Below are 56,514 nucleotides of genomic sequence, written 5' to 3' on the forward strand. Positions count from 1 at the left end.
TCAGCAGGCAGCGGCCCGTGGCGTGAAGCTGTCCGGTGATATCGAACTGTTCGCACGCAATGCCAAGGCGCCGATCATCGCGATCAGCGGTTCCAACGCGAAAAGCACCGTGACCACCCTGGTTGGCGAAATGGCCGCAGCGGCCGGCAAGCGCGTTGCCGTGGGCGGCAACATTGGTACGCCAGCGCTGGACCTACTCAGCGACGACGTCGAGCTGTACGTCATGGAGTTGTCGAGCTTCCAGCTGGAAACCACCGATCAGCTCAACGCTGAAGTCGCGACTGTGCTCAACGTCAGCGAAGACCACATGGACCGCTACAGTGGCCTGCCGGCCTATCACCTGGCCAAGCACCGGATCTTCCGGGGCGCGCGGCAAGTGGTGGTCAACCGTCAGGATGCCCTGAGCCGTCCGTTGCTGGCAGAAGGTCAGCCGTGCTGGACCTTCGGTTTGAATACCCCTGATTTCAAAGCCTTCGGCTTGCGCGAAGAAAACGGTGAGAAGTTCCTGGCGTTCGAGTTCCAGAACCTGATGCCGGTGCGCGAACTGAAAATCCGTGGTGCGCATAACCAGTCCAATGCCCTGGCGGCGCTGGCGCTGGGGCATGCCGTAGGCTTGCCGTTTGACGCCATGCTCGCCAGCCTGCGCACCTTTTCCGGCCTCGCCCATCGCTGCCAGTGGCTGCGCGAACGCGACGGCGTGAACTGGTACGACGATTCCAAGGCCACCAATGTCGGGGCTGCGCTGGCGGCCATCGAAGGCCTGGGTGCCGACATCGATGGCAAGCTGGTGCTGGTTGCCGGTGGTGATGGCAAGGGTGCTGATTTCAGCGCGCTGCGGGCACCTGTTGCGGCGCACTGCCGTGCGGTGGTGCTGCTCGGGCGCGATGCCGAACTGCTGGCTCAGGCCTTGGGCGATGAGGTGCCACTGATCCGCGTCAAAACCCTGGATGAAGCCGTACAACAGTCGGCTGCCCTGGCGCAGCCTGGCGATGCCGTGTTGCTTTCCCCGGCGTGCGCGAGCCTCGACATGTTCAAGAACTTCGAAGAGCGCGGGCGTCTGTTCGCCCAAGCGGTAGGGGGGCTGGCATGATCTTCGGCATCATCAAGCCGTATCCGTCGCCGCTGATCAGCGGTCGTGGTATCGACCTGGATTTCGCCATGCTCGCCGGCTGCCTGGCGCTGCTCGGCCTTGGCCTGGTGATGATCACCTCGGCGTCCTCGGAAGTGGCCGCCGCGCAGTCGGGCAACCCGCTGTACCACATGTTCCGCCACCTGGTGTATGTCGCCATTGGTGTGGTCGCCTGCATTGTCACCATGATGGTGCCGATCGCCACCTGGCAGAAGATGGGCTTCGCCATGCTGGTCGGTGCCTTCGCCTTGCTGGTGTTGGTGTTGGTGCCGGGTATCGGTCGTGAAGTGAACGGTTCGATGCGCTGGATCGGCTTTAGCTTCTTCAACGTTCAGCCTTCGGAAATTGCCAAGGTGTTCGTGGTGATCTACCTGGCCGGCTACCTGGTGCGTCGCCAGACCGAAGTGCGCGAAAGCTGGATGGGCTTCTTCAAGCCCTTCATCGTTTTGCTGCCGATGGCGGGTCTGCTGCTGATGGAGCCGGACTTCGGCGCCACTGTAGTAATGATGGGCGCCGCCGCCGCGATGCTGTTCCTCGGCGGGGTGGGCCTGTTCCGCTTCAGCTTGATGGTGGTGCTGGCGGTGGCCGCGGTGTTCGTTCTGGTACAGGCCCAGCCTTACCGGATGGCGCGTCTGATTACCTTTACCGACCCATGGTCCGACCAGTTCGGTTCCGGCTACCAGCTGACCCAGGCGCTGATTGCCTTCGGGCGTGGCGAGTGGCTGGGCGTGGGCCTGGGCAATAGCGTGCAGAAGCAGTTCTACCTGCCAGAAGCGCACACCGACTTCGTGTTCTCGGTACTCGCCGAAGAACTGGGCGTGGTCGGCTCGCTGGTGACTGTGGCGCTGTTCGTGTTCGTCACCGTGCGTGCCTTGTACATCGGCTTGTGGGCCGAGAAAGCCAAGCAATTCTTTGCGGCCTACGTGGCCTTTGGCCTGGCCTTCCTGTGGATCGGCCAGTTCCTGATTAACATCGGCGTGAACGTCGGCCTGCTGCCAACCAAGGGCCTGACCTTGCCGTTCCTCAGCTACGGCGGTAGCTCGCTGGTGATCTGCTGCGCCTGTGTCGGGCTGTTGCTAAGGATCGAGTGGGAGAGTCGTACCCATTTGGGTAGCGAAGAGCACGAATTCAATGAAAGCGATTTTGCCGAGGAGCCGAATCATGGCCGCTGACGGCAAGAATGTTTTGATCATGGCAGGCGGTACCGGGGGCCACGTGTTCCCGGCCCTGGCCTGCGCCCGTGAGTTCCAGGCGCGCGGTTACACCGTGCACTGGCTGGGCACCCCGCGTGGTATCGAGAACGAACTGGTGCCGCAGGCGGGTTTGCAACTGCACCTGATTCAGGTCACCGGTCTGCGTGGCAAAGGTAAGTTGTCGTTGCTCAAGGCGCCGTTCACCTTGGTGAAAGCGGTGCTGCAGGCGCGGCGCATCATTCGTCAGCTCAAGCCGGTCTGCGTGATCGGCTTTGGCGGTTACGTGACCGGCCCAGGCGGCGTGGCTGCGCGGCTCTGTGGAGTACCGGTGGTGGTGCACGAACAGAATGCCCGTGCCGGTACCGCCAATCGGCTGCTGGTGCCGTTGGCTGGCCGAGTCTGCGAAGCTTTCCCCGGCACATTTGCGACTTCGCAAAAGTTGCGTACCACTGGCAACCCGGTGCGCAGCGAGCTGTTTCTGCAAACCCCGCGCGAGCCTCTGGGCGCGCGTCGGCCACGTTTGTTGGTGCTGGGCGGAAGCCTGGGCGCCGAACCGTTGAACAAACTGCTGCCCCAGGCCCTGGCCCAGGTGCCCGCGGACATTCGTCCCGAGGTGTTCCACCAGGCTGGCAAGCAGCACGATCAGATTACCGCCGAGCGTTATCGCGAGGCCGGAGTCGAGGCTCAGGTAGAGCCGTTTATCAAGGACATGGCCAAGGCATATGCCTGGGCCGATCTGGTGGTCTGCCGCGCAGGCGCGCTGACCGTCAGTGAGCTGGCTGCAGCCGGCTTGCCCTCGATGCTGGTGCCTTTGCCCCATGCCATCGACGATCACCAGACCCACAACGCCCATTATCTGGCCCGTGAAGGCGCTGCCTTCCTGATGCCACAAGCGACAACTGGCGCAGCGCAACTCGCTGAACGCCTGAACGAGGTGCTGATGCAACCGGAAAAACTCTCCACCATGGCCGCCACTGCCCGGCGCCTGGCCAAACCTGCAGCAACCCGCACCGTGGTCGATATTTGCCTGGAGGTGGCCCATGGTTGAACGCCAGAAAGCCATGCCACAACCAGAGATGCGCCGTATCCGCCGTATCCACTTCGTCGGTATCGGCGGCGTGGGTATGTGCGGGATTGCCGAAGTACTGCTGAACCTGGGTTATCAGGTATCGGGCTCGGACCTCAAAACCTCGCCGGTCACTGAGCGTCTGGAATCCTTCGGTGCACAGATTTTCATCGGCCACCGTGCCGAGAACGCTGCCAGCGCTGACGTGCTGGTGGTGTCCAGCGCCATCAATCCGGCCAACCCGGAAGTTGCCACGGCCCTTGAGCGCCGTATCCCGGTAGTACCGCGTGCGGAAATGCTCGCTGAGCTGATGCGCTATCGCCACGGCATCGCCGTCGCCGGTACCCACGGCAAAACCACCACCACCAGCCTGCTGGCGTCGGTGTTTGCTGCCGGAGGCCTGGACCCGACGTTCGTCATCGGTGGTCGTCTGAATGCAGCGGGCACCAATGCCCAGTTGGGCACCAGCCGCTACCTGATCGCCGAAGCCGACGAAAGCGACGCCAGCTTCCTGCACCTGCAGCCGCTGGTAGCGGTGGTCACCAACATCGACGCCGATCACATGGCCACCTACGAAGGCGACTTCAACAAGTTGAAGAAAACCTTCGTCGAGTTCCTGCACAACCTGCCGTTCTACGGCCTGGCGGTCATGTGCCTGGACGACCCGGTAGTGCGCGAGATTCTGCCGCAGGTCAAACGCCCGGCGGTGACCTACGGCTTCAGCGAAGAAGCCGACGTGCGCGCCATCAATGTGCGTCAGTCGGGTATGCAGACTCACTTCACCGTGCTGCGTCGCGACCGCGAGCCACTGGATGTCTCGGTCAACATGCCGGGTAACCACAATGTGCTCAATGCCCTGGCGACCATCGCTATTGCCACCGACGAAGGCATCAGCGACGACGCCATCGTCAAGGGCCTGTCGGGCTTCCAAGGGGTAGGGCGGCGCTTCCAGGTGTACGGCGAACTGCCGGTCGACGGCGGCAGCGTGATGCTGGTGGACGACTACGGTCATCACCCGACCGAAGTGGCGGCGGTGATCAAGGCCGTGCGTGGTGGTTGGCCTGAGCGGCGCCTGGTGATGGTTTATCAGCCGCACCGCTACAGCCGTACCCGCGACCTGTACGACGACTTCGTCCAGGTGCTGGCCGACGCCAACGTACTGCTGCTGATGGAAGTCTACCCAGCCGGCGAAGAGCCGATCCCGGGCGCCGACAGCCGTCAGCTGTGCCACAGCATCCGTCAGCGCGGTCAGCTCGACCCGATCTACATCGAGCGTGGTATCGAACTGGCGCCGCTGGTCAAGCCGCTGCTGCGCGCCGGGGACATCCTGCTGTGTCAGGGCGCCGGTGACATCGGTGGCCTGGCTCCGCAACTAATCAAGAGTCCGTTGTTCGCTGGTGCCGTTGCCAGTCAGGGGAAGTCGAAATGACTGATAACCAATACGCCAAGCTGCATTCGACCATTGCCGTAAAAGACTTCGGCCGTGTTGCCGTGCTCTACGGTGGCAAAAGCGCAGAGCGAGAGGTATCGCTGAAATCCGGCGCGGCGGTCATCGACGCGCTGACCAGCGCCGGTGTTGACGTCGTGGCGATTGATGTCGGCGACGACCTGCTCGACCGTCTGCAAAGCGAGAAGATCGACCGCGCCTTCATCATCCTTCACGGCCGTGGCGGTGAAGACGGCAGCATGCAGGGCCTGCTCGAGTGCCTGGGTATCCCGTACACCGGCAGCGGCATCCTGGCGTCGGCCTTGGCGATGGACAAACTGCGCACCAAGCAGGTGTGGCAGAGCTTGGGTATTCCGACCCCGCGTCACGCCGTGCTGAGCAGCGAAGCTGACTGTATTTCTGCCGGCGCGGAACTGGGCTTCCCTTTGATCGTCAAACCGGCCCATGAAGGCTCTAGTATCGGTATGGCGAAAGTGACCGGCGTCGACGAATTGATCGCTGCCTGGAAAGATGCCGCCACCTACGATTCGCAAGTGTTGGTCGAACAATGGATTCACGGTCCGGAGTTCACCGTCGCGACCCTGCGTGGCCAGGTGTTGCCACCGATCGCCCTGGGTACGCCGCACACCTTTTACGACTACGACGCCAAGTACATCGCCAACGATACCCAGTACCGCATTCCGTGCGGTCTGGACGCGGCCAAAGAGCAGGAACTGATCGACCTGACCGCCCGCGCCTGTGATGCCGTTGGCATTGCCGGCTGGGGACGTCTGGATGTCATGCAGGACGAGCAGGGGCGTTTCTGGCTGCTCGAAGTCAACACCGCACCAGGCATGACCGATCACAGCCTGGTCCCTATGGCGGCACGTGCGGCCGGTCTGGACTTCCAGCAGTTGGTGCTGGCGATCCTGGCGGCCAGTGTCGAGGCGCGAGGTTAAGCCCATGCAAGGCGCGATGTTACGTCATCAGCAACCCGCCACCGGCCGTAACAAGCCGGTGCCGCGTGGTGCCAGCCGGATGGTGGCCAAGGAGCCATTGTCGGCGCGCCTGCCCAAGGCCAACTTCAGCATCTTCAAGCGTCTGCTCTGGCCGGTGCTGCTGGTGGCGGCAGGCTTTGGTGCCTATGAAGGTGCGCAACGCCTGATGCCGTACGCCGACCGGCCGATCACCAAGATCGCCGTGCAAGGGGACCTGAGCTACATCAGCCAGCAAGCGGTGCAGCAGCGAATCGCCCCGTACGTGGCGGCGAGCTTCTTCACCGTCGATCTGGCCAGCATGCGCGCCGAGCTGGAAACCATGCCCTGGATTGCACACGCCGAGGTACGGCGGGTGTGGCCGGACGAAGTGGTGATCCGCCTGGAAGAACAGTTGCCGGTGGCGCGTTGGGGTGAGGAGGCCTTGCTCAATAACCAGGGCCAGGCCTTCACCCCGCGCGAACTGGCCAACTATGAGCACCTGCCGCAGCTGTTCGGGCCGCAGCGGGCGCAGCAACAAGTGATGCAGCAATATCAGGTACTGAGCCAGATGTTGCGGCCAATGGGCTTTTCGATTGCCCGCCTGGAAGTGCGTGAACGCGGCAGCTGGTTCCTGACCACTGGCGCCAGTAGCACCGGGCCAGGCATCGAGCTGCTGTTGGGGCGCGATCATCTGGTGGAAAAAATGCGCCGCTTCATTGCCATTTACGACAAGACACTTAAAGAACAGATCACGAACATCGCCCGCATCGATCTGCGTTACGCCAACGGCCTGGCCGTGGGCTGGCGGGAACCGATTGCACCGACGACGGCCCAACCCGCCGTTGCGAAGAATTAGAGAGAGGCAGGACCATGGCAAATGCGCATAGCGGCAAAATGATCGTCGGGCTCGATATCGGCACCTCCAAGGTTGTGGCGCTGGTAGGTGAAGTCAAAGACGACGGCTCCCTGGAAGTCGTCGGTATCGGCACCCATCCTTCGCGCGGGTTGAAGAAGGGCGTGGTGGTCAACATCGAGTCGACCGTACAGTCGATCCAGCGGGCGGTGGAAGAAGCCCAGCTGATGGCCGGCTGCCGGATCCACTCGGCGTTCGTTGGCGTGGCCGGCAATCACATCCGCAGCCTGAACTCCCACGGCATCGTGGCGATTCGCGACCGTGAAGTCAGCTCGGCTGACCTTGAGCGCGTGCTCGACGCCGCGCAGGCTGTTGCCATTCCGGCCGATCAGCGCGTTCTGCACACCCTGCCGCAGGACTACGTGATCGACAACCAGGAAGGCGTCCGCGAACCGCTGGGCATGTCCGGTGTGCGTCTGGAAGCCAAGGTTCACGTGGTCACTTGCGCCGTCAATGCCGCACAGAACATTGAAAAATGTGTGCGCCGCTGCGGCCTGGAAATCGACGACATCATCCTTGAGCAACTGGCATCGGCCTATTCGGTGCTCACCGATGATGAGAAAGAGCTGGGCGTGTGCCTGGTGGACATCGGCGGTGGTACCACAGACATCGCCATCTTCACCGAAGGCGCGATCCGTCACACCGCGGTGATCCCGATTGCCGGTGATCAGGTGACCAACGACATCGCCATGGCCCTGCGCACGCCGACCCAGTACGCCGAAGAGATCAAGATCCGTTACGCCTGCGCCCTGGCCAAGCTGGCCGGTGCTGGCGAAACCATCAAGGTGCCAAGCGTCGGCGATCGTCCACCGCGCGAACTGTCGCGCCAGGCCCTGGCTGAAGTGGTCGAGCCACGTTACGACGAACTGTTCACCCTGATTCAGGCCGAACTGCGTCGCAGCGGCTACGAAGACCTGGTGCCTGCGGGCATCGTCCTGACCGGCGGCACCTCGAAGATGGAAGGTGCGGTAGAGCTGGCCGAAGAGATTTTCCACATGCCGGTGCGCCTGGGCGTGCCGCATAGCGTGCGCGGTTTGAGTGACGTTGTACGCAACCCGATTTATTCCACCGGTGTGGGCCTGCTGACCTACGGCTTGCAGAAGCAGTCCGACGGCGTGTCCCTGACCGGTACCAGCAGCAACAACTATGGCGATGAACCCAAGGCACCGGCGTTCGAGCGTTTCACACGCTGGGTCAAAGGCAACTTTTAAAGTTTCAAAGCAGTAGTAGTAGGCGCAAAAACTAGAGAACTGTAAGGAGAGGGAAAATGTTCGAGCTCGTAGACAACGTCCCGCAAAGTCCGGTCATTAAAGTGATCGGCGTCGGTGGCGGCGGTGGCAACGCCGTCAATCACATGGTCAAGAGCAACATCGAAGGCGTCGAGTTCATCTGCGCCAACACCGATGCTCAAGCGCTGAAAAACATCGGCGCACGCACCATTTTGCAACTGGGCACCGGCGTAACCAAGGGACTGGGTGCTGGCGCTAATCCGGAAGTGGGCCGTCAGGCCGCTCTGGAAGACCGTGAGCGTATTGCCGAGGTACTGCAGGGCACCAACATGGTGTTCATTACTACGGGCATGGGCGGTGGTACCGGTACCGGTGCTGCGCCGATCATCGCCGAAGTGGCCAAGGAACTGGGTATCCTCACCGTTGCGGTGGTGACCCGTCCGTTCCCGTTCGAAGGCCGCAAGCGAATGCAGATCGCCGATGAAGGCATCCGTGCACTGGCAGACAGCGTCGACTCGCTGATCACCATCCCGAACGAAAAACTGCTGACCATCCTCGGCAAAGACGCCAGCCTGCTGTCCGCCTTCGCCAAGGCTGACGACGTACTGGCCGGTGCCGTTCGCGGTATCTCCGACATCATCAAGCGTCCGGGCATGATCAACGTCGACTTCGCCGACGTTCGTACCGTGATGAGCGAAATGGGCATGGCAATGATGGGCACTGGCTGCGCCAGCGGTCCGAACCGTGCACGTGAAGCCACCGAAGCGGCGATTCGCAACCCGCTGCTCGAAGACGTCAACCTGCAGGGCGCCCGCGGTATCCTGGTCAACATCACCGCAGGTCCTGACCTGTCGCTGGGTGAATACTCGGATGTCGGTAGCATCATCGAAGCCTTCGCTTCCGATCACGCCATGGTCAAGGTCGGTACCGTTATCGATCCGGACATGCGTGACGAATTGCACGTGACCGTGGTTGCCACTGGTCTGGGCGCGAAAATCGAGAAGCCGGTCAAGGTTATCGATAACACCATGCAAACGGCTGCCATGCAGACTGCCGCCCCAGCCCCTGTTCGTCAGGAGCAATCGTCGGTGAACTACCGCGATCTGGAGCGTCCGACCGTCATGCGCAATCAGGCGCACGCCGGTGCTGCCGCGGCTGCCAAGCTCAATCCGCAAGACGATCTGGACTATCTGGACATTCCAGCTTTCCTGCGTCGTCAGGCCGATTGATGAAATTTATCAGGGGTATAAGGGTGATTGGTGTTCAGCAAAGGCCGGGTCTGGTATTATCCTCAGCCTTTGTTGATACCAGTTCGCAATTTGCGCTGAAGCGGCCAATGCCATGATTAAACAACGCACCCTGAAGAATATTATCCGTGCCACAGGTGTCGGCCTGCACTCCGGGGAAAAGGTTTACCTGACCCTCAAACCTGCACCTGTGGATACCGGCATCGTATTTCGCCGTGCCGACCTCGACCCCGTGGTGGAAATTCCTGCCCGCGCGGCAAATGTCGGTGAGACCACCATGTCCACGACACTGGTCAATGGCGATACCAAGGTAGACACGGTTGAGCACTTGCTCTCGGCCATGGCTGGCCTGGGCATCGATAACGCCTACGTCGAGCTCTCCGCGTCCGAAGTGCCGATCATGGACGGTAGCGCAGGACCCTTCGTATTCCTGATTCAATCTGCCGGCCTGGAAGAACAGGACGCAGCCAAGAAATTCATCCGCATTCTGCGCGAAGTGACAGTGGAAGATGGCGACAAGCGCGCTACTTTCCTGCCGTTCGACGGATTCAAGGTGAGTTTCGAGATCGATTTCGATCACCCGGTGTTCCGTAACCGGACTCAAAGTGCCAGCGTGGACTTTTCCAGCACCTCGTTCGTGAAGGAAGTCAGCCGCGCCCGTACCTTCGGGTTCATGAGCGATATCGAGTACCTGCGCAAGCACAACCTCGCACTCGGCGGCAGCGTGGAAAACGCCATTGTGGTCGACAAGGACGGCGTGCTCAATGAAGACGGCCTTCGTTACGAAGACGAATTCGTCAAGCACAAGATCCTCGACGCCATCGGCGACCTCTACCTGCTGGGCAACAGCCTGATCGGCGAGTTCAAGGGCTACAAGTCCGGACACGCGCTGAACAACCAGCTGCTGCGCAAGCTGATCGAGGAAACAGATGCCTGGGAAGTGGTGACTTTCGAAGATGCCAGTACGGCACCGATCTCTTACATGCGTCCGGTTGCGGCAGTGTAAGTTCGAACACTCTCTCTAGTGATTAAGGCCACCTTCGGGTGGCCTTTTTTATTGGCGGCTCAAGCAGCCCCGGTGGGAGCGGGCTTGCCCCGGTACAAACCGCAATCGCGGGGTAGTGCGCTTCAGCCTGTGGGAGCGGGCTTGCCCCGCGAAGCGATGTGACTGGCAAATCGCAATCGCGGGGTAAAACCCGCTCTTACCGGTCTGTTTTGCGGGTATGGCTGGCCAGGCGCTCCAGCGCTGCGCGCAGTTTCGGGTCGCTGATGCCTTCAGCCGTTGCCTGAATGCTCTCCACGGCCTGGCTGGAAAGGTCAACCGTATGACCGGTCGCACGACTTTGGGTAACCGGCGGCTGCACTTTGAACAGAATGCGTGTCAAACCGGCAAAGGCTTCCAGCTCCTGTAACTGCCGCTGCAGGCGTTTTTGCTGGTAGCGCAGGCGGGTCGCCCAATGGCCATCGGTGACCACCAGCAGCAGTACACCTTCGCGCCAGGAGGCAATGTGACAATGCTCACGTGCTGCGGGCTGCAGCTGGCTGTCGAGCAGTTTTTGCAGTTGTGCCAGACGCTGGGCCCGGCTGAACAAGGCTTTGAGCGGCCGGGCTTCGCGCAGCAGTACGGCGGGGGCACGGGCCGGCAGGGGGCGAAAAGCCATGTAGGGACACCTGAAGTTACAGTTCCGCCATCTTATCAGATACCCCGGCATGCGCCTTGTCTGGGGGCCCGCTGAAAAACTTCATGTTGCCAATGGGTTGAAGTTGTGAAAAAAGCCCTTATTGTTTAAAAGCCCCGTCAAAGGCGCTGTGCCAGCATCGTGGAAATCCGCCACTTTCCTCACCGTCGTTTCCGGGTAGAATGCTCGTTCGCATGCGGCCATAAGGGCTGCACGGGCGACTCACGGGGCCGCCCTCCATCCCTATGTGTGGAAGATCCTGCCGATATGTTTGCGCCTTTGTTAAAAAAACTTTTTGGAAGCAAGAACGAGCGTGAGGTGAAACGCCTGCTCAAGGCGGTGCAGTCCGTCAATGCCTTCGAAGAGAAGATGGTGGCCCTCTCGGACGAACAGCTGCGCGGCAAAACCGCAGAGTTCAAAGAGCGCCTGGCCAAAGGCGAGACCCTCGACCAACTGCTGCCAGAAGCCTTCGCCGTCGCGCGTGAGGCTGGCAAGCGGGTCATGGGCATGCGCCACTTCGACGTCCAGTTGATCGGCGGCATGGCCTTGCACGAAGGCACTATCGCAGAAATGCGCACCGGTGAAGGCAAGACCTTGGTCGCAACCCTGGGCGTGTACCTCAATGCACTGTCCGGCAAGGGTGTGCACGTGGTCACGGTCAACGACTACCTGGCCCGCCGTGACGCCAACTGGATGCGCCCGCTGTATGAATTCCTCGGCCTGACTGTCGGCGTCGTTACGCCGTTCCAGCCGCCGGAAGAAAAGCGCGCTGCCTATGCTGCCGATATCACCTACGGTACCAACAACGAATTCGGTTTCGACTACCTGCGCGACAACATGGCGTTCAGCATGGAAGAGAAATTCCAGCGCGAGCTGAATTTCGCCGTGATCGACGAAGTCGACTCCATCCTGATCGACGAAGCCCGTACTCCGCTGATCATTTCCGGTCAGGCTGAAGACAGCTCCAAGCTGTACATCGAGATCAACAAACTGATCCCGCGCCTGAAGCAGCACATCGAAGAAGTCGAAGGCCAGGTTACCCAGGAAGGCCACTACAGCATCGATGAGAAAAGCCGTCAGGTCGAACTCAACGAAGCCGGTCACCAGTACATCGAAGAGATGCTCACTCAGGTCGGCCTGCTGGCTGAAGGCGAGAGCCTCTACTCCGCGCACAACCTGGGCCTGCTGACCCACGTTTATGCCGGCCTGCGCGCGCACAAGCTGTTCCATCGCAACGTCGAATACATCGTCCAGGACGGTCAGATTCTGCTGATTGACGAGCACACCGGCCGTACCATGCCGGGCCGCCGTCTGTCCGAAGGCCTGCACCAGGCCATCGAAGCGAAGGAAAACCTGAACATCCAGGCCGAAAGCCAGACCCTGGCATCGACCACCTTCCAGAACTACTTCCGTCTGTACAACAAGCTGTCCGGCATGACCGGTACCGCTGACACCGAAGCCTTCGAGTTCGCCCAGATCTATAACCTCAACGTTATGGTCATTCCGCCGAACAAGCCGCTGGCCCGTAAGGACTTCAACGACCTGGTTTATCTGACTGCCGACGAGAAGTACGCGGCGATCATTGCCGACATCAAGGAAAGCATGGCGCAGGGTCGCCCGGTGCTGGTCGGTACGGCCACCATCGAAACTTCCGAGCACATGTCCAACCTGCTCAAGAAGGAAGGCATCGATCACAAGGTACTGAACGCCAAGTACCACGAAAAAGAAGCCGAGATCATTGCCCAGGCCGGTCGTCCGGGGGCGCTGACCATCGCTACCAACATGGCCGGTCGTGGTACCGACATCCTCCTGGGCGGTAACTGGGAAGTGGAAGTCGCGGCCATGGAAAACCCGACCCCTGAGCAGATCGCGCAAATCAAGGCCGACTGGCAGAAACGTCACCAGCAGGTGATCGAGTCCGGTGGCCTGCATGTCATCGCTTCCGAGCGCCACGAATCGCGCCGTATCGACAACCAGCTGCGTGGTCGTGCCGGCCGTCAGGGTGACCCGGGTTCCAGCCGCTTCTACCTGTCGCTGGAAGACAGCCTGATGCGTATCTTCGCCTCTGATCGGGTGAAGAACTTCATGAAGGCACTGGGCATGCAGTCCGGTGAAGCGATCGAGCACCGCATGGTCACCAACGCCATCGAAAAAGCGCAGCGCAAGGTCGAAGGTCGCAACTTCGACATTCGTAAGCAACTGCTCGAATTCGACGACGTAGCCAACGAACAACGTAAAGTCATCTACCACATGCGTAACAGCCTGCTGGCCGCTGACAACATTGGTGACACCATCGCCGAGTTCCGTCAGGAAGTGCTCGACGCCACCGTCGCCCAGCACATTCCACCGCAGTCGTTGCCTGAACAATGGGACGTGGCGGGTCTGGAAGCGGCGCTGGCCAGCGATTTCGGGGTCAAGCTGCCGATCCAGCAATGGCTCGACGAAGACGATCACCTGTACGAAGAAACCCTGCGCGAAAAACTCATGACCGAGCTGTTGGCGGCCTACAATGAGAAAGAAGAGCAGGCCAGTGCCGAAGCGCTGCGTACCTTCGAGAAGCAGATTCTGCTGCGCGTACTGGACGACCTGTGGAAAGACCACCTGTCGACCATGGACCACCTGCGTCACGGTATCCACCTGCGCGGCTATGCGCAGAAGAACCCGAAGCAGGAGTACAAGCGCGAGTCGTTCGCACTGTTCCAGGAACTGCTCGATTCGATCAAGCGCGACACCATTCGTGTGCTCTCGCACGTTCAGGTACGCCGCGAAGATCCGGCCGAAGAAGAAGCCCGTCTGCGCCGCGAGGCCGAGGAGCTGGCAGCACGCATGCAATTCCAGCACGCTGCAGCACCGGGCCTTGAGCAAAACCAGGAGCAGGAAGAGGGCGCTGAAGTCGCCGTCGCCGCCGCTCCGGTGCGCAACGACCTGAAACTGGGCCGTAACGAACTGTGCTGGTGTGGTTCGGGCAAAAAGTTCAAGCACTGCCACGGCCAGATCAACTAACGTCGTCTGCCCGGCCGTTCACTGACTCACGAACACCACGCCGCGCCGGTCTTGACCGTCGCGGCGTTGTTCCATCTCAAGCACCGGCCTATTCGCCCCGGTGTACTTTTTTCTAGGAGCGCTTTCATGGCTGTTGGTCTTGGTCCTTTGCCAACGTTGCACCCGGTTCCAGGTTTTGAACTCGGCATCGCCTCTGCGGGTATCAAGCGCCCGGGGCGCAAGGATGTAGTGGTCATGCGCTGCGCCGAAGGCTCCAGTGTGGCTGGCGTGTTCACCCTCAACGCCTTTTGCGCAGCGCCAGTGATCCTCGCCAAGCAGCGCGTGCAGGGCACCGTGCGTTACCTGCTGACCAACACCGGTAATGCCAACGCCGGTACCGGCGCTCCGGGCCTGGCCGCTGCCGAGCGCACCTGCGCCAAACTGGCCGAGCTGACCGGGGTCGATGCCAGCGCCGTGCTGCCATTCTCCACCGGTGTCATCGGTGAACCGCTGCCGGTGGAAAAAATCGAAGGCGCGCTGCAGGCGGCCCTGGATGACCTGTCGGAAAACAACTGGGCCGCTGCCGCCACCGGCATCATGACCACCGACACCCTGCCTAAAGGCGCCAGCCGCCAGTTCCAGCATGATGGCGTGACCATCACTGTCACCGGTATCAGCAAGGGCGCCGGGATGATCCGTCCGAACATGGCCACCATGCTTGGCTACATCGCCACCGACGCCAAGGTTGCCCCGCAGGTGCTCAAGGACCTGATGCTCGATGGCGCCAACAAGTCGTTCAACCGCATCACCATCGATGGCGATACCTCGACCAACGATTGCTGCATGTTGATCGCTACCGGCAAGGCCAACGTCGCTGAAGTGACCGAAGCCCGCGGCCCATTGTTCGAAGCGCTGAAAAAAGCCGTGTTCGAGGTGTGCATGGAAGTGGCCCAGGCCATCGTTCGTGACGGTGAAGGCGCGACCAAGTTTGTCACCGTTGAAGTCAACGGCGGCGGCAACCACCAGGAGTGCCTGGACGTCGGTTATGCGGTGGCCCACTCGCCACTGATCAAGACTGCGCTGTTCGCCTCTGATCCGAACTGGGGCCGCATTCTCGCCGCGGTAGGTCGTGCCGGTGTGCCGGAGCTGGATGTCAGCCTGATCGACGTGTACCTGGGAGATGTGTGCATCGCCAGCAAAGGCGGGCGCAGCGCCACCTACACTGAAGCGCAGGGTGCAGCGGTGATGGCTGAAGAAGAAATCACCATCCGTATCGAACTGGGCCGTGGCCAGTGCAGCGAAACCATCTGGACGACTGACCTGTCCCACGAGTACGTGAAGATCAACGCTGAGTACCGTACCTGACCTTTTCGCGGGGCAAGCCCGCTCCCACAGTAATTGGTGGGAGCGGGCTTGCCCCGCGATCGTCCCCCCTGATGGAGCCGAACCATGAGCTACCACCTGATCATCGGCGACAAGCTTTACTCCTCCTGGTCGCTACGCGCTTTCCTGGCCCTTGAGCTGGCTGGCGCTACCTTTGAAGAAACCCTGATCAAACTCAACCAGCCCGACACCCGTGCGCGGCTGCTGAAGTACTCGCCGACTGCCAAAGTGCCGCTGCTCAAGTGTGAGCACGGCACCATTGCCGATTCCCTGGCGATTGCCGAATACCTGGCCGAGCGTCATCCACAGGCCAACCTGTGGCCGACCGACGTCGCCGCCCGGGCCCAGGCACGCTCTGCCTGCGCGCAGATGCACAGCGGCTTCTTTGCCCTGCGTGGCAACATGCCGTTTGACCTGTCTCGCGACCAAGCACTGGAAAGCATGCCGCTTGAAGTGCAGGTCGAAATCGACCGCATTGTTGCGCTGTGGTCGGAATGCCGTTTGGCGGCCAAAGCAGCCGGTCCGTTCCTGTTCGGCACGCCGAGCCTGGCGGATGCCTTCTTCGCCCCGATTGCCGTGCGCTTGCGTACCTATCGGGTGGACGTGCCCGCCGAAGCGGCTGCCTATATCGAAACTATCTACCAGTGGCCGGCCTTCCAGGCCTGGCAGAAGGCTGGCCTGGCGGAGCGTGAAGGGTGAAACGCATACATGTAGCCGCTGCCGTGATTCGCGGCGCCGATGGCCGAATCCTGATTGCCCGTCGTGCCGATAGCCAGCACCAGGGCGGTCTGTGGGAGTTCCCGGGCGGCAAGGTTGAAGACGGCGAGGCTGTGGACGTTGCCTTGGCCCGTGAGTTGAATGAAGAGCTGGGCATTGTCGTCACCCGCGCGCGGCCCTTGATCAAGATCTACCACGACTACTCGGACAAGCAGGTATTGCTGGATGTTTGGGAAGTCGATGGCTTTACCGGCGAACCCCATGGCGCCGAAGGCCAACCACTGGCCTGGGTCACCACCCGTGAGTTGCCGCAGTATGAGTTCCCGGCGGCCAATCAGCCGATCGTCGCAGCGGCACGCTTGCCGGGTGAGTACCTGATTACCCCGGACGGCCTGGAAGTGCCGCACATGCTGCGCGGTATTCAAAAGGCCATTGCTGGCGGGATCAAACTGGTTCAACTGCGTGCGCCGAACATGTACGACCCCAAGTACCGTGACGTGGCGGTGGATGCCGTAGGCCTGTGTGCAGGCAAGGCGCAACTGATGCTCAAAGGGCCGCTGGAGTGGCTGGGGGACTTCCCTTCGGCGGGCTGGCACCTGACCTCCGAGCAACTGCGCAAGTACGCCAGCAAGGGCCGACCGTTCCCCAAAGAACGCTGGTTGGCGGCTTCTTGCCACAGTGCTGAGGAACTGGCATTGGCCGAGCAGATGGGTGTGGATTTCGTCACCTTGTCGCCAGTGCAGGCAACCCAGACCCATCCTGACGCTCAGCCGCTTGGCTGGGAGCAGGCCCGGCAGTTGATCGACGGTTTTAGCAAGCCGGTGTATCTGCTCGGTGGTGTTGGTGCAGCCGAGCGTGAGAAAGCCTGGTTGCATGGTGCTCAGGGCGTGGCTGGGATTCGCGCGTTCTGGCCTGAGGTTTGACTGCATCGCGGGGCAAGCCCGCTCCTACAGTGTTCGGTGGGAGCGGGCTTGCCCCGCGATGAGGCCCTCAAGGCTTCGCCGCCGCCTGCCAAAGCACCTCAGCCACCCCCTGGCGCCGCCCGATCAAGCGCGCTGCCACAAACAGCAAATCCGACAACCGATTGATATAAGCCAGGCCAACCCCGGCCAGCGGCTCAACGCTGTTCAATTGCTGACACCGCCGTTCGGCACTACGTGCCAGGCTCCGGCACACATGGGCCTGGGCGATCAGCGCAGAACCACTGGGCAGGATGAAGTTTTCCAGCGGCCCCAGCTCTTCATTCCAGCGGTCGATAGCGGCTTCCAGGCGCTCCACTTCGATGCTGTTCAGTGCCTGGTAGCTGGGCATCGCCAATTCACCACCCAGGTCGAACAGCCGATGCTGGCAAGGTGCCAAAACCTCGATGACTTCTTCCAGGCCGTGTTCGGCCAGCCCGGCCAGCAGCAGGCCGAGCTGGCTGTTGAGGCTGTCGACCTCGCCAATCGCCTCGATACGCGGGTGATCCTTGGGCACCCGGCGGCCATCGCCCAGGCCGGTTTCGCCCTTGTCGCCGGTGCGGGTGTAGATTTTCGACAAGCGAAAGCCCATGTTCATGACTCCCTTTTCAGTGGCTCGGCCCCGGTCGGCGAGCTGTTGGCCAGTGGCAGGCGCAAGGTAAAGCAGGTGCCCTGACCCGGTGCCGACTGCACTTCCATCTGGCCTTTGTGGTTGTTGGTAATGATGAAGTACGACACCGACAGGCCCAACCCTGTGCCCTGGCCGATTTCCTTGGTGGTGAAGAACGGCTCGAAGGTCCGTTTGCGCACCGCCTCAGGCATGCCGACACCGTTGTCTTCCACCTGAATCTCTGCCCACGGCGGGTTGAGCCGGGTGCGCAGAATAATGCGCCCCGGTTCGCTGTCGTCTTCGCGCAGGTGGATGGCCTGGGCGGCGTTTTTCAACAGGTTGAGCAGCACTTGCTCCAGTTCGTTGGCGGTGCAGGGCACCGGCCCCAGGTTAGGGTCGAACTGGCGGATGATGGCTTGGCCTTTGAAGTCGAAGCCAATGGTCAGGTCGAAGTCGTTACCGGCAATTTCTACCGCCTGGTCGATCAGTGCAGGCAGGTCGCAAGGCGCCAGCTGGCGGTTGCTGCGACGGCTGAAGCTGAGCATGTGGGTGACGATTTTCGCCGCACGCGCCCCGGCTTGTTGGATGCCGTCGAGCAACTGCGGTACTTCGCGGCTTTCCAGGTAGCGGTTGACCACCGGCAGGTCGATGCCCAGTTCGTCTGCCTGTTCCTGATTTTTCGCAAGGTCCGGCGACAGGCGCCGACGGATGTTCTGCACGTTGTGCAGGATCGCCCCCAACGGGTTGTTGATTTCGTGAGCCATACCGGCCGCCAGGCCGCCCACCGAAAGCATCTTCTCCGACTGCACCATCATTTCTTCCAGTGACAGGCGCTGGGTAATGTCGTCGATACGGATCACCACGCCGCGTCCGCCGCCGCCCATCAACGGGTAGAAGGTCAGGGCGTAGTGGCGGGCATCCTCGCCTTTGGTCCAGGTCACCCGTTCAATTTTTGCTACCCGGTGCTTCTCGACGCTTTCCTTGAGCTGTGGCAAGAACGGCTTGAGCGGCTCGAAGGCGAGGAAAATCGGCTGGTTCAGCGCTTCGTCCAGCGGTGTGCCAGACAGGGCACTGGCTTCCTGGTTCCACTGGGTCACGTACAGCTGTTCGTCGAGAGCGATCAGCGCCGACGGCATGGAGTCGATGATGCTGTTGAGGTAGTTCTGGAATCCGGTGAGCTTTTTCTCGATTTTGCTGCGCACCTGAACTTCAAGTTCCAGTTTACGGTTGGTGTGGCGGGTCTCCACGGCCAGGCCCTGGGCTTGGTCGTAAGCCTCCTGGAACTCGTCACGGGCGCGCTTGAGCTGCTGCTCGCGGGCTTCGATACGTGAAAGCATGGTGTTGAACGCATCGGCCAGGCTGCCGATTTCGTCGTCATTGCCGCGCTGGGCGCGCAGCGCGTAATTCTCTTCGCGGGTGACCTGGCGCGAGAGCTGTTCGAGCTGGTTGATCGGTTGGGTGATCAGGCGCTTGATCTGCCGGGCGATGATCATCCACAGCAGCACACTGAACACCAGAATGCCCAGGCTGGCGGTGAGAATGCCGGTGTAGAAGGCCATCGGCAGTTCGCTGCTGGCAACCATCAGCAGGTAGCCGGGAGGGCTGCCCGGTCGCGGCAGCTTGGTCAACTGCGTGCTGCGAAACTCGGTGACGCGCCAGTTCTCAATGTGCCGGTAGCGGGTGGGCAGGGGCAGTTGCTCACCGTGTTGCAGCTGCGCGAGCAGTTTGCCGTCGCTGCCATACACGGCCGCTGCACGCAGCGGGGTGTAGCTGTCGAGCTCTTTGAGCAGGGCGTCAGCCGCTTCGGGGGAGTCGGCGGCCTTGCTGGAAAGCTCAGGATTGGCCACCAGCCGACCGATGGTCTGCAGGGCTTGTGGCGCCATGCTTTCCTGGGAAATCCAGTAGGCGGCGCTGATGAAGGTCAGGTTGGCCACCAGCAAAATGGTGATCAACAGTACCAGCAGGGCGGCCAGCAGTTTCTGGCCGACCGGCAGGTTCTCCAGGCGTTCGCGCAGCGTCATGTGAAAGCGGGATCCTGGTCTGTTGGTGAGAGGGCAGGGTAACGCTGCGTTCAGTCGCAGGGCAATCCGCGCGCGTTCAGGTGCTCAAGCAGGCGCCGATAGAGGCGCTCCAGGTGCGCAAGCTCAAGACCATGGCGGCTGGCGACGCGGCAGGCGTGACCGAGCAGGTAGTGGATTTCGGTGCGCCGACCCTGGCGAACATCCTGATACATGGAAGAGTAGTTGGCGGCGGTGGCCTTGATCACGCGTTCGACTTCTTCACTCAAGCCCTCGGCTGCCTGCGGTTGACCACAGCATCGCAGCAATTCAGTGAGTTCGGCGCACAGCGTGGCCACTTCACAGTGGTGCAACTCCAGGCCACCGTTGCGGCAGTCGTGCAGCACGGTCAGCGGATTGATCGCGCAGTTCAGGGCCAGTTTGCGCCACAGGCGGGTGAGGATGTCGGGCGTCCACTGATGGGGAATACCGGCATCAGACAGATCGTCGAGCCATTCGGGCAATGCTGGATTGGCCTGATCGCCCAACCAGTTGAAGCCGTGCCCGGCAAAGTTGACCTGCCAGTCTGCTTCGCGAAAAGCGCCTTCGGTGCTGGAGGCAAAAATGCAGCGGGCGTGGGGTACTTGGTTGGCCACCGCATCCTGGCTGCCCAGGCCGTTCTGTAACAGAATCAGATCGGCGCCATGGGCCAGGCGAGGCGCTATCTGGGCCACGGCCTGTTCGGCATCGTAGGCTTTGCACGCCACCAATAAGCGATGAATGGGCGTGTTGTCGTCTGCGGTTTGGGCCGGAATGGCGTGCTGTTGTGCCTGGCCCTTTTCGATCAGGGTCAGCCCGCCGCTGGCCTCGTACGCCTCAAGCCGCGCGGTGTCTCGCAGGATCAAACGGACCGCTTTACCTGCACGGGCCAGTCGGCAGGCCCAGAGGCTGCCCAGACTGCCTGCGCCGAGAATATGCCAGGTGCTGCTCATCAGCGTTTCGCAACCGTTATAATGAGCCGGTATTTTAACCGTCAAACCCTGCGCGCTCCATCGCGCTCTTTCGTTAGAGCCAGGTGCGTGCGTTTATTTTTTGGAGAGAAGGTATGCCGTCGTTCGACGTGGTATCGGAACTGGACAAGCACGAAGTCACCAACGCCGTAGACAACGCGATCAAAGAACTGGACCGTCGTTATGACCTCAAGGGCAAGGGTAGCTTCGATTTCAAAGAGAAAGAGCTGACGGTTGGCCTGACCGCCGAAGCTGAGTTCCAGCTCGAAGCGATGATCGAAATCCTCAAGATGGCCCTGATCAAGCGCAAGATCGACGTTCAGTGCCTGGAAGTGAAGGATGCCTACCCATCGGGCAAGGTGATGAAGCAGGAAGCCACCCTTAAAGAAGGCATCGATAAAGAGCTGGCGAAGAAGATCGTCGCGCATATCAAAGAAGCCAAGCTCAAGGTTCAGGCCGCCATTCAAGGCGAGCAGGTACGGGTCACCGGCAAAAAACGTGACGACCTGCAGGAAGCCATCGCTGCACTGCGCGCCAAGGAATTCGGCATGCCGCTGCAGTTCAACAACTTCCGCGACTGATCGATGCACTTCGGAACCTTGGCGCCGTTTTGGCGTCCGAGGTCTCTGGTGCCGCTGAAACGATTGCGGCGTGATTTATACAGCTTTTGCCGCTCGGCATCAGGAGAACATTATGGATTTAAGTGCTGAAGTCGATCAGCTGGTGAAAACCTCGCAAACCTGGCTGCCGTTGATCATGGAGTACGGCAGCCGCTTTTTGCTGGCATTGCTGACCCTGGCGATTGGCTGGTGGGTGACCAACAAAGTGTCCGCCCATCTGGGCAAACTGGTGGCATTGCGTAATACCGACCGCGCGCTGCAGGGCTTTATCACCAGCCTGGCCAATATCATTCTGAAGATTCTGCTGGTCATCAGCGTCGCTTCGATGATTGGTATCGAAACCACGTCGTTCGTTGCCGCTATCGGTGCGGCGGGTCTGGCCATTGGTCTGGCCCTGCAAGGCAGCCTGTCGAACTTCGCCGGTGGCGTGTTGATCCTGTTGTTCCGTCCGTTTCGTCTGGGTGACTGGATTGAAGCCCAAGGCGTTGCCGGGACCGTGGACAGCATCCAGATCTTCCACACCGTGCTGCGTACCGGTGACAACAAAACCGTGATCCTGCCTAACGGCAGCCTGTCCAACGGCATCATCACCAACACCAACCGTCAGCCGACCCGCAAGGTGGTGTTCGATGTCGGTGTTGATTACGAAGCCGACCTGCAGAAGGCCCGTCAGGTGTTGCTGGAGCTGGCCAAAGACCCACGCGTGCACCAGGATCCGGCGCCTCAGGCGGTGGTTTCGTTGCTGGGTGACAGCTCGATCACCTTGTCGTTGCGGATCTGGGTCAATACCGCTGACTACTGGGATGTGATGTTCATGCTCAACGAGCATGCGCGTGACCGTCTGAAGGAAGAGGGGATCGACATCCCGTTCCCGCAGCGGGTTATCCGCGTGGTGCAAGAAGCAGCAGTGTAAGGGGTCTGTGGGAGCGGGCTTGCCCCGCGATGCGGTGTTGGCTGACACACCGCTATCGCGGGGCAAGCCCGCTCCTACAGCCGGGGGATTACACTTGTTCACGTCTTCCCGCTACCTGCCCCCCGGTGTTTCTGGCATATAGGCTGGCTTACTTCTGTTTGTCCGGTCTTTCCATGCTTACCCCTCTGATCAATATCACACCCTTGCGTGCCTTGTGCTTCGCAATGACCCTGGCGCTGTTCGAGCTGCTGACTTACCTCGCCAGCGATGTGGTGATGCCGGCGATGCCGGTGGTGGTCGCTGATCTCAATGCCAGCCCCGCCTACATTCCCCATGCGCTTAACCTGTACCTGCTGGGCGGTGTGCTGCTGCAATGGCTGATCGGCCCGCTGGCGGATCGCTATGGCCGCAGACCCCTGCTGTTGCTGGGCTGTGCGATTTTCTGCGTCACCTGTCTGGCAGCCTTCTGGGTACAGGGCATTGAACTGTTCAACCTGCTGCGGCTGTTACAGGGTATTGGCCTGGGCTTTGTCGTGACGGTCAGCTATCCGGCGCTGAACGAGGCATTCAGTGAAGCCGATGCGGTACGCATGATGGCGTTGTTGGCAAACATCGCGCTGCTTTCGCCATTGCTCGGCCCATTGGTCGGCACCTTGTTGCTGGAGTGGGTGTCGTGGCGTTGGTTGTTCGTGATCTTCGGCGCCTGTGCGGTGCTGTCGTGGTTTGCGCTGTACCGCTTTATGCCAGAGACCCTCGGCGTCGAGCGCCGTGACGGTTCGCGCCTGGCGTTCCAGCCTATTCACGTGAAGGCATTGCTAACCGGCTATGCCCAATTGCTCAGCAATCGCCGCTTTGTTGCTGGCAGTGCAGCGCTGGGGCTGGTCGGTCTGCCGCTGATCGGCTGGATTGGCTTGTCGCCGGTGCTGCTGATTCACGATGAAGGCCTGAGCACTTTGGACTATGCCTTGTGGCAGTTGCCGGTGTTTGGTGGCCTGATCCTCGGCAATCTGATCATCAACCGTATCGCCGACCGTTACTCGCTCAAAGGCTTGGTGCGGCGTGCGCTTTGGCCGTACCTGAGCGGTATTCTGGGCATGCTGCTGGCCACCTGGTTGTTGCCCAGCGTAGCCAGCCTGGTGGCGGGGATGTCGGTGTATGCCCTGGGCCTGGGCATCGCCAATGCGGTGTTGTACCGCATGACCCTGTTCTCCAGCGAGCAGAGCAAGGGCCTGGTATCGGCCATGCTGGGGATGATCACCATCGCCTTGTTGGGCCTGGGCGGTGCGCTGCTGGCAGTGCTCGGCGCAGGCGACAGCCTGTTGAGCTTTGCGGTGGCGGCGGGGGCGGCGGGGGTATTGGCGCTGTGGCCGCTGCAGGTCGTTCTCAGGGCGTCCAGCGAACAGGCCGAGGCGATGCCGGGGTAATCCCGGCAATGGCCTCAGGCAGGCTCAGGGGCGTTGCTCGGCTACAGGATTTTCGGCAGGTTCTTGCTTACCCTTATCTGTCTCCTGGCGCCACTGCAGGGCGATCAGAATCAGGGTCGGCACGCCGAGCAAGGCGGTGATCAGGAAGAAGTCGTGGTAGCCGAACTTTTCTACCATCACCCCTGAGTAGCCACCGATCAGGCGCGGCAACAGCAGCATGATCGAGCTCAGCAAGGCATATTGGGTGGCGGAGAACTTGAGGTTGGTCAGGCTCGACAGGTAGGCCACGAAGGCCGAGGTCGCCAGGCCCGAGCTGAAGTTGTCGAGCGAAATGGTCACCACCAGCATCTGCAGGTTCGGGCCCATGTCGGCGAGCATCAGGAACAGGATGTTGGTGGCTGCCGAGGCGGCACCGCCGATGAACAGGATCGGCAGGATACCGAAGCGCACAATCAGCAAGCCGCCCATGCCGGCGCCGACCAGGGTCATGATCAGGCCGAAAATCTTGCTGACACTGGCGATCTGGTCCTTGGTGAAGCCCTGGTCGATGTAAAACACGTTGGCCATGACGCCCATGACCGTATCGGACATCCGGTAGGTGGCGATCAGGCCGAGCAGCAGCAATGCCTGCCAGCGGTAGCGCAGGATGAAATCGTTGACCGGCGTCAGCACCGGCGCCAACCCGCGACGGCCCAGAGACGACAGGCACAGTGTCGTCAGGGTGATGTAGAGGATCGCACGCAGGAACGCGCGGTCTTCAAGCAGCAGGTCGAGCAGGCTGACGCCGTCGAACAGCACGCTGGCGAAGTCGGTGTTGTACAGCTGGGTGAAGGTCGCAGGTACCGAAACCAGCAGAATGATCAGCACGAACACCGATACCAACTGATGGGCCAAACCGTAACGGGCGGCGGACAACTGGGTGCGCAACGGCACCGGCGGTTCGCGCATGAGCAGGGTGGTAATGACTGCGGGCAGCATCAGTACGCCGAACAGCACATAGGTGCCGGTCCAGGCTTTGTGCAGGTAGCTGAAGCCGGTGGAGCCGAAGCCTTCGGCAAAGAACAGGGCACCGGCGGTGGCTAACAGCGCGGCAACCCGATAGCCGGCCATGTAGCTGGCGGCCAGTGCGGCCTGGCGTTGGTCGTCGGCGATTTCCAGGCGATAGGCGTCAACGGCGATGTCTTGAGTGGCCGAGGCGAAAGCGACCAGTACCGCCAGGGCGATCAACCAGGACAGATGTTTTTGCGGATCACAAAAGCCCATCCCCACCAGACCGATGACCACCAGCACTTGCGACAGCACCAGCCAGGAGCGACGTCGACCCAGTTTGCCGAGCAGCGGCAAGCGCCATTGGTCGAGCAGCGGTGACCAGACCCATTTGAAGGCATAGGCCAAACCGATCAAGCTGGCATAGCCGATGGTTTCACGGGCCACCCCGGCCTCGCGCAGCCACACCGACAGGGTTGAAAACACCAGCATGTAGGGCAAGCCGGCCGCAAAGCCGAGCAGCAACAGCACCAAGGTAGACGGGCTGGCATAGGCAGCGAGCGCAGCGCGCCAGGTTTTACGGGGCATGGGCCAACATCTGCCTCAAGTTTACGAAAACAAAGCGCGCACTCTAACCGCTGTGCTCCATCGGGCGCCAGCCATGACGCAACATATCCACACGATTATTGTGCACGGTGATGCCTTCTGCCCGTAAGCGTGCACGTTGTTCGTCGCCTGACGGCGTGCCCAGCGCCAGGCTCAAACGCCCACCAGCGCCTAACACCCGATGCCAGGGGAGTTGGGTGTCTGCGGGCAACTGGCTCAGGATACGCCCTACCCAGCGCGCGGCGCGGCCCAGCCCGGCCAGTTCGGCAAGCTGGCCGTAGGCGACGACCTTGCCAGCGGGCACTTGGCCAAGCACCAGATAAAGCGCCATTCGTCGGGCTTGGGCGTGTTCCGTCGGATCGCCAGGGGGCACTGTCATCGCGGCCTCGCAGGTATTTGCAGTGAAGTCGGTGTGATCGGGTTACAAACAGGAATTGAACTCATTGGCCTGAGCTGGGTCAGTCCTTGCTCTACGAGCGGGTATCTGGATAATGCCCGACTTTTTTGCAAACCAGAGTCCGCATTTGCTTATGTTTTCCAGAGTTTTGTTGTGCCTTGCCTTAGTTTCCGCTTGCTCTGCGGCTGTTGCAGATACCGTATGGATGAAAAACGGCGATCGGCTCAGCGGCAAGATCACCGTGTTTGACGGCGGCAAGCTGTTGCTCAAGACCGAATACGGTGGCTCCATTGCCCTGGACTGGAAGCAGGTCAAGACCCTGGAAAGCGATCAGGAACTGCTGGTCAAGCAGGATGCCTACACCGGCGAGAAAGCCAAATCGCTCAGTGCTGCCGAAGATGGCAAGGTGATCCTGGCCAACGGCGAGGCGCCGAAAACCGTCGAACTGGCGAGCATCCAGCAAATCATGAAGCCTAAGCCGGTGATCGAAGACCTGTCGTGGAAGGGTAACGTCGATGTGGCCATGGACTACAAACGCGCCGAGTCCGACAGCGATGACTATGACATCGACTTCAAGACCATTGCACGCCACGGGCGCTGGCGCCATCAGGCCGAAGGCGAGTACAACCGCGAAAGCAAAGACGACCTGACCACCACCAACAACTGGAGCGCGGAATATGCGCTGGACCGCTTCCTTACCGAGAAGTGGTTCTGGCAAGGGCGCCTTGAGTACAAGCGTGATCATATTGAAGACCTGGCACGCCAACGTACCGTGGGTACCGGCCCGGGTTATCAGTTCTGGGACGATGAGCTGGGGGCCTTCTCCCTCGGTTCGCTGGTCAACCGTACCGACTATGAATACGCCGACGGTGGCAAAGACAATTTCTACTCCCTGGCCATGAAGTGGGACTACAACCGCTACCTGATCGGCAAGCGCGTCGAGCTGTTCACCAGTGGCGAAGTCGGCAAGCCGCTCGATGGCGTGGCCAACTATGCGCTGGATGCCGAAGTCGGCTTGCGTTACAAAGTCACCGAGTGGGCGTCGCTGAACCTCAAAGCGGAAAAAGATGTGATCAGCGGTACCCGCGACAGCGACCTGGACAAAACCCGCTACACCGCAGGCTTCGGCGTGACGTGGTAAGTCTTCTGGCAACCGACGCCGATAATGATTATTTTGACGGTGCTGCATAGGGCCGGAGCTCACCTCCGGCCAGCCCTCAGAACATTATCGAGTCGGGAGTCACACCGTGAGCGCTAAAGTCGCACAACAGGCCCGCGAGCTGCTGCTCAAGGAATACCGTGGAGTGCTGTCTACGCATTCCAAGTCGATGCCAGGCTTCCCCTTTGGCTCGGTAGTGCCGTACTGCCTGGATGCCGAAGGCAATCCGCTGATTCTGATCAGCCGCATTGCCCAGCACACCCACAATCTGCAAAAAGACCCCAAATGCTCCTTGCTGGTAGGCGAGCGCGATGCTGAAGACGTACAGGCCGTGGGTCGCCTGACCGTCCTGGCCAACGCGCAAAAGCTCGATGAGCCGGCCCAGATCGAAGCCGCAGCCGAGCGTTACTACCGCTACTTCCCGGAGTCGAGCAATTACCATAAGGCCCATGATTTCGACTTCTGGGTACTCAAACCGGTGCGCCATCGCTACATCGGTGGCTTCGGCGCGATCCACTGGGTTGATCACCTGAGCCTGGCCAATCCATTTGCCGGTAAAGCCGAGCTGAGCATGATCGAGCACATGAACAGCGATCATGCCAACGCCATTGCCCATTACGTCCAGCTCAGCGGCCTGCCGCAAGGCACGGCGCAGATGGTCGGGATCGACAGCGAAGGCATGCACCTGCGCATCGGTCAGGGCGTACACTGGCTGCCGTTTGCAGTGCCTTGCAACACGCCGATACAAGTGCGCGAAGCCCTGGTTTTTCTGGCGCGCGCCGATCAATGGCCGGCGCGTGAAAGCGCTCAGGGTTGAAATAGCGCTTGAGCGCAACCATTAAAGGTCTACTGCAAGGGCTACTTGCGTAGAGGATCCATTGATGCGTGCTTTTCTATTGCTGTTTCTGATTTTTCCGGTGCTGGAGTTGTATGTGTTCTTCAAGGTCAGCACCGCGATCGGCTTCTTTCCGGCGCTGCTGCTGATCATCGCCGGCTCCGCCCTGGGTGTGCTGGTCGTACGGGTGGCCGGCCTGGCCACTGCGCTGCGTGCCCGCGAGAGCTTGCAGCGCGGTGAACTGCCTGCTGAAGACATGTTCCAGGGCCTGATGCTGGCGCTTGGCGGTGGTTTGCTGCTGCTGCCAGGTTTTATCAGCGACGTGATCGGCCTGATCTGCCTGTTGCCGTTCACCCGCCGTCTGGTCGGGCGCAAGATGCGCGAACGCGCCGAGGCCCAGGCCATGCGCCAGCGCGCCTTCAGCGATGATCCGTTCATGGCGCGTCCGGGCAACCCTGGCAGCTCGCCGCGTCAGCCCAACGTCATCGAGGGTGAGTACGAACATCGCGACTCGCGTCCCACCCGTGATCCGCGGGATCTGTAAGCACCGCAACGCTCACCACAACGGTCCCGAAAGGGGCCGTTGTGCGTTATGCGACACGATCGCTAAAAATTTTCATCAGCAAGCCTTGTAATTGATCTTGGCGACCCTATGTAGGGGTTACCGCAAGGTTTCCGTGGGAATGCCCCGGACATTACATGCGTGGTTCGCATTGCGAGCTACGAGCGGCTACGCCGCAAGCATCAACCTGCCGGTGTCGATACCGGCCGATGAAAACCACAATTAGGAGAGATCGACAATGAAGCTTCGTCCTCTGCATGACCGCGTCGTTATCCGCCGCAGCGAAGAAGAATCGAAAACCGCTGGCGGTATCGTGCTGCCAGGTTCGGCTGCTGAAAAACCTAACCGTGGCGAAATCGTCGCTGTAGGTACCGGTCGCATCCTGGACAACGGTGAAGTGCGTGCGCTGGCCGTGAAAGTGGGTGACAAGGTGGTTTTCGGCCCTTACTCGGGCAGCAACACTGTGAAAGTTGACGGCGAAGACTTGCTGGTAATGGCTGAGAACGAAATTCTCGCCGTTATCGAAGGCTGATTCTGCTGGTTTCCCGTTACTCCAAAGTATTCAAGGATTAAACGATCATGGCTGCTAAAGACGTAAAATTCGGCGATTCCGCCCGCAAGAAAATGCTCGTTGGTGTCAACGTTCTGGCTGACGCTGTAAAAGCGACCCTCGGCCCGAAAGGCCGTAACGTTGTTCTGGCCAAGAGCTTCGGCGCTCCGACCATCACCAAAGACGGTGTTTCGGTTGCCAAAGAAATCGAACTCAAAGACGCCTTCGAAAACATGGGCGCCCAGCTGCTCAAAGACGTTGCCTCGAAGGCCAACGACGAAGCCGGTGACGGCACCACCACCGCCACCGTTCTGGCTCAAGCCATCGTTAGCGAAGGCCTGAAAGCCGTTGCTGCCGGCATGAACCCGATGGACCTCAAGCGCGGCATCGACAAGGCCACTGTTGCCATCGTCAAAGAGCTGCAAGCCCTGTCCAAGCCATGCGCCGACTCCAAGGCCATCGCTCAGGTGGGTACCATCTCGGCCAACTCCGACAACTCCATCGGTGACATCATCGCCGAAGCCATGGAAAAAGTCGGTAAAGAAGGCGTGATCACCGTTGAAGAAGGCTCGGGCCTGGAAAACGAACTGTCGGTTGTAGAAGGCATGCAGTTCGACCGTGGCTACCTGTCCCCTTACTTCGTCAACAAGCCAGACACCATGGTTGCCGAGCTGGAAGGCCCGCTGCTGCTGCTGGTTGACAAGAAAATCTCCAACATCCGCGAACTGCTGCCAGTTCTGGAAGCCGTTGCCAAGGCCGGCCGTCCACTGCTGATCGTTGCTGAAGACGTTGAAGGCGAAGCGCTGGCTACCCTGGTCGTCAACAACATGCGCGGCATCGTTAAAGTTGCTGCGGTCAAGGCACCAGGCTTCGGCGACCGCCGTAAAGCCATGCTGCAGGACATCGCCGTCCTGACCGGCGGTACCGTCATCTCCGAAGAAATCGGCCTGAGCCTGGAGTCCGCGACTCTGGAGCACCTGGGCAACGCCAAGCGCGTAACCCTGTCGAAAGAAAACACCACCATCATCGATGGTGCTGGCCAGGAAGTTGACATCGAAGCACGCGTCAAGCAGATCCGTGCCCAGATCGAAGAAACCTCTTCGGACTACGACCGTGAAAAACTGCAAGAGCGTCTGGCCAAACTGGCTGGCGGTGTTGCCGTGATTAAGGTCGGTGCTGGCACCGAAGTTGAAATGAAAGAGAAGAAAGCCCGCGTTGAAGACGCTCTGCACGCTACCCGTGCAGCCGTTGAAGAAGGCGTGGTGCCTGGCGGTGGTGTTGCCCTGGTTCGCTCGCTGCAAGCGATTGCCGAGCTCAAAGGCGACAACGAAGACCAGAACGTTGGTATCCAACTGCTGCGCCGTGCTGTTGAAGCACCTCTGCGTCAGATCGTTGCCAACGCCGGCGATGAGCCAAGCGTAGTGGTCGACAAGGTCAAGCAAGGTTCGGGCAACTTCGGTTACAACGCTGCTACTGGCCAGTACGGCGACATGATCGAAATGGGTATCCTCGACCCAGCCAAAGTAACCCGTTCGGCCCTGCAAGCTGCTGCTTCGATCGGTGGTCTGATGATCACTACCGAAGCCATGGTTGCTGATGCTCCGGTTGAAGCTTCTGCTGGCGGCGGCATGCCAGACATGGGCGGCATGGGTGGTATGGGCGGCATGGGCGGCATGATGTAAGCCAGCCTTACCCGCTTGAGAAAAAGCCCCGCTATATGCGGGGCTTTTTTTTGGGTTTTTCACGGGTTGCCGGGGAAGGATTGGCTTTGGCTTTGGCTTGGGGGCTGGGCTGGCGCCTACATCCGGCCCTACCGGTGGGAGCGGGCTTGCCCCGCGATTTGCTGTATCGGGCCAGATCGCGGGGCAAGCCCGCTCCTACAGCAACCCGCGATGAGCTTTTTGGTGCCTATTGTAGGCGCGGCGGTGCAGCGACCCGATTTTCCCGTTCCCACTGAGCCGCCTCGACAGGTTTGCGGTACAGCACCCAGTAATAGCAACCCAGGCTGATCAGCCAGCAAAACACCGCAGTCCACACGTTGTGCGAGAAGAAGTGCGCGCCTTGCAGCATGCGCCCAATCGAAAACACGGTGCCTAGGCCAAAGGCGAACAGCAGCGCGGCGCGGGCCAGTCGCGGGCGTCGGTCGCGCAGGGCGAAGAACAGCGCAAACAAGGTAAACCCAGTCGCTGCATGACCGCCCGGCCAGCACCGCCCAGGCTTCTCAGTGGCTGGCCGAGGGCTGAGCAATTCGCTGTAGGTTTCCTTGCCACCAAATTCTTTGAGGCTCCACGGGCACTGCACCGCAGTCACCGCTTTTACTGGCGTAACAAAACTGGTCGACAGCCCCATGGCCAGCACCAGATAGCCCAGTTCGCGCCGCCAGCCTTTCAGAGGCTGCCAGAAGAAACTGCCGATGAAGGCGACAATGGCACCCAGGGCCAAGACAATAACCGCTTGTTTGGCACGGTCATGCAGAATGTCTTCCAGGAAGTAGCTGTGCCGACCTATGAACTGCCCGGCAACCGGGTCGAAGGCCAGGTTGGCCAGGTCCATATCCAGTGAGGTCAGTTCCAGCAGGATTAGCAGCAGTGCGGTAACCACAGGGATGCCGAGGGCAATCCACAGGTTGAGCGGGCGAGAAGGGGCAGATAGCGGCATGGTAGGTCCAGGCAGGTCAAAGGGGCAGTCCCGACCGGCAATTCTCGGGGAGTCGCTATAACCTGTCTGTGAAGACTAAGTGAAAAAAACGTCAGCCAGCATTAAAGTTGCGCCGCCCTAGCCGAGCGTGGCTGTTGGCCTTAAGCTGCGCCTGCCAAGCAGGCAAATGCCCCGGACGGGAGAACCCCACATGCGCATTCTTTTGGTTGAAGACAACCGCGATATTCTGGCCAACCTCGCCGACTACCTGGGCCTTAAAGGCTACACCGTAGACTGCGCCCAGGACGGCTTGTCGGGTTTACACCTGGCCGCCACCGAACACTATGACCTGATCGTACTCGACATCATGTTGCCGGGTATCGATGGCTACACGTTATGCAAACGTTTACGCGAGGACGCGCGACGTGACACTCCAGTGATCATGCTCACCGCCCGCGATCAACTCGACGACCGCCTGCAGGGCTTTCGTTCTGGCGCTGATGACTACTTGCTCAAGCCCTTTGCCTTGTCGGAGCTGGCTGCGCGTATTGAAGCGGTACTGCGGCGTGCCCAGGGTGGCGGTCGACGCACGCTGCAAGTCAGCGATCTGGTGTATGACCTCGACACGCTTGAGGTAACCCGCGAAGGCAAACTGCTCAAGCTCAACCCGGTGGGCTTGAAGTTGCTGGCGGTGCTCATGCAGAAAAGCCCTCACGTATTGCGCCGTGAGGTGCTGGAGGAAGCGCTGTGGGGCGACGATTGCCCAGACAGCGACAGCCTGCGCAGTCACGTCCACCAGTTGCGTCAGGTGATCGACAAGCCATTTGAGAAGCCGTTGCTGCATACCGTCCATGGCGTGGGTTACCGCCTTGCCGAGGGCCGTGATGGAGTTTAAGCAAAGCCTTGCCCAGCGGATCATCATTGCCTTCGCACTGATGAGTGCGCTGGTGGCCGGCGCATTCGCCTTTGGCATCGTGGCTACGGTGCATCTGGTTGAAGAACGCCTGATTTCGGCGGTGCTGGGCGGTGACTTGCAACGCTTGCTGCGCATGGACAGCGTCAGCGACTGGAGCCACCGGCCGCGGCCGGATCAATTGTTCTACTACAGCGGCGGGCGCGGCGAGTTCGATATGCCCAAAGACCTGCGTCACCTGACGCCGGGTTTTCACGAAGTGTTTCGTGAGCAGTTGTCTTATCACGCCATGGTCGAGGTGGTGGACGGCCGGCATTACGTCTTGCTGCAGGATCAGAGCGATTTCGAAGAACGTGAGCGCGTGCTGTTTGCCGTGGTCGTGGTGGGCTTTGTGCTCAGCCTGGCCCTGGCAGTGTTTCTAGGTTGGGTATTGGCGCGCAAGGTGATGGCACCGGTGATCCGTCTGGCCCATCAGGTGCGTCATCGCGATCAGCTACTGGGCCTGGCGCCGCCGCTGGCACCCGACTATGCCGCCGACGAAGTTGGCCAGCTGGCCATGGCGTTTGACGACACCCTGGGACGTCTGCGCGATGCCTTGACGCGTGAGCGCCTGTTCACCAGTGATGTGAGTCACGAACTGCGTACACCGTTGATGGTGTTGGCCAGTTCCTGTGAGTTGCTGATGGTCAACCCCAACATCGACCCGCGTGCCCGCTCGCAGATCGAGCGGATCGCCAGGGCCACGGAGGAGATGCAGGAGCTGGTGAAAACCTTCCTGATGCTCGCCCGCGCTCAGCGAGATGTGGGTGCCGTGGCATCGCGCGCCACCCTCAAGGAAGTGGCTGATGATCTGATTGGCGTATGGCGAGACACCATTGAGCAGAAAGGTCTGTCGCTGATCTACGACTGCAAGGTCTTTCCCTCGACCCTGTTTAACGCCACTTTCCTGCAGGCGGTGATGGGCAACTTGTTACGTAACGCCGCCCATTACACCGATTACGGCTTTATCCGTCTGACACTGGATACCAATGGCTTCACCGTCGAAGACAGTGGCGTAGGGATCCCGGAGGAGCAGCGCGAGGCGATGTTCCGCCCATTTGTGCGTGGCGATGAGCGCCGTGGTGAAGGCCTGGGCCTGGGCCTGTCGCTGGTGCAGCGTATTTGCGACGACCAGGGCTGGACGGTGCAGCTGTCGGCCATGGTGCCCAATGGCTGTCGTTTTCACGTTGATCTGAGCCGTGCACCAGAGTGTTTGCTCGACGCGGAATGAGGGGGCAACGCCCCTCACGCATGGTCACTTCTTGTAACTTTTCTCATGCGTGCTCACAATTTTTTCACATCCGCATGACCTGACGACAACGCTTGCCCGCCTAAGGTGGGCGAATTGGAGTCAGGAGATGCACCATGCGTAGCCCCATCAAGCTTGAATTTTCCGAGAAGTACGACCAGCAGCACGCGCAAGACTACTTTCTCAAGCATCAAGACGGCCTGGCTCGGCGTTTGTCCCACCAACGTGATGAACAACTGGCCCGCCGTGCCCTGGCCCTGGCCGGAGAGCCTGGCCTGGTGCTCGACCTGCCGTGTGGCGCCGGTCGTTTCTGGCCGATGCTGGCAGAAAAGCCAAATCGGGTAATCATTGGCGCGGACAACTCTGAAGCGATGCTGGAGACCGCCACCAAGTCGCAACCTGCCCATATCGTGGAACGGGTACGGACTTTGCAAACTTCAGCGTTCGCCATCGACTTGCCGGACAACTCAGTCGATAGCATTTTCTGCATGCGGCTGATGCACCACATTGGTGAGGCCGAGCATCGGAAAACAATTCTCTCGGAATTTCAACGTGTTACCCGCGACAGCGTGATTCTGTCGTTGTGGGTCGATGGCAATTTCAAAGCTTGGCGTCGTCAGAAACTCGAGCAACGCCGCTACGCAGAAACGGGTAAACCCAGCTATCAGAACCGTTTTGTGTTACCGGTTGCTACGGTTGAAGAAGAGTTTCAGGCAGCAGGCTTCCGAATTCAGGAACGTTTGGACTTTTTACCGTTCTATGCCATGTGGCGAGTATACGTATTGCGTAAGGGGTAGTAAGGCATGGCGGTAGAGCGCTCCGGAACAACGGCGGGAAACAACAGTTTTAACCATTTCTGGCAGCAGCAGGGTGAATGGGTCGAGGCGCCTAACCAGCGACGGGGCGGCGAAAGTGGTGTACAGCGGCTGAGCGATGAAAATGGCCAGGTGCTGTATTCCAAACGCCAGATTGGCCATATCTACCGCAGCTTGATGCACCCGTTCGGGCGTCCGACGGTGTTGCGTGAGTACGATGCAATCAACAGTTTTGAGCAATTGGGTGTGCGGGTGCCGCACATCGTCTATTGCGGTGTCGAACGCGATGCCGATCACCAGTGGCGCGCCCTGCTGGTGAGCGAAGCCCTGGATGGCTTTGAAGACTGCGACAACTGGTACGCCAGCGGCGCACGCGAGCGTTACAGCGAAGCGTTGCACGAGCGTATGTTGCAGGACCTGGCGCAGAACCTTGCGCGGATGCACCGCGGTCACTGGCAGCACGGTTGCCTGTATGGCAAGCACGTGTTTATCAAGGTTATCGGTGAAGGCGATGAGGCACGCGCCGAAGTGGCATTGCTGGACCTGGAAAAGTGCCGCCGACGCATCAGCTGTCAGCGCGCAGCGGCAAATGACCTGAAGCAATTGCGCCGCCATTCGTCATTCAATGACGCAGAGTGGCGAAAGCTGCTCTATTTTTACCAAATGGCGTTTGGCAGCGTTGTCAAAGGTTTAGCGTAATGAAACTAGAAATAGCTCGAGGTTTGTTTCTCCTGGCCGCCCTTGGGGTGGCTACGGCTGCTGTGGCGGCTTGGGAAGAGCCCGGGCCTGTGGTGGTCAGCCATGGCGACAGCGCGCCGCTGCCGAGAGTGGCGAAGGTGCAGACCCCCGTCAGCCCCGATCACGACTTGTTGCTGTTCATGTTTGGCATGAGCCAAGGCTTGCGTTCGCAAAACTGACACGCCTCGGTGGGAGCGGGCTTGCCCCGCGATTGCGGTTTGGGTGTTACACCGCTTCGCGGGGCAAGCCCGCTCCTACTGGGTGTTTGTGTGCCAGCAGGGTGTATACGCAGGGCAACACGAACAGGGTAAACAGGGTGCCCACCGACATCCCGGTGGCAATCACCGTGCCGATATCAAAACGGCTTACTGCCCCAGCGCCACTGGCGAAAATCAACGGCACCATGCCAAAGACCATCGCCGCCGTGGTCATCAGTACCGGGCGCAGGCGTATCGCCGCCGCTTCTTCTACCGCCTCACGGGCGCTCAAGCCTTTCTGCTCACGCAACTGATTGGCGAACTCGACCACCAGAATGCCGTGCTTGCTGATCAGGCCGATCAGTGTCACCAGGCCGACCTGGGTGTAGATGTTCATGCTGGAAATCCCCAGGAACAGTGGTATCAGCGCACCGCAGATCGACAGTGGGACGGTTACCAGGATCACCAGCGGATCGCGGAAACTTTCGAACTGTGCAGCCAGCACCAGGAAGATGATCGCCAACGCCAGGCCGAACGTTACCCACAGGGCACTGCCTTCCTGCACAAACTGGCGTGCGGCACCGGCGTAGTCGAAGGCGTAGCCTTGCGGCGCCTCTTCGCGGGCAATGTTGCGCACGGTGTCCAGCGCTTCGCCCATGCTGACCATGGGGAAGCCCTGGATGATCGCTGAGTTCAATTGCTGGAACTGGTTCAACTGGCGTGGCCGCGCGCGGTCGCTGATGCTGATCAGTGTCGACAGCGGCAGCATCTGCCCCTGTTGGTTTTTCACGTAGTAGTTGCTCAACCAGTCGGGGTTATCGCGGTAGGGCCGCTCGACCTGAGCGATCACCTTGTAGCTGCGGCCATCGATGGTAAAACGGTTGATTTCTGCCTCCCCGAGCAGGGTCGCCAGGGTGCCACCCAGGGCGTCCATGGACACCCCCATCTGCGCCGCCTTGGCGCGGTCGATATCGACTACCACCTCGGGTTTGTCGAAGGCCAGGTCGATGTCGAGGAAGGCAAATTTGCCGGAGGCCTGGGCGCGTTCCTTGACCCGTTCGGCGACCTCCAGCAGAGACTCATAGTCGTTGGCGGTGTTGATCACAAACTGGAACGGCAGGCCTTCGCCAGTGCCGGGCAAGGAGGGCAAGTTGAAGCCGAAAATCTGCAGGCCGGCGATACTTTCAAGCTTGCTTTGCACCAGCGGCAGTAGTTCCATCTGGGTGCGCTCGCGTTCGTTCCAGGGCTTGAGCAAGAAGCCGCCGATACCCGACTGCACCCCGTTGAAACCGTTGATCTGGAACGAGGAGTAGTACTCGGGGAACGCCTTGAAGATATCGATGAACTCGTCGGTGTAGGTGTTCAGGTAATCGAGGTTGGTCGGTTGTGGCGCAGTGGCCATCATGAAGATCACGCCCTGGTCTTCATCCGGTGCCAGTTCGTTTTTGGTGAACATCAGGAACACCGGGATCAGGCACAGCACGATCACGGCGAACACCAGCACCACTGGGCGGGTGTTGAGGGTCGCGTGCAGCAGCTTCTGGTAGCGCACCTTGAGGCCTTCGAACATCTGGTCGAGGCGGTGGGCCAGGCCACTGGGGTTGACGTCGTGGCGCAACAGCAGGGCGCACATCATCGGTGACAGGGTCAGGGCGATGATCCCGGAAATGATCACCGCACCGGCCAGGGTCAGGGCGAACTCTTTGAACAAGGCCCCGGTCAGGCCCTCGAGAAAGCCGATAGGCGCATACACCGCAGCCAGGGTGATGGTCATCGACACCACCGGCATGGCGATCTCCCTGGCGCCTTCCAGCGCCGCTTCGAAGGGGGTCTTACCTTCTTCGATGTGCCGATGAATGTTTTCCACCACGACAATCGCGTCGTCTACCACCAGGCCGATGGCCAGCACCATCGCCAGCAAGGTCAGCAGGTTGAGCGAGTAGCCCATCAGTTGCATGAAGAACAGCACGCCGATCATCGAAAGCGGAATGGTGATCACCGGGATCAGCACGGAGCGCAAGGCGCCGAGGAACAGGAACACCACGACGATGACGATCAGTACTGCTTCGACCAGGGTCTTGACCACCTCGTCGATCGACGCCTGGATGAACAGGGTCGCGTCGTAGGCGATCGAGGCCTTGAGGTTGGGTGGCAGCTGGCTTTGTAGCTCCGGCATCAGCTTGCGCACCTCCTTGATCACATCCAGCGGGTTGGCGCCCGGCGTGGCCTTGATGCCGATGTACACCGAGGGCGTGCCATCGAAGGAACTGACGGTGTCGTAGTTTTCCGCGCCCATCTCCACCCGTGCCACGTCACCCAGCAGCACACGGCTGTCGCCGCTGGTTTTCAGCGGGATGTTGGCGAACGCCTCGGCGGTTTTCAGCTCAGTAGTGGCGTTGATACTGGTGACAATGTATTCGCCTTTGACCTCACCGGCAGCCGAGAGGAAGTTGTAGCGGCGCACGGCATCGGTCACTTCATTGGCGCTGAGGCCGTAACCGGCGAGTTTCACCGGGTCGATCCACAGGCGCATGGCAAACAGCTGGTTGCCGAGGATTTCCGCCTCGGCCATGCCCGGCAGGGTGGCCAGCTTGGGCTGGATCACCCGCGACAGGTAGTCGGTGATCTGCGGATTGCTCAGCTCGCTGCTGAAGAAGCTGATGTACATCAGCGCCGAGGCATCGGCGGCTTCCTTGCTCAGTACCGGGTCTTCGGCGTCTTGTGGCAGTTTGTTTTTCACCTCGTTGGCCTTGGCCAGCAGCTCAGTGAACAAACGGTCGCTGTCGGCGCCGATCCGCGCATAGATGGAAATCACTGAGAAGTTCTGGCGACTCACCGAAGTCATGTAGTCGATGCCTTCGGCACTGGCCAGGCTTTGCTGCATCGGCTGGGTGATATAGCCCTGGATGGTTTCGGCGTTGGCACCGGGGTAGGCGGTGGTCACCGTGATCAGGGCGTTTTCCATCTGTGGGTACTGGCGGATGGGCAATTTGCTCCAGGCCTGGAAGCCCAGCAGCACAATCAACAGACTGACGACGCTTGCCAGCACCGGACGACGGATGAACGGGTCGGTAAAAGCCATGATGCATCCTCGGTCAGTTGGCGCGCGACTGCTGGTTGCTCGATGGGGCCTGGGTTTTGTCCGGGCTGATGGTGATCGACGCACCCTGGGTCAGTTTCAACTGGCCGGCAGTTACCACCTTCTCGCCCGCTTGCAGGCCTTTGTGAATCACCACCAGGCCGTCACGGCGCTCGCCGGTCTCGACAAATCGGCGCTCGGCGATCAGCTCCGGCTGACCTTGAGGATTATTCTGCACCTGGCCGTCTTCGGCTTTTTTCGGTACTACCACGTACACCGAGTTGCCGTAGAGGGTGTAGGTCACGGCACTTTCCGGTACCACCACCTGTGGCTTGGGATCTGGCAGCAGCACCTGCAAACTGCTGAACATGCCCGGCAGCAGCTTGCCTTCAGGGTTGGCCAGGGTGGCGCGCACGCGCACGTTACGGGTGCTGTCTTCAACCTTGGGGTTGATGGCGCTGATGGTGCCGGGGAAGGTTTGCTGCGGATACGCCGCGACGGTGACCAGCACTTGCTGGCCAATGTTCAGCTTGGGAATCGCCTGTTCGGCGACAAAGAAATCGACATACAGGCTGCTCAGGTCTTGCAGGGTCGCGATCACTGTGCCGCTGGCCAGGTAGTCGCCGATATCGACCTGGCGGATGCCGATGGTGCCACTGAAGGGCGCGCTGATGCTTTTCTTGGCCAGGGCGGCCTTGAGCTGATCGACGACTGCCTTGCTGCGTTTGTACTGCGCGTTGAGGCGGTCGTACTCGCCGCGCGAAATGGCCTGGCTGCCGACCAGTTGGCTGCCGCGATTGAAATCCACCTGCGCCAGGCCCAGGTCGGCCATGGCCGTGCCTAGCAGTGCGGTCTCGACATCACTGTCCAGTTGCAACAGCGGCTGGCCTTTGCTGACTTTCTGCCCGGACTCAAACTGCAGCGCCTTGACTGTGCCAGCGGTTTCCAGGCTCAGGTCGACACCTTGAAACGCCGTGAGGCTACCGACGGCGGGCAGGCGATTTTGCCAGGCGCGTTCGCTGGACTCGGTCGCCGCCACACTGATCGGTGGTTTCGGAGCCGAGAACATCTGCACCTGCTGATAGATGGAGAAGGCCTTGTAGCCCCCCAGTATCAACACCAGCAGCACAACAACACCTAACATGATCAGCATGCGGCGGCGCAGCATAGTCCAGTTCCTTGGATACGATTTATTGTTTGACGCGCACGACGACGGGCGATCCTGCCCACATGCGCTGTAGCCGAATATTACTCGTTTGACCGGGGCAGGGAAGCCTGTGTTCCCAGGTATTTGGTAGGAACGGGCTTGCCCCGCGATGCGCTGCAACTGACTTGTGGGAGCGGGCTTGCCCCGCGATGCGTTGCAACTGACCTGTGGGAGCGGGCTTGCCCCGCGATACGTTGCAACTGACGAAACGCAATCAACGGGGCCACAGATGTCAGGCCAAGTGCAGGTGATTGTCCCAAAGCCCGGAAGGCAGCTGCAGCGGCTGGCCGATCAATTCAGTCTTGCGGCAATCGTACAGCCGGCAACGGCCCTGACCGGAGGTGACGACAAAGCCATCGGCCACCGCGCCCACGCCAGCGCAATCGGGCATTGGTGCATCGACGCGTATTTGCGCGGTGTCCAGGTCCCAGATGAACAGGCGATTGGCCCGTGGTGCCGTCAGGGCAACCAGGCGCAGTTCGTTATGAATGGCCACGCTGGCGGTGTAGTTGGCCATAGACTGCAACTGCTGCTCGGGCACCGGGAAGGCCTGGAAGGCTTGCCCAGGCCGCTTGATCGCCAACAGCTCGGCGGTTTCATCGCCCGATCCCATGAACTGTTGACCGGCGACGATGGTGCCGTCGCTGGCGATCGCCAGGTGGCGCACGCTGTTCATTTGTTGCGCCAACACCTCCTTGCTGATCAGCGTACCGTCACGCTGCATCAGCACCAGGCTTGGCTGCATGGCGTCGAGGTTCATTTCCACCCGGCTTTCGGCTTCGGTACGAATACCCCCGTTGGCCACCACCAGGGTTTCGCCATCGGGCATCCACGACACCTGATGCGGGCCGATACCGTGGGTGGAAATTTCACCACTATGGCTCAGGCGCTCACCCTCGAAGCGGTAGACCCCCAACACACCACGACCGGGATCTGTGGTGTCGTTCTCGGTGGCGTACAGCCATTCACCGCTCTTGTGGATCACCGCATGGCCATAGAAATGCCGGTTCGGCTGCGAGGCGAGGGTCTGGATCAAGCGGCCATCGCGCAGGTCGATCAGGTAGCTCTCGGTGCCAGGGCGGCGAGCGACGAACAGGGCAATTGGCTGCTCTGGGTGGTTGATGATGTCATGGCAACGCTGGGCAACTTCGGTGGCGAACACCTGGGTGCCGTCCAGACGATAGCCGACGGCATAGTGTTTGCCGTCGCTATCGTCGCGGGCCGACAGCAGCAACGGGCTGCCGTTTTTGCCGCGAAACAGCGTCCAGCCGCCCAACGTGAGGGCGCTGAGCAGAACGCTACCGAGTTTGAGAGCCTGGCGTCGCAACATGATCAGTCACCGTCGTTGGCATTGAAGCCCAGCTGAATGCCCAGCGCCTTGGCCAGTTCGCCTTCGTGCAGGCGGTGGACGGCGTTGAGGCTGTCGTAGATGTCGTTCAGGCGCTGACGGCCGGTTTCGTCGTCCAGCAGTTCACCCAGCGGCTGCTGATTGGCGTTTAGCAGTTTGAGGGCGTTGGCGTAGGCAGCATCGATCTTGTCGGCCAGGGCCTTCTGATCCTTGCCCAGCAGGCCACGCAGGCCCTGGTTATCGACACCCACCCAAACGGCTTGTGCGGCGGTCAGGCTGGCTTCCAGGCTCTTGAGCGAGGACTGGCTGCGCCAGGCTTCAGCTTGCAGCGGCTGTGGAATGCCCTTGCTCAGGCGACCCATGGGTGCACCCAGCTTTTTCTTCAGGGTATCGAGGGCCGTTACCTGGGCACGCAGCAAATCGGCGATCGCTTCGTGGGAGTCGGCATAGCGCTGGTTGGGGAATTTGGTCAGTTGCGCCAGCATGCCGTCGGTGCTGTTCCAGCCTTTGAGGATGTCTTCGGCCAGGGCTTTCTGGTGTTCGCCGATGGCCACCAGCAGCGGGCAGTAACGGGCCTTCTGTTCGGCGCTGGCGACGTCTGGCTTGCTGTCGAAGAGGATGTATTCGTAGGCGGAGAGGCCACGCACCACAACGCTGGATTTGCCCAGGCTGGCGGCATCGATGGGCTTGTCGCCATTGACCAGTTGCTCAACCTGACGGCCCACCAGGTTCTTCTTGTCGGGCCAGAACTGCACCTGCCAGGCGCGGTTGCCTTCAGCCAGCGGGCCGATCAGCAGGGGCTGCAGCTCAGCCCAGGCTTTTTGCGCGTGGAGGAAGTCGGCGCGGGCGGTTGCCAGCTCAGCCTTGCCTTCGCAGTAGGCCAGGGCGCTGACGGCCAGCTGGCGGTCGGCTTCGACCCAGCGGCTGTAGGTGGGCAGGATCACCTGCTTGGCAATGGCAGCGGAGGTAACAGCCTGTGGATCTTGTGGCGAACAGGCGCCCAGGGCGAGGGCGGCAAGGCTGGTGAACAACAGTTTGGGACGGAACATGCCCGGCTCCTCTCTCTTAGAGTGAATTCAGAAACGCCAGCAACGCAGCGCGTTGGTCGGCATTGAAGGTCAAAACATGTTGCTTGGCCGTTTCCGCCTCGCCAGCGTGCCACAGCACGGCTTCGAGAAGATTGCGGGCACGGCCATCGTGAAGGAATCCGGCTTGGGCATTGACCGTCTGGGTCAGGCCGATGCCCCACAGCGGTGGCGTGCGCCAGTCCTGGCCACTGGCTTTGAACTCGGTGCGGTTATCCGCCAGGCCCGGGCCCATGTCATGCAACAGCAGGTCGCTGTAAGGGCGGATCAACTGGTTGGCCAGCTCCGGTTCAGCGGCGGTGGCTGCGGTGGTGAAGCTTGGGGTATGGCAGCTCTGGCAACCGGCCTGGTGAAACAGGTTCTTGCCGGCCAGTACTTGTGGCGAGTCGACATCCTGACGGATCGGTACCGCCAGGTTGCGGGTGTAGAACAGCACCAGGCGGGCAATATTGTCGCTGACTTCCTGCTCGCCATTGGCGCCGTTGCCGTTTGGCGCGTTGAGGCAGTCGACTTGTGCCGGCGTACAGTCGTCCATCGGCCGCAGGCTGGTGGTCAGGCCCATGTCGCCGGAAAACGCATGGACGTTCTGCTGGTTGATGTTCGGTTGCCCGGCTTTCCAGCCGAAGCGGCCCAAGACGGTTTTGCCCAGAGCGTCGTCCCAGACCTGATTGGGCCGGCCACGGATGCCGTCGCCGTTGCGGTCGTCAGGGTCGGCGTTGGCCAGAATTGCCGACTCGGGTATGGCTTCAAGCAGGCCCAGGCCGATCATCGGCGGGGCAACACGGGCGGAAAAGCGCGTATCGGGATGCATCGGGCCATAGCCCAGCTGACTGATTTGCAGCGTTGGCTGGCGCAGCTCGACCTGGGTGCCGTCCTTGAAGGTTACTGGCACCGGGGTGTACTCGACCCGCACTTTGCCTTCCGGGGCGACGCCAGGTACGGCCATGTCCTGGAACTGCCCGCCATAGACTGGCTCGGGCACGATCCCCAGCTGCTCGATGACCTTGGCGTACTGTGGCTGGTCGGGAATCGACAGGCGCACCAGCATTGACACTGCATGACGCGCATTGGGGCCGGGCGGGTGACCGCGGCCATCCTTGATATGGCAGTTCTGGCAGGCGTTGGCGTTGAACAGCGGGCCCAGGCCGTCACGGGCAGTGGTGGTCGACGGTGCGATCACCCACGGGTTGCGAAAGAAACTGTTGCCGACGCTGAAGTCCAGGCGCCGGCTTGGCGCGAGGTTGGCCGAAGGCATGGAGTAGGCGTTCTGGTCGCGCTTGTTCACCGTTGTCTTGCCGCCGCCCAAGGCTTCGCCGGGTTCTGCCTGGGTGAAACGCGGGGCGTCATCACAGGCGACCAGGGTCATGGTCAAAACCAGCGGGCTGAGACGGAGCAGCAACGAAGACATCAAGAATCCTGAGCTTGAGCAAAAAACCGGCGTGCAAGCTTAGCAGGCTCAGGATTCTGGAATAAGAGGGATTTGCGTTCGCTAGATGAAATCGTCGGCAGTTCCCGGTCTGTCTCAAGCCATGATCAGGCTGAAATCCCGATTGACCAGGTTGATGATCAGGTTTTTGTTACCGCCGCCGCGGTTAGTGCCAGGTACCTCATTGGTTGTGCCAGCGTAATCCATCTCGGTGGCGGTGATGTATTTGACCGCGTCCTTGTGGGCCGGCAGCCAATAATCCTGAAACAGCCAGATCCTGGTTTCCGAGCGCGGCCCGAGGATCAGTTGCAGGGCCTTGTAGTTTTCATCGGTTTTGCCGACCCAGGGCACGGCCATTGAGCCGTTCCACGCGCTTTGTGCGCCGATGGCGAACATGTAGCTGGAGTTCTCGCCATTAATCAGCGTCAGGGTGTAGGGCGTGTTGTTGGCGATCGATTTGAGGTAGGTAACGCTAGCCATGGTGTTCTTCCTTGAAGGTAGGCGTTCAGGCGTTGAGCTGAGGTTTGTCCAGCGGCACGCGCGGGCTCATGTAGACATACACGGCCTGCAGTGAGATTTCGTTGAACGGTGGTTGCAGTTCCGACGGTTTGAAGCGTCCGTGCAAGGTAATGCGGTGCTCGCTGGCAACCGCTTCGAAAGTCCGGCGATCGAAATCATTGGGGTCATAGAGGTAAATCGTGCCGGGCAACGACAGCACCCGACACATCTCCTTGGCCGTGCCGGTGGTGATCGGTGCGCCCATCAAGGTGATGTGCGGTACCGATCGGCTATCGACGGGAAACACCGGATTATCGTATTCGGTCACCGGCAGTAGGTGGGGAATGGGCCGGCCGGTGTGGGGACCATTGGAAATGTGCTGGCCGATTTTGTTGAGGTTGTAGGCGTGGGTGAACCCTGTAACGACTGCAGGCTTGGTCGACGTGTCAGTGATTCGGCCTTCACCCCATACATCCAGTATCTGCTGCATTGATCTTCCTCTTTGAGCCTGGGGGAGGCATGAGGATGACCCTTGGCTGGCGCGCTGTTCAGCGGGCAAGGTTTCACCGGCAATAAAGCAGAACGCCCGGTACAAAGACCGGGCGTTCGCTTAGTCAGACGCGGGATCAGAACTCGTGATCAGCGGTGTCCGGGTTCAGGTTGGCGATACCCAGCTTGCCAGCGGCTTGCTCGATGGCGCCGGTCTGCTTGACCAGGGCGGCGATGGCGTCGCGGACGATCTGGTTGCCGGCAGCGTTGTCGGCGGCAATCAGTTGGTCGTAGTGCTCACCTTTGGCAGCGTGGTCGACCATGACCTGGATCTTCGCTTCGGTGGCTTCAAGGTCGGCCTTGAGGGTAGTGTCGGTGGCCGGATCGACCTTGGCGACCAGCGACGACAGGCTTGGGCCAGTCAGCTTGCTGCCATCAGCGCGGGTGTATTCGCCCAGGTAGACGTTGCGGATGCCCTTGGCGTCGTAGAAGTGCGAGTTGTGGGTGTTGTCGCTGAAGCAATCCTGCTCGTCTTCAGGCGAGTTGGCCTCCAGGGAAACCTTCATGCGCTCGCCGGCCAGTTCGCCCAGCGACAGGCTACCCATGCCGAACAGCATTTTGCGCAGGCCGTCGGTAACTGGCTCTGCTTCCAGGGTGGCGCGGTAGTTGTCGGCAACGTTTGGCTTCCAGTTGCCGACCATTTCTTCCAGGTCGTTGACCAGCAGTTGGGTCACGGCCTTGAGGTAAGCACGGCGGCGCTCGTTGTGACCGCCGGTTGCGCCTTTGCCTTCCAGATAGTCGGAGGCAGGACGGGCGCCAGCACCTGGGCCGGTGCCGTTGAGGTCTTGGCCCCAGAGCAGGAATTCGATGGCGTGGTAGCCGGTGGCGACGTTGGCTTCGGAGCCGCCCAGCTCGTTCAGGCTGGCGAGTTTCTCAGGGGTGATGTCTTTGACGTCGACTTTGTCTTCGCCGACCTGAATTTCGGTGTTGGCGATGATGTTGGCGGCGGCACCCGGGTTACCCAGGGCGTGCTCGTAGCTGGCGTCGACGTAGTCGATCAGGCCTTCGTCCAGTGGCCAGGCGTTCACCTGACCTTCCCAGTCGTCGATGATGGTGTTGCCGAAACGGAACACTTCGCTCTGCAGGTAAGGCACGCGTGCGGCGGTCCAGGCGGCCTTGGCGGCTTTCAGGGTTTCGTCGTTGGGGGTAGCGAGGAAGGCATCGATCGCGGTTTGCAGGGTTTTCGCGGTGCTCAGCGAGTCGCTGTACACAGCATGGACCATGTCGGCGTAGTGCTTGACCACGGCCTTGGCGGCGGCCTCGTCGACCGCGCCTGCGGCGGGGGCTGCCGGTGCTGCTGCAGTGGCCGCTGGAGCTTGCGGTGCGGCGGCCTTGTCCTTGTCGTCGCCGCAACCGGCGAGAGAGATGGCAATGGCCAACAGACTGGCGGTGGCCAGAGGCATACGAATCATGGTGAATTCCTGCGTCGAGAGGTTGGACAGGCGTACCGGGGTACGCAAAACTGCAACATAATGCGAAAGATTTGCATTTTGTGTAAAGAGGTAGCCACGTAAATATTCAAATGCGTGTTTCTGCCCGATTGCCCACGGTCTGCAAGGGGTTAGAGAATCGAAACCTGATTACGCTGGGCCTGTTTGAGGAACACCGTCAGCTCCCGGGCTGGCAGGGGTTTGCTGTAGTGGTAGCCCTGACCTTCATGACAACCCTGGGCAATGATGTAGGCCTCTTGTTCTGCGGTTTCCACGCCTTCGGCGATCACCTGCATGCCAAGGCTCTTGCCCAATTGGATGATGGCGCGAACGATGGTGGCATCGTCGTCGTCATCGAGCAGGTCCTGAACGAAACTCTTGTCGATCTTGATCTTGTCCAGCGGCAGCGATTTCAGGTAGCTGAGCGAGGAATAGCCGGTACCAAAGTCGTCAATGGCGATCATCGCGCCAGAGCGGCGCAGGCTCAGCAGGTGCTGGGCGGCGGTGCTGATGTCCTCCATCAGGCCGGTTTCGGTCACTTCCAGTTCCAGGCTGCGTGGCGGCAAGCGGTAGATCTGCAGCAGGTTGTTGACCACCCGCGGCAGTTCATTGTGGTGCAACTGCACGGTCGACAGATTGACCGCCATGCGCAGCTCGCTGAAGCCCTGGTCGTGCCATTCGCGCAACTGACGGCAGGCCTGATCGAGTACCCATTCGCCGATGGCAATGATGCTACCGTTTTGTTCGGCCAGGGGGATGAACTGGTCTGGCGGAACCATGCCCAGCTCGGGGTGGCGCCAGCGCAGCAGCGCTTCGACGCCGACCACACGGTGGTCGCGGTAGCTGATTTGCGGCTGGTACACCAGGTACAACTGATTGCGCGGCAGGGCTTCGCGCAGGTCCTTTTCCAGCTCGCGGCGCCGACGCATTTCGCTGTCGACACTGGCGATGTAGAACTGATAGCGGTTGCGTGAGCGTGCCTTGGCCAGGGTCATCGTCTGTTCGGCTTTTTGCAGCAGCTTTTCTGTGCTGTCGCCGTCTTCCGGGAACAGGGTGATACCGATGGTCGCCCGCAGGCGGATTTCATGATGGTCCAGGGCGAAGGGCGCCTCCAGGTCATCGAGAATGCTCTGGGCCAGTTCTGCGGCTTCGTAGGGCTGCTCGATATCGGCCTGGACCAGGGCGAACTGGTCGCCGCCAAGCCGCGCCAGGGCACCAAGCCGGCCGCTGTGGGCGCGCAGGCGATCGGCCAGGGCCAGCAGCAATTGGTCGCCCGCCTGGTAGCTGAACTGTTCGTTGATGCTTTTGAAATCATCGAGACCGACGCACAGCACCGCGACCTGACGTTGCAGGCGGCCAGCATCGACGAGGATTTTGTCTAGCTGTTGTTGCAGTTGCTGGCGGTTGGGCAGGCCGGTGAGGAAGTCATACTGAGCCATGCGCAACAGGCTGTTTTCGGCCTCATGGCGCAAGTGGGTATTGCGCTCGATCGAGGCCAGCAACTGGTTAGCGGTATTGACCCACAAGCCCAGCTCGTTGCGTTCGTGGCCTTTGAGCAAGGGCAGTTGATGCTGGCTGGGGCGGTCGGGATTGATCTGGGTGAGATGCTCGATGATTTTTGACAGCGGCTTGGTCAGCATCCAGTGATACACCAGGTACAGCACCAGGCCCATGGCCAGGGCGCGCAGAACCCCGGAAACAAAAATGATGACCGAGTTGACCAGAAAGCCTGCGCCGTAAGACGCGGTGTCGAGGGTGATGCTCAGGTCGCCGTAGTACTCGCTGTAGGGGCCGCGGCCGACCAGTTGCGTGGTAAAGGTGCGTTCCTGGTCAAGAATCAGGTCGGTCAGCCAGCGCGTTGACGATTCCTGCAGCGGCCGGGATTTTTCGGCGAGCATGGTTTCGTTGGGATGGCCGATGGAGGCCATGCGCACCGACTCGTCCTGGAACAGCCCTTCCATGACCTGCATGCCCATTTCCTTGTCCAGGCTGTACACCGCCTGGGTGGAAGGGTCGCGGAACATATCGAGGATTCGCTGGGCGTCGCTGGCTACTGCCTGGCGGGTCTTGTAGGCATCAAAGACGATCTACGCACAGCTGAGCACGACACCGACCACCAGTGCCGAGAGCAGTACGACCCTGAGCAACTTAACCGATAAGCTGTTCTTGAGTTCCAGCTTCAATGGGGTTTCCTTAATCCATGCGCATGGCATCATTTTGCCATCATTCGTGGCAATCCACTATCGGCCGATGGCAGAACTTACCTCACTTGTTGGTGAGGGTCTTCCTGCTGTCTCTGTATCGGTTGCCTGGCCTTGCGACTTTAGTGCTGCAACTAAACTTCTCAAGGTTTGATGTTAGCGCGGTATCAGCTTGGGGCAAGAGCCGAAACCCGTCTTGCAGACGAAAAAAAACCCGGACAAACCGGGTTTCAGAACCTGTAGGAGCGGGCTTGCCCCGCGATTGCGGTCAATCTGTCTAACCGCATCGCGGGCCAAGCCCGCTCCTACCATCGCTTAAGCGGTGAAGGTCTTGCCTTCGAACTGCTCAGCGACGAATTTCCAGTTAACCAGGTTCCAGAACGCCTCAACGTACTTAGGACGCAGGTTACGGTAGTCGATGTAGTAGGCGTGTTCCCACACATCGCAGGTCAGCAGCGGGGTGTCGCCGCTGGTCAGCGGGCAGCCGGCGCCGATGGTGCTGGCCAGGGCCAGGGAACCGTCAGCCTTTTTCACCAGCCAGCCCCAGCCGGAACCGAAGGTGCCGACGGAAGTCTTGGTGAACTCTTCTTTGAACTTGTCGAACGAGCCGAACGCAGCGTTGATGGCATCAGCCAGGGCGCCGGTAGGTTGGCCGCCAGCGTTTGGCGCCAGGCAGTTCCAGTAGAAGGTGTGGTTCCAGACCTGAGCGGCGTTGTTGAAGATACCGCCCGAAGAGGACTTGACGATCTCTTCCAGGGTTTTGCCTTCAAACTCGGTGCCTGGCACCAGGTTGTTCAGGTTCACGACGTAGGTGTTGTGGTGCTTGTCGTGGTGGAACTCCAAGGTTTCCTTGGAAATGTGCGGCTGCAGGGCGTCGTGTGCGTAAGGCAGCGGCGGCAATTCAAAAGCCATGGTGATTCTCCTAATCAGGTCTGTTGCGGTGAGCGCAAGGCCGATCACGGGCGGCCGGTGTGCGTCGGGGAGTTTGTACTCTTTGCGACGCAAGGGCTGGATCATAGCACCCGGCCCTGTGCTTAACCACGCAACAAGTGTACGGGAAAGAGGTTCCAGAGCCTTCGAGCGCGCCTGACCAATGGTAATCAGGTGAAGATCAGTTGCGCCGCCACGGCGAACATCATTACCGCCACCATCAGGTCCAGCAGGCGCCAGGTACCGGGGCGTGCCAACCACGGGGCCAGCCAGGCGGCTCCGAGGGCGAGGGTAAAGAACCACAACAGCGAGGCACTGGCGGCACCGGCCACATAAGCACCGGGAACGGTTTGCTGGGCGCCGAGCGAGCCGATCAGCAGGACGGTGTCGAGGTACACGTGAGGGTTGAGCAGAGTCACCGCCAAGGCGCTGAGCAGCACCGCGCGGCGCGAGCGCAGGCCCTGGCCTTCATTCTGCTGCAGGCTCTGCTGCGAGCAGGCGCGCAGCAAGGCTTTGCTGCCGTACCAGATCAAAAACACGGCACCGCCCCAGCGCGCGACCGCCAGCAAGGTCGGGTTCTGTGCCAGCACGGTAGCCAGGCCAAACACCCCTGCCGCAACCAGCAGGGCATCACACAGTACACAGAGCGCGGCCACCGGCAAATGATGTTCACGGCGCAGGCTTTGCGCCAGGACGAATGCGTTCTGGGTGCCGATCGCCATGATCAGGCCGAAGGCGACCAGCAGGCCGTTCAGATAGCTTTGCCACATAGGGGGACGCTCCGCAGGCACCAGCCGGGCACTGGTGGATAAAACCGAAGAAGATGCTGGCTATTTTGCGGCGCAGAGCGGTATAAGAAAAACAAATAAACCTGATCAGGCATTAGGAAAAATAATGTTCGATTACAAATTGCTGTCAGCCCTTGCAGCGGTCATCGAGCAGGCCGGTTTTGAGCGTGCAGCGCAGGTGCTGGGGCTGTCGCAGTCGGCGATTTCCCAGCGCATCAAATTGCTGGAAGCACGGGTCGGGCAGCCGGTGCTGGTGCGTGCCAATCCACCCAGTCCTACAGATGTTGGCCGCCGTTTGCTCAACCATGTACAGCAGGTGCGGCTGCTGGAGCGCGACTTGCAAAGCCAGGTGCCGGCGCTGGACGAGGAGGGCATGCCGGAGCGCTTGCGCATTGCCCTGAACGCCGACAGCCTGGCCACGTGGTGGGCGGCTGCGGTCGGCACCTTCTGTGCCGAACAGCAGGTGTTGCTGGATATGGTGGTAGAAGACCAGGAAGTCGGCCTTAAACGCATGCGCGCCGGTGAAGTGGCCGCATGCCTGTGTGGCAGCGAGCGGCCAGTGGCCGGTGCCCGCAGCATGCTGTTGGGGGCGATGCGTTACCGCGCCTTGGCCAGCCCGGCGTTCATGGCCCGCTACTTTGCCCAAGGCTTTGACGCTACACGCTTGGCGCGCACGCCAGCACTGGTGTTTGGTCCGGATGATTTTCTTCAGCACCGTTACCTGGCGTCGTTGGGGATCGACGGGGGCTTCATGCATCACCTGTGTCCATCTTCCGAAGGCTTTCTGCGCATGACCGAAGCCGGTCTGGGCTGGGGGCTGGTGCCGGAGCTGCAGGTGCGCGAGCAACTGGCCAGTGGTTGTTTGGTAGAAATTTCGGCGGATAAGCCCATCGACGTGCCTTTGTACTGGCATCATTGGCGCAATGGCGGACAACTGCTCGGGCAACTGACCGAACACCTGCGGCAAACCTCGCGGCAATGGCTGGTGCCGTTATGAGGTTGAGCAGCGTCAGCAGCATCTGAAATTTGGCAAGGCGGAGTGGTACATGCGAATTCTGGTTACCGGCGCAAGCGGCTTCATTGGCGGACGCTTTGCGCGTTTTGCCCTGGAGCAAGGCCTTGAGGTTCGGGTCAACGGCCGTCGTGCCGAAGGCGTTGAGCACCTGGTGCGGCGTGGGGCACAGTTCATCCCCGGCGACCTCGGTGACGCGGAGTTGGCCCGGCGCTTGTGCCAGGGTGTCGATGCCGTGGTGCATTGCGCTGGCGCGGTGGGCAACTGGGGGCGCTACCAGGATTTTTACCAAGGCAATGTGGTGGTGACCGAAAACGTGGTCGAGGCCTGCCTCAAAGAGCACGTGCGGCGTCTGGTCCACCTGTCGTCACCCTCGATCTACTTCAATGGCCGTTCGCAGCTGAACATCCACGAAGAGCAGGTGCCGCGGCGCTTTTACGACCACTATGGAGCCACCAAGCACCTGGCCGAGCAGAAAGTCTTCGGTGCTCAGGAGTTCGGCCTTGAGGTGCTGGCCTTGCGTCCACGCTTTGTAACCGGGGCTGGCGACGTGAGCATTTTCCCGCGCTTGATGCAGATGCAGCGCAAGCGTCGCCTGGCCATCATCGGTAACGGCTTGAACAAGGTCGACTTCACCAGTGTGCAGAACCTCAACGAAGCGTTGTTGAGTGCATTGTTTGCAGATGAGCAGGCACTGGGGCAGGCCTATAACATCAGCAACGGTCATCCGCTGCCGTTGTGGGATGTGGTCAACTATGTGATGCGCCAGATGCAACTGCCGCAAGTCACTCGCTACCGCTCCTTCGGCTTGGCCTATAGCCTTGCCGCGCTCAATGAAGGGGCTTGTATGCTCTGGCCAGGCCGTCCACAGCCGACCTTGTCGCGCTTGGGCATGCAGGTGATGAGCAAGGATTTCACCCTGGACATCAATCGCGCGCGTCAACAGCTGGACTACCGGCCTGCGGTCAGCGTGTGGACCGCACTCGACGAGTTTTGCGCCTGGTGGAAGGCTCAAGAGCCGCAGTAGTGAACCCTTAGGCGGGTTTGCGATCGACTAGTGCGCGGTGTAAGCGGTTTATACTAGTGCCCATTTGCTATTACAGCGGTTGAAGGTTCTCATGCGTAACGAAGCTCAAGACAATTTCGACAATGTCCCGACCTTGCGTGTCAGCACGCGCGATGACGATGACTTTGACAACCTGCCGCCGCTGCGCAGCGGTGCCGTTGCAAACGCTGGCAAGGCGCCGCGCGCGGCTAATACCGGGCCGTTGTGGGCGTTGCTGGGCGCGTCGTTCATTGCCTTGGCGGGGCTAGGCTGGTGGAGCTTCCAACAGGTAAACCTGATGGAGCAGCAACTGGTGGCCACCCAGGAAAGCTTTGCCCGTATCAGCGAAGAAGCGGCTGGTCGCCTGCAAGCCATCAGTGGCAAGGTCGCCGCCAGTGAGTCCAGTGCCACCACCGGTAGCGAAGCGTTGAAACTGCAGATCAAGCAACTGCAAGCCAATCTGGTTGAACAGAAACAGCTGCAGCAGGGCGTGGCCGGGCAAGCGGGTGACCTGGGCAAGCGTCTGGAGCAGGTGTTGGCACAGGCCAGCGAACAGCAGGCGGCCACGGCCAAGTTGCAGGCCGAATTGCAGGCGCAGCTTAAAGCGGTGAATGAACAGCTGGCAGCGTTGAAAGCGGCTCAGGTCGATGGTGGCAAGCTCGACAGCCAGATCAGCAGCCTGAATGCTGAGGTTGCGGCGTTGAAGAAGCAGGGCAACCCCAATGCCGCCATCGAGCGTCTGGAGCAGGACCTGTTGGTGCTGCGCAGCGAGCAGGACAATCGTCCTGCCGCGCCCGTTGCAGCGGGTGCCTCGGTGGCCGAGTTTGACGCCTTTCGCCGGCAGATGAGCCGCAGCATCAACACCCTGCAGAGCCAGGTGCAGAACCTGCAACAACAGATCAACACCCGGCCGTGATCAATCCGTAGGAGCGGGCTTGCCCCGCGATGGCGGTCTATCTGACACACCGCCATCGCGGGGCAAGCCCGCTCCTACCGTTTTACATCCGTGGGTAGTCGATGTAACCGACCGGCCCTTTGGCGTAGAAGGTTTCCGGACGTGCTTCGTTCAATGGCGCATCCGCCGCCAGCCGGGCCGGCAGGTCAGGGTTGGCGATGAAGGGAATGCCAAAGGCCACCGCATCGGCATTACCGCTGGCCAGCGCAGCATTGGCCGTGTCTTTGGTGAAGCGTTCATTGACGATGTAAGGGCCGCCGAAGGCTTCCTTGATCAACGCGCCGATGCTGTCATCACCTTCTTTCTCACGCGAGCAGATAAAGGCAATACCACGCTTGCCCAGCTCGCGGGCGACGTAGGTGAAGGTTTCGCCACGGTTGGCATCTCCCATGTCATGCGAGTCGGCCCGCGGTGCCAGGTGTACGCCGACACGCTCTGCGCCCCACACGTCGATGACCGCATCGGTCACTTCCAGCAACAGCCGTGCACGGTTTTCCAGTGCCCCCCCGTATTGGTCGTTGCGCTGGTTGGTGCTGCTTTGCAGGAACTGATCCAGCAGGTAGCCGTTGGCAGCGTGCACCTCTACACCATCAAAACCGGCCGCCTTGGCGTTCTCGGCACCGGTGCGGTAGGCCTCGACAATGTCGGCGATTTCCGCAGTTTCCAGAGCGCGTGGGGTCGGGTAATCGGCCATCGGGCGCACCAGGCTGACGTGGCCTTTAGGCTGGATCGCGCTAGGTGCCACCGGGGCTTCACCGTTGAGGTAGATCGGGTGCGAGATACGCCCGACATGCCACAGCTGCAGGAAAATACGGCCACCGGCAGCATGGATAGCCTTGGTCACGTTGGTCCAGCCACGGACCTGGTCGTCGGACCAGATGCCCGGGGTGTCGGGATAACCAACGCCCATCGGCGTTACCGAGGTGGCTTCGCTGAGGATCAGGCCGGCGCTGGCACGTTGTACGTAGTACTCGGCCATCAGCGCATTGGGCACGCGGCCTTCATCGGCGCGGCAACGGGTCAGCGGCGCCATGATGATGCGGTTGGGCAACTGCAGGTCGCCCAGGGTGATCGGATCGAAAATAGTCGTCATACAAACCTCAAGGCTGATTAATGCGTGGCAGGTGCCAGTTCGGCGTTGTTGCCGCGCTGGCTGAAGGTAATCAGGGTGACAATCAGGGCCAGCACCGCCAGGGCGGCAGCGGCCAGTGGTACGCGCGTCAGGCCCAGTCCTTGAGCAATCACAGTGCCGCCTACCCAGGCGCCCAGGGCATTGCCCAGGTTGAAGGCGCCAATGTTCAGGGTCGACACCAGGTTCGGTGCAGCTTTACCAAAGGTCACCACGTTGACTTGCAGCGCCGGTACGGCGGCAAAGGCGGCGGTGGCCCAGAGGAACAGGGTGATTTCGGCCGGGACCAGGAAGGCGCTGGTCCAGCTCAGCACGGTGGAGACCACCGCCATGCTGACGAACACGCCGACCAGGGTGGCGCCCAGGCGCTTGTCGGCCAGCTTGCCGCCGACGATATTGCCCAGGGTCAGGCCAACACCGATCAACAGCAGGGTCCAGGTCACGCCCCGTGGCGAAACGCCGGTGACATCGCCGAGCAGCGGCGCGACATAGGTGAACAGGGCGAACATCGACGCCGAGAACAGCACCGTCATCGACAGCGACAGCCAGATACCTGCGCCTTTGAGGGCAGCCAGTTCAGCGCGCATGTCGAGTTTTTCTTCGTCATGGCGAAACGGCAGGAAACGGATCAGGCCGATCAGGGCAATCACACCGATCACGGTTACCGCCCAGAAGGTCGAGCGCCAGCCGTATTCCTGGCCCAGGGCCGTACCCAGCGGTACGCCCAGCACGTTGGCCAGGGTCAGGCCGGTGAACATCAGGGCCACGGCCGAGGCGCGGCGGTTGGCCGGAACCAGGCTGGCAGCCACCACCGAACCAATGCCGAAGAAGGCACCGTGGCACAGGGCGGTCACCACCCGGGCGAACATCAGCAGGTTGTAGTCGGCGGCGACGGCACACAGCAGGTTGCCGACGATAAACACGCCCATCAGTGCAATCAGCGCGGCTTTACGCGGCAACCGTGAAGTGGCCAGGGCCATGAACGGGGCACCGATGGCCACGCCCAGGGCGTAACCGGTGACCAGCCAGCCGGCACCTGGAATCGATACGCCCAGGTCGCTTGCAACATCGGGCAGCAGGCCCATGATGACAAACTCGGTCGTGCCGATGGCAAAGGCGCTGAGCGCCAGAATGATGAGTGAAAGGGGCATTGCAATGTCCTTGTCAGAGCTCTTGGCTCATCTGCTTGAGGAAGGCCTGAATGGTTTCCTCATTGCGCTTGAAAAAATGCCACTGTCCGATCTTCTGGCTGCTGATCAGCCCCGCACGTTGCAAAGTGGCCAGGTGGGCCGAGACCGTGGACTGCGACAGGCCGCAGCGTTGGTCGATCTGACCGGCGCAGACACCGTGTTCGGTGCTGTGGTGTTGGTCAGGAAACTGAACGTCGGGGTCCTTCAGCCAGTTGAGGATTTCTCGCCGTACTGGGTGGGCCAGGGCTTTTATTATTTCGTCGAGATCGAGAGGCATGGTTGGGCTCATGGTTGTGTAGCGGTATATCGCGATGTGGCGAAATATAAATCGGTATTTCGCGATATACAAATATGAAGAGGTTCTTAGCTCAGCGTAAATCGCTATATCGGGTTATAACGATATGGGCGTACCCAGTGCTAGACTGCGCACATGAATTACCTCGCGCACTTACATCTGGGCGGCCAACAACCCGAGCAATTGCTCGGCAGCCTGTATGGCGATTTCGTCAAAGGACCGTTGGCCGGACGTTTTCCCCTACCGCTGGAAGCGGCGATCCGCCTGCACCGGCAAATCGATGTGTTCACCGACAGTCACCCGCTGGTGCTGCAGTCGCTCGCGCGTTTCCCTCGTGAGCGGCGGCGCTACGCCGGGATCATCCTCGATGTGTTTTTCGATCATTGCCTGGCGCTGCACTGGCAGGACTATGCCGAGCAACCGCTGGAGCAGTTTACCGGCCGGGTTTATCAGGTATTGGCGGCGCAAGCGGATCTGCCCGGTCGACTGGCGCAGATTGCGCCCTACATGGCAGCGGATGACTGGCTGGGCTCGTACCGCGAGTTTGCGGTGTTGGGGCCGGTGTTTCGCGGGATCGCCCGGCGCTTGTCGCGCCCCGAAGGGATGGACGGCGCCCTGGAGCTGGTCGAGACCTTGTACGCCCCGTTGATGGAAGACTTCCGCGCCTTCTACCCTGAACTGCAAGCCTTCGCCGGCAACGCCCGGGCTCAGGTCTAGGCGGCTTTGGCCCGGCGTTGTGGCTGAATGATAGGTTGCTCGGCGCCAAACAGCGCGACCTGGATCGCCTGTTGGGCCTTGAACGCCAGCGCTGCGCGTTCTTCCCCAGCACTGGCAATCGGAGGCAGCAGCTGGATCTCGACCTCGGCGCAGTCCTGGGTGAACAGCCGCATCAGGTGTGAGAGCAGGTCGTCATCACCGATGAACGGCGCCACTGGATCGGTCTGGCCATTGCGCAGGTAACGCAGCGCTACCGGTTGCACGGGCACCTGAGTGTCGATGGCACCGGCCAGCAGGCGGCCGTGGAAGGTGCGCAGGCTGCGACCGTCGGTGGTGGTACCTTCCGGAAAAATCAGCAGGGCGCAAGCCTGTTGCAGATGCTGGCTGATCTGTTGACGTAGCTGCTGGCTGTCGTTGCCGCCACGGCGAATGAACAGGGTACCGGCCTTCAGGGCCAGCCAGCCGGCAACAG

The 56,514-nt window shown here is 60.7% G+C and carries 52 protein-coding genes (2 of these 52 running past the window's edge); 30 read left to right on the forward strand and 22 right to left on the reverse strand.

Annotated features, from left to right (window positions below):
- The 9 genes from murD to lpxC form a co-directional block, all read left to right on the forward strand.
- A protein-coding gene (murD, locus tag ACVWSC_RS05055) for a UDP-N-acetylmuramoyl-L-alanine--D-glutamate ligase (RefSeq protein WP_442112326.1) crosses the window boundary here: on the forward strand, positions 1-1,090 show its 3' portion. 257 nt of this gene lie to the left of the window's left edge; only the last 1,090 of its 1,347 coding nucleotides appear in the window; its start codon lies off the left edge, out of view; its stop codon occupies positions 1,088-1,090.
- Positions 1,087-2,301 carry a putative lipid II flippase FtsW gene (gene ftsW, locus ACVWSC_RS05060; RefSeq protein ID WP_442112327.1) on the forward strand — a complete coding sequence of 405 codons (1,215 nt, stop codon included), beginning with the start codon at positions 1,087-1,089 and terminating at the stop codon, positions 2,299-2,301. The genes murD and ftsW overlap by 4 nt, the downstream gene beginning before the upstream one ends.
- Positions 2,291-3,370 carry an undecaprenyldiphospho-muramoylpentapeptide beta-N-acetylglucosaminyltransferase gene (gene murG / locus ACVWSC_RS05065; RefSeq protein ID WP_442112328.1) on the forward strand — a complete coding sequence of 360 codons (1,080 nt, stop codon included), beginning with the start codon at positions 2,291-2,293 and terminating at the stop codon, positions 3,368-3,370. The genes ftsW and murG overlap by 11 nt, the downstream gene beginning before the upstream one ends.
- Positions 3,363-4,817: a UDP-N-acetylmuramate--L-alanine ligase gene (gene murC / locus ACVWSC_RS05070; protein ID WP_442112329.1), complete on the forward strand. Its 1,455-nt coding sequence runs from the start codon at positions 3,363-3,365 to the stop codon at positions 4,815-4,817. Before murG ends, murC begins: the two co-directional genes overlap by 8 nt.
- Complete coding sequence (locus ACVWSC_RS05075) at positions 4,814-5,773, forward strand: D-alanine--D-alanine ligase (protein ID WP_442112330.1); 960 nt, start codon at positions 4,814-4,816, stop codon at positions 5,771-5,773. The genes murC and ACVWSC_RS05075 overlap by 4 nt, the downstream gene beginning before the upstream one ends.
- Positions 5,774-5,777: 4 nt before the next feature.
- A complete protein-coding gene (locus ACVWSC_RS05080) occupies positions 5,778-6,647 on the forward strand; it encodes a cell division protein FtsQ/DivIB (protein WP_442112331.1) in 870 nt (289 codons plus the stop codon).
- A gap of 14 nt (positions 6,648-6,661) precedes the next feature.
- A complete protein-coding gene (ftsA, locus tag ACVWSC_RS05085) occupies positions 6,662-7,915 on the forward strand; it encodes a cell division protein FtsA (RefSeq protein ID WP_442112332.1) in 1,254 nt (417 codons plus the stop codon).
- A 56-nt stretch (positions 7,916-7,971) separates the two neighbouring features.
- Positions 7,972-9,162 carry a cell division protein FtsZ gene (gene ftsZ / locus ACVWSC_RS05090; RefSeq protein ID WP_045183523.1) on the forward strand — a complete coding sequence of 397 codons (1,191 nt, stop codon included), beginning with the start codon at positions 7,972-7,974 and terminating at the stop codon, positions 9,160-9,162.
- Between the two features lie 112 nt (positions 9,163-9,274).
- Positions 9,275-10,186, forward strand: a complete 912-nt coding sequence (gene lpxC, locus ACVWSC_RS05095; RefSeq protein WP_028943297.1) for a UDP-3-O-acyl-N-acetylglucosamine deacetylase — start codon at positions 9,275-9,277, stop codon at positions 10,184-10,186.
- A 196-nt stretch (positions 10,187-10,382) separates the two neighbouring features.
- Here the strand turns inward: lpxC and ACVWSC_RS05100 are convergent, their stop codons facing one another.
- Complete coding sequence (locus ACVWSC_RS05100) at positions 10,383-10,841, reverse strand: DUF721 domain-containing protein (protein ID WP_442112333.1); 459 nt, start codon at positions 10,839-10,841, stop codon at positions 10,383-10,385.
- 285 nt (positions 10,842-11,126) lie between these two features.
- On the opposite strand from ACVWSC_RS05100, the gene secA reads away from it, so the two are divergent.
- The 4 genes from secA to ACVWSC_RS05120 all read left to right on the forward strand — a co-directional run bounded on the left by secA (position 11,127) and on the right by ACVWSC_RS05120 (position 16,864).
- Entirely contained in the window at positions 11,127-13,862 is a 2,736-nt protein-coding gene (secA, locus tag ACVWSC_RS05105; protein ID WP_442112334.1) for a preprotein translocase subunit SecA, read from the forward strand.
- Between the two features lie 126 nt (positions 13,863-13,988).
- Complete coding sequence (argJ, locus tag ACVWSC_RS05110) at positions 13,989-15,206, forward strand: bifunctional glutamate N-acetyltransferase/amino-acid acetyltransferase ArgJ (protein WP_442112335.1); 1,218 nt, start codon at positions 13,989-13,991, stop codon at positions 15,204-15,206.
- Positions 15,207-15,290: 84 nt separating this feature from the next.
- Positions 15,291-15,923 (forward strand): glutathione S-transferase family protein, encoded by a 633-nt coding sequence (locus ACVWSC_RS05115; RefSeq protein ID WP_442112336.1) that lies wholly within the window; start codon positions 15,291-15,293, stop codon positions 15,921-15,923.
- Entirely contained in the window at positions 15,920-16,864 is a 945-nt protein-coding gene (locus ACVWSC_RS05120) for a Nudix family hydrolase (protein ID WP_442112337.1), read from the forward strand. Before ACVWSC_RS05115 ends, ACVWSC_RS05120 begins: the two co-directional genes overlap by 4 nt.
- 67 nt (positions 16,865-16,931) lie before the next feature.
- Here the strand turns inward: ACVWSC_RS05120 and ACVWSC_RS05125 are convergent, their stop codons facing one another.
- From ACVWSC_RS05125 to ACVWSC_RS05135, 3 genes are read right to left on the reverse strand one after another with little or no spacing between them, the layout of a single operon-like run.
- Positions 16,932-17,492, reverse strand: coding sequence for a cob(I)yrinic acid a,c-diamide adenosyltransferase (locus ACVWSC_RS05125; RefSeq protein WP_442112338.1), 561 nt, complete (start codon positions 17,490-17,492; stop codon positions 16,932-16,934).
- Between the two features lie 2 nt (positions 17,493-17,494).
- Entirely contained in the window at positions 17,495-19,531 is a 2,037-nt protein-coding gene (locus ACVWSC_RS05130) for a sensor histidine kinase (RefSeq protein WP_442112339.1), read from the reverse strand.
- Between the two features lie 50 nt (positions 19,532-19,581).
- Entirely contained in the window at positions 19,582-20,499 is a 918-nt protein-coding gene (locus ACVWSC_RS05135) for a putative 2-dehydropantoate 2-reductase (RefSeq protein WP_442112340.1), read from the reverse strand.
- Between the two features lie 113 nt (positions 20,500-20,612).
- Between ACVWSC_RS05135 and ACVWSC_RS05140 the strand changes: the two genes are divergently transcribed.
- The 3 genes from ACVWSC_RS05140 (at position 20,613) to ACVWSC_RS05150 (ending at position 23,474) form a co-directional block, all read left to right on the forward strand.
- The gene (locus ACVWSC_RS05140) at positions 20,613-21,098 is read left to right on the forward strand and encodes a YajQ family cyclic di-GMP-binding protein (protein ID WP_442112341.1); all 486 of its coding nucleotides are present in this window, start codon (positions 20,613-20,615) and stop codon (positions 21,096-21,098) included.
- Between the two features lie 112 nt (positions 21,099-21,210).
- A complete protein-coding gene (locus ACVWSC_RS05145; protein WP_442112342.1) occupies positions 21,211-22,050 on the forward strand; it encodes a mechanosensitive ion channel family protein in 840 nt (279 codons plus the stop codon).
- Between the two features lie 173 nt (positions 22,051-22,223).
- Positions 22,224-23,474 carry an MFS transporter gene (locus tag ACVWSC_RS05150; protein ID WP_442112343.1) on the forward strand — a complete coding sequence of 417 codons (1,251 nt, stop codon included), beginning with the start codon at positions 22,224-22,226 and terminating at the stop codon, positions 23,472-23,474.
- 24 nt (positions 23,475-23,498) lie between these two features.
- Here the strand turns inward: ACVWSC_RS05150 and ACVWSC_RS05155 are convergent, their stop codons facing one another.
- Both ACVWSC_RS05155 and ACVWSC_RS05160 read right to left on the reverse strand, forming a co-directional pair.
- Entirely contained in the window at positions 23,499-25,049 is a 1,551-nt protein-coding gene (locus tag ACVWSC_RS05155) for an AmpG family muropeptide MFS transporter (protein WP_442112344.1), read from the reverse strand.
- A 43-nt stretch (positions 25,050-25,092) separates the two neighbouring features.
- Positions 25,093-25,446 (reverse strand): MGMT family protein, encoded by a 354-nt coding sequence (locus ACVWSC_RS05160; RefSeq protein ID WP_442112345.1) that lies wholly within the window; start codon positions 25,444-25,446, stop codon positions 25,093-25,095.
- A gap of 151 nt (positions 25,447-25,597) precedes the next feature.
- On the opposite strand from ACVWSC_RS05160, the gene ACVWSC_RS05165 reads away from it, so the two are divergent.
- From ACVWSC_RS05165 to groL, 5 genes are all read left to right on the forward strand, one after another.
- Entirely contained in the window at positions 25,598-26,605 is a 1,008-nt protein-coding gene (locus tag ACVWSC_RS05165; RefSeq protein WP_442112346.1) for a DUF481 domain-containing protein, read from the forward strand.
- Between the two features lie 106 nt (positions 26,606-26,711).
- Positions 26,712-27,440, forward strand: a complete 729-nt coding sequence (locus tag ACVWSC_RS05170) for a HugZ family pyridoxamine 5'-phosphate oxidase (protein ID WP_442112347.1) — start codon at positions 26,712-26,714, stop codon at positions 27,438-27,440.
- 64 nt (positions 27,441-27,504) lie between these two features.
- The gene (locus ACVWSC_RS05175) at positions 27,505-28,002 is read left to right on the forward strand and encodes an FxsA family protein (protein WP_442112348.1); all 498 of its coding nucleotides are present in this window, start codon (positions 27,505-27,507) and stop codon (positions 28,000-28,002) included.
- 256 nt (positions 28,003-28,258) lie between these two features.
- Entirely contained in the window at positions 28,259-28,552 is a 294-nt protein-coding gene (locus ACVWSC_RS05180) for a co-chaperone GroES (RefSeq protein ID WP_009050540.1), read from the forward strand.
- Between the two features lie 47 nt (positions 28,553-28,599).
- Positions 28,600-30,252: a chaperonin GroEL gene (groL, locus tag ACVWSC_RS05185; RefSeq protein ID WP_442112349.1), complete on the forward strand. Its 1,653-nt coding sequence runs from the start codon at positions 28,600-28,602 to the stop codon at positions 30,250-30,252.
- A 226-nt stretch (positions 30,253-30,478) separates the two neighbouring features.
- Here the strand turns inward: groL and ACVWSC_RS05190 are convergent, their stop codons facing one another.
- Positions 30,479-31,228 carry a phosphatase PAP2 family protein gene (locus tag ACVWSC_RS05190; protein WP_442112350.1) on the reverse strand — a complete coding sequence of 250 codons (750 nt, stop codon included), beginning with the start codon at positions 31,226-31,228 and terminating at the stop codon, positions 30,479-30,481.
- A 190-nt stretch (positions 31,229-31,418) separates the two neighbouring features.
- On the opposite strand from ACVWSC_RS05190, the gene colR reads away from it, so the two are divergent.
- From colR to ACVWSC_RS05215, 5 genes are all read left to right on the forward strand, one after another.
- Positions 31,419-32,102 (forward strand): two-component system response regulator ColR, encoded by a 684-nt coding sequence (gene colR, locus ACVWSC_RS05195; RefSeq protein ID WP_442112351.1) that lies wholly within the window; start codon positions 31,419-31,421, stop codon positions 32,100-32,102.
- Positions 32,092-33,390, forward strand: a complete 1,299-nt coding sequence (locus ACVWSC_RS05200) for a sensor histidine kinase (RefSeq protein WP_442112352.1) — start codon at positions 32,092-32,094, stop codon at positions 33,388-33,390. Before colR ends, ACVWSC_RS05200 begins: the two co-directional genes overlap by 11 nt.
- Positions 33,391-33,524: 134 nt before the next feature.
- A complete protein-coding gene (locus ACVWSC_RS05205) occupies positions 33,525-34,205 on the forward strand; it encodes a class I SAM-dependent methyltransferase (protein ID WP_442112353.1) in 681 nt (226 codons plus the stop codon).
- 6 nt (positions 34,206-34,211) lie between these two features.
- Positions 34,212-34,922 (forward strand): lipopolysaccharide kinase InaA family protein, encoded by a 711-nt coding sequence (locus tag ACVWSC_RS05210; RefSeq protein ID WP_442112354.1) that lies wholly within the window; start codon positions 34,212-34,214, stop codon positions 34,920-34,922.
- Entirely contained in the window at positions 34,922-35,140 is a 219-nt protein-coding gene (locus ACVWSC_RS05215; protein WP_442112355.1) for a hypothetical protein, read from the forward strand. Before ACVWSC_RS05210 ends, ACVWSC_RS05215 begins: the two co-directional genes overlap by 1 nt.
- Positions 35,141-35,186: 46 nt before the next feature.
- Here the strand turns inward: ACVWSC_RS05215 and ACVWSC_RS05220 are convergent, their stop codons facing one another.
- From ACVWSC_RS05220 to ACVWSC_RS05270, 11 genes are all read right to left on the reverse strand, one after another.
- Positions 35,187-38,240, reverse strand: coding sequence for a multidrug efflux RND transporter permease subunit (locus ACVWSC_RS05220; protein ID WP_442112356.1), 3,054 nt, complete (start codon positions 38,238-38,240; stop codon positions 35,187-35,189).
- A gap of 13 nt (positions 38,241-38,253) precedes the next feature.
- Complete coding sequence (locus tag ACVWSC_RS05225) at positions 38,254-39,405, reverse strand: efflux RND transporter periplasmic adaptor subunit (RefSeq protein WP_442112357.1); 1,152 nt, start codon at positions 39,403-39,405, stop codon at positions 38,254-38,256.
- 271 nt (positions 39,406-39,676) lie between these two features.
- On the reverse strand, positions 39,677-40,774 hold the full coding sequence (locus ACVWSC_RS05230; protein WP_442112358.1) for a DUF1513 domain-containing protein: 1,098 nt from the start codon (positions 40,772-40,774) through the stop codon (positions 39,677-39,679).
- Between the two features lie 2 nt (positions 40,775-40,776).
- Complete coding sequence (locus ACVWSC_RS05235) at positions 40,777-41,841, reverse strand: imelysin family protein (RefSeq protein WP_442112359.1); 1,065 nt, start codon at positions 41,839-41,841, stop codon at positions 40,777-40,779.
- 16 nt (positions 41,842-41,857) lie between these two features.
- The gene (locus ACVWSC_RS05240) at positions 41,858-43,285 is read right to left on the reverse strand and encodes a di-heme oxidoreductase family protein (protein WP_442112360.1); all 1,428 of its coding nucleotides are present in this window, start codon (positions 43,283-43,285) and stop codon (positions 41,858-41,860) included.
- Positions 43,286-43,399: 114 nt separating this feature from the next.
- Positions 43,400-43,783 carry a hypothetical protein gene (locus ACVWSC_RS05245; RefSeq protein WP_442112361.1) on the reverse strand — a complete coding sequence of 128 codons (384 nt, stop codon included), beginning with the start codon at positions 43,781-43,783 and terminating at the stop codon, positions 43,400-43,402.
- Positions 43,784-43,808: 25 nt separating this feature from the next.
- Complete coding sequence (locus ACVWSC_RS05250; RefSeq protein WP_442112362.1) at positions 43,809-44,291, reverse strand: hypothetical protein; 483 nt, start codon at positions 44,289-44,291, stop codon at positions 43,809-43,811.
- Between the two features lie 136 nt (positions 44,292-44,427).
- Complete coding sequence (locus tag ACVWSC_RS05255; protein WP_442112363.1) at positions 44,428-45,762, reverse strand: imelysin family protein; 1,335 nt, start codon at positions 45,760-45,762, stop codon at positions 44,428-44,430.
- Positions 45,763-45,911: 149 nt separating this feature from the next.
- The gene (locus ACVWSC_RS05260) at positions 45,912-47,867 is read right to left on the reverse strand and encodes a putative bifunctional diguanylate cyclase/phosphodiesterase (protein ID WP_476461745.1); all 1,956 of its coding nucleotides are present in this window, start codon (positions 47,865-47,867) and stop codon (positions 45,912-45,914) included.
- Positions 47,868-48,296: 429 nt separating this feature from the next.
- Positions 48,297-48,893 carry a superoxide dismutase gene (locus ACVWSC_RS05265; RefSeq protein WP_442112365.1) on the reverse strand — a complete coding sequence of 199 codons (597 nt, stop codon included), beginning with the start codon at positions 48,891-48,893 and terminating at the stop codon, positions 48,297-48,299.
- A 188-nt stretch (positions 48,894-49,081) separates the two neighbouring features.
- Positions 49,082-49,681, reverse strand: coding sequence for a LysE/ArgO family amino acid transporter (locus ACVWSC_RS05270; protein WP_442112366.1), 600 nt, complete (start codon positions 49,679-49,681; stop codon positions 49,082-49,084).
- 124 nt (positions 49,682-49,805) lie between these two features.
- Here ACVWSC_RS05270 and ACVWSC_RS05275 point away from each other — a divergent pair, with 124 nt between their 5' ends.
- From ACVWSC_RS05275 to ACVWSC_RS05285, 3 genes are all read left to right on the forward strand, one after another.
- Positions 49,806-50,696, forward strand: coding sequence for a LysR family transcriptional regulator ArgP (locus tag ACVWSC_RS05275; RefSeq protein ID WP_442112367.1), 891 nt, complete (start codon positions 49,806-49,808; stop codon positions 50,694-50,696).
- 49 nt (positions 50,697-50,745) lie between these two features.
- Positions 50,746-51,738: an NAD-dependent epimerase/dehydratase family protein gene (locus tag ACVWSC_RS05280; protein WP_442112368.1), complete on the forward strand. Its 993-nt coding sequence runs from the start codon at positions 50,746-50,748 to the stop codon at positions 51,736-51,738.
- A gap of 91 nt (positions 51,739-51,829) precedes the next feature.
- The gene (locus ACVWSC_RS05285; protein ID WP_442112369.1) at positions 51,830-52,672 is read left to right on the forward strand and encodes an ATPase; all 843 of its coding nucleotides are present in this window, start codon (positions 51,830-51,832) and stop codon (positions 52,670-52,672) included.
- 82 nt (positions 52,673-52,754) lie between these two features.
- Here the strand turns inward: ACVWSC_RS05285 and ACVWSC_RS05290 are convergent, their stop codons facing one another.
- From ACVWSC_RS05290 to ACVWSC_RS05300, 3 genes are read right to left on the reverse strand one after another with little or no spacing between them, the layout of a single operon-like run.
- Complete coding sequence (locus ACVWSC_RS05290) at positions 52,755-53,804, reverse strand: alkene reductase (protein WP_442112370.1); 1,050 nt, start codon at positions 53,802-53,804, stop codon at positions 52,755-52,757.
- A 17-nt stretch (positions 53,805-53,821) separates the two neighbouring features.
- The gene (locus tag ACVWSC_RS05295; protein ID WP_442112371.1) at positions 53,822-54,991 is read right to left on the reverse strand and encodes an MFS transporter; all 1,170 of its coding nucleotides are present in this window, start codon (positions 54,989-54,991) and stop codon (positions 53,822-53,824) included.
- Positions 54,992-55,004: 13 nt separating this feature from the next.
- Positions 55,005-55,307: an ArsR/SmtB family transcription factor gene (locus ACVWSC_RS05300; protein WP_038607345.1), complete on the reverse strand. Its 303-nt coding sequence runs from the start codon at positions 55,305-55,307 to the stop codon at positions 55,005-55,007.
- A 153-nt stretch (positions 55,308-55,460) separates the two neighbouring features.
- Here ACVWSC_RS05300 and ACVWSC_RS05305 point away from each other — a divergent pair, with 153 nt between their 5' ends.
- Entirely contained in the window at positions 55,461-56,042 is a 582-nt protein-coding gene (locus tag ACVWSC_RS05305; RefSeq protein WP_442112372.1) for an acyl carrier protein phosphodiesterase, read from the forward strand.
- On the opposite strand, the gene ACVWSC_RS05310 is transcribed toward ACVWSC_RS05305, so the two are convergent.
- Positions 56,039-56,514, reverse strand: the 3' portion of a protein-coding gene (locus tag ACVWSC_RS05310) for a lysophospholipid acyltransferase family protein (protein WP_442112373.1). 313 nt of this gene lie beyond the right edge of the window; 476 of the gene's 789 nt are visible here — the last part of the coding sequence; its start codon lies off the right edge, out of view — the gene reads right to left on this strand; its stop codon occupies positions 56,039-56,041. The genes ACVWSC_RS05305 and ACVWSC_RS05310 overlap by 4 nt on opposite strands.

This window comes from Pseudomonas sp. NUPR-002 (genome assembly GCF_056322725.1).

Bases quoted from the DNA above. Each gene is read 5' to 3' on its own strand.
- ftsW (WP_442112327.1), top strand. From the start codon at position 1,087: ATGATCTTCGGCATCATCAAGCCGTATCCGTCGCCGCTGATCAGCGGT.
- murG (WP_442112328.1), top strand. From the start codon at position 2,291: ATGGCCGCTGACGGCAAGAATGTTTTGATCATGGCAGGCGGTACCGGG.
- murC (WP_442112329.1), top strand. From the start codon at position 3,363: ATGGTTGAACGCCAGAAAGCCATGCCACAACCAGAGATGCGCCGTATC.
- ACVWSC_RS05075 (WP_442112330.1), top strand. From the start codon at position 4,814: ATGACTGATAACCAATACGCCAAGCTGCATTCGACCATTGCCGTAAAA.
- ACVWSC_RS05080 (WP_442112331.1), top strand. From the start codon at position 5,778: ATGCAAGGCGCGATGTTACGTCATCAGCAACCCGCCACCGGCCGTAAC.
- ftsA (WP_442112332.1), top strand. From the start codon at position 6,662: ATGGCAAATGCGCATAGCGGCAAAATGATCGTCGGGCTCGATATCGGC.
- ftsZ (WP_045183523.1), top strand. From the start codon at position 7,972: ATGTTCGAGCTCGTAGACAACGTCCCGCAAAGTCCGGTCATTAAAGTG.
- lpxC (WP_028943297.1), top strand. From the start codon at position 9,275: ATGATTAAACAACGCACCCTGAAGAATATTATCCGTGCCACAGGTGTC.
- ACVWSC_RS05100 (WP_442112333.1), bottom strand. From the start codon at position 10,841: ATGGCTTTTCGCCCCCTGCCGGCCCGTGCCCCCGCCGTACTGCTGCGC.
- secA (WP_442112334.1), top strand. From the start codon at position 11,127: ATGTTTGCGCCTTTGTTAAAAAAACTTTTTGGAAGCAAGAACGAGCGT.
- argJ (WP_442112335.1), top strand. From the start codon at position 13,989: ATGGCTGTTGGTCTTGGTCCTTTGCCAACGTTGCACCCGGTTCCAGGT.
- ACVWSC_RS05115 (WP_442112336.1), top strand. From the start codon at position 15,291: ATGAGCTACCACCTGATCATCGGCGACAAGCTTTACTCCTCCTGGTCG.
- ACVWSC_RS05125 (WP_442112338.1), bottom strand. From the start codon at position 17,492: ATGGGCTTTCGCTTGTCGAAAATCTACACCCGCACCGGCGACAAGGGC.
- ACVWSC_RS05130 (WP_442112339.1), bottom strand. From the start codon at position 19,531: ATGACGCTGCGCGAACGCCTGGAGAACCTGCCGGTCGGCCAGAAACTG.
- ACVWSC_RS05135 (WP_442112340.1), bottom strand. From the start codon at position 20,499: ATGAGCAGCACCTGGCATATTCTCGGCGCAGGCAGTCTGGGCAGCCTC.
- ACVWSC_RS05140 (WP_442112341.1), top strand. From the start codon at position 20,613: ATGCCGTCGTTCGACGTGGTATCGGAACTGGACAAGCACGAAGTCACC.
- ACVWSC_RS05145 (WP_442112342.1), top strand. From the start codon at position 21,211: ATGGATTTAAGTGCTGAAGTCGATCAGCTGGTGAAAACCTCGCAAACC.
- ACVWSC_RS05150 (WP_442112343.1), top strand. From the start codon at position 22,224: ATGCTTACCCCTCTGATCAATATCACACCCTTGCGTGCCTTGTGCTTC.
- ACVWSC_RS05155 (WP_442112344.1), bottom strand. From the start codon at position 25,049: ATGCCCCGTAAAACCTGGCGCGCTGCGCTCGCTGCCTATGCCAGCCCG.
- ACVWSC_RS05160 (WP_442112345.1), bottom strand. From the start codon at position 25,446: ATGACAGTGCCCCCTGGCGATCCGACGGAACACGCCCAAGCCCGACGA.
- ACVWSC_RS05165 (WP_442112346.1), top strand. From the start codon at position 25,598: ATGTTTTCCAGAGTTTTGTTGTGCCTTGCCTTAGTTTCCGCTTGCTCT.
- ACVWSC_RS05175 (WP_442112348.1), top strand. From the start codon at position 27,505: ATGCGTGCTTTTCTATTGCTGTTTCTGATTTTTCCGGTGCTGGAGTTG.
- ACVWSC_RS05180 (WP_009050540.1), top strand. From the start codon at position 28,259: ATGAAGCTTCGTCCTCTGCATGACCGCGTCGTTATCCGCCGCAGCGAA.
- groL (WP_442112349.1), top strand. From the start codon at position 28,600: ATGGCTGCTAAAGACGTAAAATTCGGCGATTCCGCCCGCAAGAAAATG.
- ACVWSC_RS05190 (WP_442112350.1), bottom strand. From the start codon at position 31,228: ATGCCGCTATCTGCCCCTTCTCGCCCGCTCAACCTGTGGATTGCCCTC.
- colR (WP_442112351.1), top strand. From the start codon at position 31,419: ATGCGCATTCTTTTGGTTGAAGACAACCGCGATATTCTGGCCAACCTC.
- ACVWSC_RS05200 (WP_442112352.1), top strand. From the start codon at position 32,092: ATGGAGTTTAAGCAAAGCCTTGCCCAGCGGATCATCATTGCCTTCGCA.
- ACVWSC_RS05205 (WP_442112353.1), top strand. From the start codon at position 33,525: ATGCGTAGCCCCATCAAGCTTGAATTTTCCGAGAAGTACGACCAGCAG.
- ACVWSC_RS05210 (WP_442112354.1), top strand. From the start codon at position 34,212: ATGGCGGTAGAGCGCTCCGGAACAACGGCGGGAAACAACAGTTTTAAC.
- ACVWSC_RS05215 (WP_442112355.1), top strand. From the start codon at position 34,922: ATGAAACTAGAAATAGCTCGAGGTTTGTTTCTCCTGGCCGCCCTTGGG.
- ACVWSC_RS05220 (WP_442112356.1), bottom strand. From the start codon at position 38,240: ATGGCTTTTACCGACCCGTTCATCCGTCGTCCGGTGCTGGCAAGCGTC.
- ACVWSC_RS05225 (WP_442112357.1), bottom strand. From the start codon at position 39,405: ATGCTGCGCCGCCGCATGCTGATCATGTTAGGTGTTGTTGTGCTGCTG.
- ACVWSC_RS05230 (WP_442112358.1), bottom strand. From the start codon at position 40,774: ATGTTGCGACGCCAGGCTCTCAAACTCGGTAGCGTTCTGCTCAGCGCC.
- ACVWSC_RS05235 (WP_442112359.1), bottom strand. From the start codon at position 41,841: ATGTTCCGTCCCAAACTGTTGTTCACCAGCCTTGCCGCCCTCGCCCTG.
- ACVWSC_RS05240 (WP_442112360.1), bottom strand. From the start codon at position 43,285: ATGTCTTCGTTGCTGCTCCGTCTCAGCCCGCTGGTTTTGACCATGACC.
- ACVWSC_RS05245 (WP_442112361.1), bottom strand. From the start codon at position 43,783: ATGGCTAGCGTTACCTACCTCAAATCGATCGCCAACAACACGCCCTAC.
- ACVWSC_RS05250 (WP_442112362.1), bottom strand. From the start codon at position 44,291: ATGCAGCAGATACTGGATGTATGGGGTGAAGGCCGAATCACTGACACG.
- ACVWSC_RS05255 (WP_442112363.1), bottom strand. From the start codon at position 45,762: ATGATTCGTATGCCTCTGGCCACCGCCAGTCTGTTGGCCATTGCCATC.
- ACVWSC_RS05265 (WP_442112365.1), bottom strand. From the start codon at position 48,893: ATGGCTTTTGAATTGCCGCCGCTGCCTTACGCACACGACGCCCTGCAG.
- ACVWSC_RS05270 (WP_442112366.1), bottom strand. From the start codon at position 49,681: ATGTGGCAAAGCTATCTGAACGGCCTGCTGGTCGCCTTCGGCCTGATC.
- ACVWSC_RS05275 (WP_442112367.1), top strand. From the start codon at position 49,806: ATGTTCGATTACAAATTGCTGTCAGCCCTTGCAGCGGTCATCGAGCAG.
- ACVWSC_RS05280 (WP_442112368.1), top strand. From the start codon at position 50,746: ATGCGAATTCTGGTTACCGGCGCAAGCGGCTTCATTGGCGGACGCTTT.
- ACVWSC_RS05285 (WP_442112369.1), top strand. From the start codon at position 51,830: ATGCGTAACGAAGCTCAAGACAATTTCGACAATGTCCCGACCTTGCGT.
- ACVWSC_RS05290 (WP_442112370.1), bottom strand. From the start codon at position 53,804: ATGACGACTATTTTCGATCCGATCACCCTGGGCGACCTGCAGTTGCCC.
- ACVWSC_RS05295 (WP_442112371.1), bottom strand. From the start codon at position 54,991: ATGCCCCTTTCACTCATCATTCTGGCGCTCAGCGCCTTTGCCATCGGC.
- ACVWSC_RS05300 (WP_038607345.1), bottom strand. From the start codon at position 55,307: ATGCCTCTCGATCTCGACGAAATAATAAAAGCCCTGGCCCACCCAGTA.
- ACVWSC_RS05305 (WP_442112372.1), top strand. From the start codon at position 55,461: ATGAATTACCTCGCGCACTTACATCTGGGCGGCCAACAACCCGAGCAA.